Raw genomic sequence first — 57,671 nt, 5'->3', positions numbered from 1 at the left:
CAGTTTATGGGTGATAAAAATGATCGTCTTGCCTTCGTCGACCAGCCGTCGCATAATCTCCGTCAACTCTTCAATCTCCTGCGGCGTCAAGACTGCCGTCGGCTCGTCGAAAATGAGGATATCTGCTCCGCGGTACAACGTTTTCAAAATTTCCACACGCTGTTGCATCCCGACGGATATATCGGCAATTTTCGCCCGCGGATCCACTTTGAGGCCGTACTGATCCGATAAGCGCTGAATCTCTTTCTCCGCTTTTTTGATATTTAACAGGCCGAACTTGCTTCGCTCATCACCCAAAATGATGTTTTCCGTTACGGTAAACGGCTCAACTAACATAAAGTGTTGGTGAACCATCCCGATTCCGAGTTTGTTGGCCACAGTGGGTCCCGTAATTTTGACCGGCTTCTCGTTAATGCGGATTTCTCCTTCGTCCGGTTGGTACAGGCCGAACAAAATGTTCATCAGCGTCGACTTTCCTGCACCATTTTCCCCCAATAACGCATGAATTTCGCCTTTTCTGACCGTCAGATTGATCTGATCATTGGCGATAATTCCGGGAAAACGCTTCGTAATCCCAACCATTTCCACTACATTCACCCTGATTCCCCCTTCTCGGCGGCATATTTTTCCATTTGTCATTAAATTAAAAAGCGAAAAAAGCTTGAGGATTTAAGTATACAAGGTATTAGGGCATATTTCAAAGGGATTTCTATTTAAAAAGGCCAGCATGGACGCTGACCCGATTTCCAATATTATGGTTTAAAGTTGGCAAGTTCTGCTTCGGTACTCGGAACTTTGAGTTGACCGCTAATAATTTTTTGTTTGTACTCTTCCACTTTCTTCTCAACATCGGGACTCACATGTTTATCAGCCATGGAGATTCCGTTTTCTTTCAGACCCATCACCACATGTTGACCCGGTTTCAGTTTTCCGTCTTTCAATTCCTTGGTCACATTGTAAACAGCCACATCGACGCGTTTGACCATCGAAGTCAGGGTATGGTCGGGAGCGAGGTTGGATTGGTCACGGTCTACACCGATCGCCCAGTACTTCCCTTTCTCGCGGGTTTTCACTTCATCAAACAAGCCTTTGCCTGTACCGCCCGCAGCATGGAAAATAATATCTGCTCCGTTGTTATACATGCTTTGGGCCAGGGAACGTCCTTTTACCGCGTCAGCAAAACTCTCGGCATAAGCGACCGAAACGGTAGCTTTCGGATTTACTGCTTTTACCCCGGCTATATAGCCCACTTCAAATTTTTTGATAAGCGGAGATGTCACCCCGCCGATAAATCCAACTTTGTTTGTTTTCGTTGTTAAACCGGCAATCACACCGACCAGGAATGAGCCTTCCTCTTCCTTAAAGGTAACGGCAGTCACATTTTTCGGGATTTTTCCTCCGAGATCACTGTCGACAATGCCAAATTTCGCATCAGGGAACTGATTGGCAATATCAGGAATCGCCTTGTCGAATTTGTAACCGATCGCCCAGGTGATATTGCGTCCCTCACGTGCAAACTTCGTCAAGTTCGGTATATAATCATCATCGCTTTTTGATTCAAGGGCTTTAATGTCGACACCGTAATCTTTTTTCGCTTTCTCCAGCCCTTCCCAGGCGGATTGGTTGAACGACTCGTCATTCAGCCCGCCGGTATCCGTCACCAACCCGGCTGCAAAACCGCCTTTTTTGGTAGTCGCCGACGAACATCCGACTACTGTGAACACCAATGCCGCACAAAGGAAAAGTGCAAGCCAGGATCTTTTTGCCATGCAGTGGCCCTCCTCCAAAAAAATTAGAATATGAGTTCTTTCCGATTGCAGAATAATCGGAAGGCAGCCGGAAATAAACATATTCCGAAACCGAATTTTATGTATTTCGGAGAACTATGTTTATATAAATTGAATCCATTTTTTCCGGCTGTTTTTTATTGCTCATAGTAATTTATATCATGCTTGTTCACTATTTGGCTACATTTTTCTTTTCTTGATATTGCTCCAGTGTTATTAATACTTCCCTGGGCTTGCTGCCTTCATACGGCCCGACGATTCCATTGCTTTCCATCATGTCGATCAAGCGCGCCGCCCTTGTATAACCAACCCGCAATCTCCGTTGCAAAAGCGAAACGGACGCCGTCTTCGCTTCCAAAACGAGCTGAACCGCCTGCGGAAACAGTTCATCATCCACCCCGTCCATCCCCTGATCCGGGGCCGTGGGAATCAACTCTTCCTGATAACGCGGTTCCTGCTGTTTGCTCACAAAGCGGACAACCGCTTCCACTTCATCATCGGAGAGAAATGCCCCTTGTACGCGGATCGGTTTGGAAGCACCGATCGGCAAATAAAGCATATCACCCCGTCCCAGCAATTTTTCCGCTCCCCCCATGTCCAAGATGGTGCGGGAGTCGGCCTGTGAAGAAACGGCAAAGGCAATTCGCGAAGGAATATTCGCCTTGATCACCCCTGTGATTACATCGACAGAGGGCCGCTGCGTGGCGATGATTAAATGAATCCCTGCCGCCCTGGCCATTTGGGCAAGCCGGCAAATCGCGTCTTCCACGTCGGAAGGAGCCACCATCATCAAATCGGCCAGCTCGTCCACAATGACGACGATGAAGGGAAGAGGCTCCAGGTTCTTCTCTTTGTTTTCGGCCGCCATCTGGTTATAGCGCTCAATATCTCTCGCCCCGTGCTTGGCAAACATTTCATACCGTTTTTCCATCTCGGTCACCACTTTTTTCAGGGCGATCGCCGCCTTGCGCGGATCCGTGACAACAGGGACCAGCAGATGGGGAATTCCGTTATATACATTCAATTCCACCATCTTGGGATCGATCATCATCAATTTCACTTCGTCCGGCCGGGCTTTGTACAGCAAACTGGTGATGATTCCGTTGATGCAGACGCTTTTTCCCGAGCCGGTCGCTCCCGCTACCAGCAAATGCGGCATGCGCGCGAGGTTGTCAACAATTGGTTTGCCGTAAATATCCCGCCCCAGCGCAATGCTCAATTTGGAGGGATGATCGCGATATTCAGGGCTTTCCAAAATATCCCTCAGTCCGACCAGAGAAACCTCCTGGTTCGGCACCTCGATGCCAACAGCCGGTTTTCCCGGTATGGGCGCCTCAATGCGGATATCTTTCGCGGCCAGGGCCAAAGCGATATCATCTGCGAGATTGACAATCCTGCTCACTTTCACCCCGATCTCCGGCTGAATTTCATACCGCGTCACAGTCGGGCCCCGATGAATCCCGGTCACCTTGGCCTTGACTCCGAAGCTTTCCAGCGTCTCCTTCAGTGTGCGCGCATTCTCCCTATGGTCGTCTTGGTCCACCAGACTGCGCTTTTTCGTTTCCCGGAGCAAGGTCGTCGGCGGCATAAGATAATGCGCCATTTCATCTTTCGAATGAAAGCGCACTTCCATCGTTTCTTCTTCCTCGGCATCCTGCTTCTCCACCTGCTCAGTCTTCGGTTTCGTTTTCAACTTTAGCGCTTCCGGAATCATTTTTTCCAGTTCCAGCTCCATTTGCGTTGCTTGCTGCGCCTTTTCTTTTTCATTTCCCCCGTAGATGGCGTCTTCAAAGTCATAAATCACCGGTTCGATCGGATCGCGGCTGACAGAGGCTGCCGCCTTCGTTTCCCCGGATCTTTTTCTCCTGATCCGCTTCGGTGGTTGCTTCTGTTTGTAGTATTGGCGCAACCAATCGATGATCAGCTGTCTGCCCCGTTTTTTCCAGGCACGGAATAATTGTTTCACGATCCCGAAGAATTTCACATAAGAAAAATCGGCCACGAGCAAAATTCCGCACAGCACCAATGCGCCCAGTACAATCAATGTCCCCATATCATCAAATAAAAAGTGCAATAAGGCATAAGCGAAAGCACCGGTCATTCCGCCCCCGACATCAAGAGGAAGGCGGGAAGTCCGTTCCTCCAAAAGCAAATTCCATGTCGTGTCCACAATTCCGCTGTTCGTATGGATCGTTTGAAAAGTCCAATAGTGATTTAACGTCAGAAATGAAACGAGAATCATCGTCAACCCGCTCATGCGCGGAGTCCATTTCCGTGGCCATTTGCGGTTGGCCATGACATAAACGGCCAGCCAGACTCCCAGAAGCGGAATCACAAAATTCCATGTACCGAAGACAAACCGGGCCAAGTAAGTCAAGTTCCGCCCGATTGCCCCGTAGCTGGCCATGGTAATAAAAGAGGCAGCGAGAATCACAATCCCGTAAATCTCAAACAAAATCTCATTTTTGAGCGATTTCTCCGCATTTGCTTTTTTCTTTTTTCGTGCCATATGTATCACCTTTCACAAAACCGTCACTCTTCATTATAACATGGAAAAGCTTGCCTGCAGAATGGTCCGTCCTAAATTTTGGGAATAGAGTGAAAGAAGAGATATTTTTATTGCCTGACCGAAGAGGTACGTTTTGCCAATCTCAGCAGGGGATCGGGCCTGTTGAGACCCTTCGGAACACAGGCAGGTTGGATAGCATATTCACGAGCCGATTTGCAACAAGCTTTCAAAAAGGATCATTCCCCTCCAAGCGTAGTTGAGGCGGCCGGGTCTTTTATACGGAAATAATTAGATATGATATAATAATCTAAAAAAAATTAATTGTTACAGAGAGGAGGCAGGCGCCGTCACTGGCCTTTCGCAAGTGGTCCAAGGCGTAAAAAATGAGGGTTTCCTTATTCGTAACCTGTTTGACTGATGTATTTTTCCCGGAAGTGGGTAAAGCCGTTGTCGAGATACTGGAAAGGCTTGGATGCGAGGTGGATTTTCCCGAAACGCAGACATGCTGCGGCCAGCCTGCCTATAACAGCGGGTACCACCTGGAAACCAAAGAGGTGGCCGAGCATATGATCGAAACGTTCGAACCGGCTGAATATATCGTAACACCATCCGGTTCATGCGCAGCGATGTTCCATGAATATGAACAGTTATTCAGCGGTCAGCCGGATTTACAAGCACGTGCCCGGGCCCTGGCGAACAGAACCTATGAATTCACCCAATTTTTGACTGAGATCTTGCAGGTTGACGACCTCGGGGCGGAACTCCACGCAACAGCCACTTATCACCCTTCCTGCCACATGAACCGTCTTTTGGGGGTAACGGAAGCTCCGTACCGCCTGCTGGAAAATGTCAAAGGGCTGAAGTTGATTCCACTTCCTCATGCGCATGATTGCTGCGGGTTCGGCGGCACCTTCTCTGTCAAAATGAATGCGATTTCATCCCGGATGGTCGATGAAAAAGCACAGCATATCGAGGAAACAAGAGCCGGGCTCCTGATCGGAGCCGATTGCAGCTGCCTGATGAATATCGGCGGCCGTTTGAGCCGCTTGGGAAAACCGGTCAAAGTGATGCATATCGCCCAAGTGTTAAACCATCTCCGGCAGAGAGGGGATGAAAAAGATGCCGATTAAAATCGGACAAGATCCCTTTTTTAAACGCGTCGAAAGCGGAATCAACGACCGGCAGATGCAGAAAGCCGTCAGTTCCGCACAGGAACGATTTCAGAAACGCCGGCGGGAGGCAACAGAAGAGCTTGGAAACTGGGAAGAGTGGAGAAAATGGGGTGAAGCGATACGCGCTCATACCATGCGCTATCTGGACTACTATTTGGAGCAACTCTCCGAAAATGTAAGCAAAGCCGGCGGGCACGTTTTTTTCGCCCGGACTGCCGCGGAAGCGAATGAATACATCATCCGGGTCATTAAAAGCAAACAAGCAACCCGTGTTGTGAAATCCAAGTCGATGATGACTGAGGAAATCAGTTTAAACAAAGCCTTGGAAGAAGCAGGCTGCGAGGTATTGGAAACGGATTTGGCCGAATTTATCTTGCAAGCCGATGATCATGACCCTCCTTCCCATATTGTCGTCCCTTCTTTGCACAAGGACAGGGAAAAAATTCGTGAAATATTTGCGCGCCTGGGGTATCAGGGTTCTGCCGTCCCCGAAGAAATGACGCGTTTTGCCCGCAACTATCTGCGCAAGAAGTTCCTGTCCGCCGAAATCGGCATTACCGGTTGCAATTTTGCCGTAGCCGAATCCGGTTCGGTCGTTTTGGTGACAAATGAAGGAAATGCCCGCCTCTGCACAACCCTTCCCAAGACGCAAATCACCGTAATGGGGATGGAGCGGCTGGTTCCCACTTGGGAAGAACTGGATGTATTGGTCACATTATTGTGCCGTAGCGCTGTCGGCCAAAAATTGACCACTTACGTAACCGGGCTGACCGGTCCCCGGCGGGAAGGCGAGGGAGACGGGCCGGAAGAATTCCATTTGGTCATTCTCGATAATGGCCGTTCAAATATATTGGGCACGGAATTTCAAAGCATCCTTCACTGTATCCGCTGTGCTGCCTGCATCAATGTCTGCCCCGTCTACCGCCATATCGGCGGGCACGCATACGGATCGATTTACCCCGGGCCGGTCGGGGCAGTCTTGACTCCGCTGCTGGCTGGTTATGACGAGTATAAGGAGCTTCCTTACGCTTCCAGTTTGTGCGCGGCATGCACCGAAGTTTGCCCTGTCCGGATTCCCCTCCATGAATTATTGATCGAGCACCGCCGGAAAATCGCGGAGGACGAGAAAAAAGCTCCGCCGGGTGAACGGCTGGCCATGAAAGGATTTCGCCTGGCCGCCACTTCGCCAAAACTTTATCGGCTTGCGTCCAAAGCCGCGTCCATAATGGCAAAACCGTTAACGGAAGAAGCAAAGCTGAAAACGGGCTTCGGTCCGCTTAAACCCTGGCTGGAAACACGTGACTTCCCGGCACCGGAACAGGAAACTTTTCGGGAGTGGTTCCAAAAACGGCGGAAAAAGGGGGAAAATTCATGACCATTTTAAACCGGGACGCTTTTTTAAATAAGTTGGCCGAAAGGCTGGGGCGCCCGCGCATGCGGGAGGAGATACAAAAACCGGAGTGGGATCAGGCCAGACTCGTTCCGCCGGAAGATAGAAAGGGGTGTGAAGAGTGGGTTGAGCGCCTGGAAAAACAAGCACAACTCAATCGCACCACCTTTTTCCGCATACCGGCTGACTTCCTGCCCGAAGCAGTTTGGAAGATGATCAAAAAGGCCGGGGCGAAAACGGTTATTACCTGGGATGATGTGCGTTGGAACGAGTACGGACTCGATCCGGCATTGAATGCCAAGTTGGAGGAGCATAGGATCAGGCTTCAGCAATGGTGTGACGAACAAGCAGCGGAAAGCATTTCGCTGGCTGAACAGGCGATGATCGGCATCACCTTCAGTGACTTGGCTCTGGCCGAATCTGCAACCGTGATGTTACTCAACGGACGGGGAAAAGGAAGATCCGTCAGCCTGTTGCCGCACAAGTACATCGCCATCATTCCGAGAAGCACCATCGTGCCACGGCTCACCCATGCAACCCGTGAAATCCGTCGCCGCATAGAGAAAGGGGAATTGCTTCCTTCCTGCATTAACTTTATTTCCGGACCGAGCAACAGCGCAGATATTGAAATGAATCTGGTGGTGGGCGTTCACGGACCGGTGGAGGTCACTTATATCGTCGTGGATGACCGCTAAGCGTTATCCCTGCGGTGAGAAGGGACGAGTGCTTATCTGAGCGCAAAAAAAGCCCACTCTTTTGATCGAGCGGGCTTTCCGGCAAATCCAATCACATGGCAGGAGTGATCGCCAGTGGGGAAAGGAACCTCTTCCACTCAGGCTTTGTCATTCTGTCACATCGAAAAACTGAAGGCATTTTCCTTGGCAGCAATCCCTTTGGCCATTTCTTTTTGCGTGCTGCGCCGGTCGCGCCTGGCCACTCCCGACTGATAGGCGGCTTCGATCACCGCTTCTCTCACCTTTTCCACTACACGGCTGTTAAATACACTGGGAATGATATACTGCTCACTCAGCTCCTCATCGGAAACGACGGAAGCGATGGCCTGAGCGGCAGCCAATTTCATCTCTTCGGTGATTTTGGACGCGCGGCAATCGAGGGCGCCTCGAAAAATCCCGGGAAAACACAGCACATTATTAATTTGGTTCGGATAATCGGACCGGCCTGTCGCCATCACCCGAACATAAGGTTCCGCTTGATCCGGCGCAATTTCCGGAACCGGATTGGCCATGGCAAATACAATCGGATCGGGAGCCATGCTTTGAATATCTTCCACTTTCAAGACACCGGGACCCGAAACCCCGATAAAAATATCCGCTCCTTTTATCACTTCGGACAGAGAGCCTTCAAGCCTGCGGGGATTGGTATGGGCTGCATACCAATTCCAGAAAGAATTCTCATACCTGCGGGTTGCGACAATCGCCCCTTCCCGATCGACACCGATCACATCCCGCACACCGGCGGCCAACAGCATCTTGGTGCAGGCAATTCCGGCTGCACCGATGCCGCAAACGACCACCTTGCAATCGGCCAGATCTTTGCCGACCAATTTGACCGCGTTAATCAGCCCGGCCAGGGCCACGACCGCCGTTCCGTGCTGATCATCATGAAACACGGGAATATCCAGTTCCTGCGAAAGCCGTTGTTCAATCTCAAAGCATTTCGGAGAGGCGATGTCCTCCAGATTAATCCCGCCGAACGTCGGGGCCAGCGCCTTGACAATTCGGATGATCTCCTCCGTATCCTGCGTCGCCAGGCAAATTGGAAAAGCGTCCACTCCGGCCAGCTGTTTAAACAGCATCGCCTTCCCTTCCATCACCGGCATGGCCGCTTCCGGTCCGATGTTTCCCAACCCGAGCACTGCTGAACCGTCTGAGACAACCGCCACTGTATTTCGTTTGATCGTGAGTGAATGGGCCCGCGAGGATTTTTCCTGAATCGCCTTGCAGACCCTCGCCACTTCCGGAGTATAGACGCGGGACAGATCATCGCGGTTTTTGATCGGCATTTTGGGCACCGTTTCGATTTTTCCTCCCAAGTGCATTAAAAAGGTGCGGTCCGAAACGTTGATGACGTGAACACCGGAAATTTCTTTCACGATCGACACCAGCCGGTCGCCCAATCCGTAGTCGGTAATATTGACGGTAATATCGCGAATGGTGAATGTTTTTCCTTCCTGAATCACGTCGATGGCAATGATATCCCCGCCTACTTCACTGATGATTGAGGCGATTTTCCCGAACGAAACCAATTCTTTTTCCAGTTTTAACCGCAAGATGATACTTGTCTTTGCCCCCATTGAAATGCTCATTCAGATCGCCTCTTTTCTGATGATATATAGTCCGGAAAGGAAATAGCCCAATTAACCTCCGGTATAAGCCCCTGATTGGTTTGCCCGCCGGATCGCTCCTGTCCTCTGACCGCATTCTCCCATGCGGATGAATCGGCAGCTTCAAAACAGCCTAAAAACCGATGCCCCGCGTTCAGGGCATGTTTCACCATTTTGCGGTTGCCGGACCCGGTTCTGTACACCTTCAGGGACGGGAACGATTTTCCAGCCCCGCCTCGACGGAAGCGGTTTCATCAGAAATCCGGAAATGTTCCGGCATCAATCGCTTGCTGCCGTTCAATCCGCTTTTATTCCATGGCATCCCGGGACAAAAAATTCGCGTGCCAATCCCGAAAGGGAATGCAAGGGCTTCATTCGTTGTGGTTATTTCGACTCCCTTTATTTTCATTTCTTATCCATCCCCACCGGAACTCCTTTTCTCTTTTTTTAACACTTCGTGAACTTCAATCAAGAGCGGCCTCCACTTCTGTCATCCGTTCCTGCCGGCCGCCTTTTCATCTCGGCACAGCGGGCCGGCGTCGGAAATATTTTGCCGGGATTGCATAAATTTTCAGGATTAAATACCTCGCGAATTGCCAATTGCACAGCCAGCTCCTTCTCGGAGAAGAGATAGCGCATCTCTTCCCGCTTTTCCAGACCGACACCGTGCTCCCCGGTGATGCTGCCACCCACCTCGGTGCAAACCTTCAAAATCGCCGATCCCGCCCGGACGGCTCTCTCTTCTTCACCGGGGATTCGCGCGTCAAACATGATGAGCGGATGCAAGTTACCGTCTCCGGCGTGAAAAACATTGGCAATGCGCACTCCATGTTCGCGGCTGATCTCTTCAATCCGGGACAGCACTTCCGGAAGCCGGCTGCGGGGGATGACTCCGTCCTGGACCAGATTATTCGGGGAAATGGTTCCGACGGCGCCAAAAGCAGTCTTGCGGTTATTCCACCAGCTCTTTCTTTCTTCCTCGGAAGAAGCCGGGCGCACTTCCCGCACCCCGTGTTTCCGGCACACGTCCACAATGCGCTCAATCTGTTCGTCCAAACCCTCGGCAATTCCGTCCACCTCGACCAATAAAACAGCCCCGAGATCGCGTGGATACCCTATCGGAAACGTCCCTTTTTCCACGGCTTCTATCGCCAGGTTGTCCATCATCTCCAAAGCCGCCGGGTAAATCCCCGCAGCGATGATGCCGGTAACCGCTTCGCTCGCCTGTTTCACCTCATCGAACATGGCGAGCACGGTTCGCACCCCTTCCGGCTTTTTTTCAAGCCGTACCGTGATCTCCGTCACAATGCCCATCGTCCCTTCCGATCCGACAACCAATCCGGTTAAATCATACCCGGGTTCGTCGGGAAGACCGCCGAGTTGAACCACTTGACCGTCGGGCAACACCATGGTCAAACCGAGAACGTGGTTGGTGGTGACGCCGTATTTGAGACAGTGGGCCCCTCCGGCATTTTCACCCACATTTCCCCCGATGGTACAAACCTGCTGACTCGAGGGGTCCGGGGCGTAATAGTAGCCGTGACCGGCAACGGACTCTGTCAGGTGCAGATTGATATACCCTGGTTGCACCACTGCCCGCCGGTTCGGGAGATCGATTTGCAACAGGCGGTTCATTCTGGCCAGACTGATGATGACCTCGCCACCCGTCGGAGTGGCCCCTCCGCTCAAACCGGTTCCCGCTCCGCGCGGAATAAAGGGAATTCCCCTCTGAGCCAGAAAGCGGACGACCTCTGCTGTCTCTTCCGTGCTCCCGGGAAAGACAACGGCTCTGGGCAACGCCTTTTTCAGGGTGTAGGCATCACACTCATAGGCGAGTAAATCTTCCTGACGGAAAAGGACGGCATCCTTTCCGACACAGCGCTGCAGGGCGGCAATCAGTTCCTGATGTTCACCGCCATCCTGTCTGCCGGCCGGCTCCTGCTCATCCCCTTCCCCGCAGCGATAAGCCTCGTCCAGCAATTCAACCGTATGCACGACCCGTTCCCGTCCGCGGCGCTGATGAACGCCCATCGATATTTGCAGCATGCAACCGGGATTTCCCATGGCAATCCAGTCCACGTCCGGTGGAACGTCATCCATTTTACGTTCCAGAAGGCGCCCGGCCATATCAGGGTAAACCAGGTTATAAATCCCCGCACTCCCACAGCAACGGTCGGCTTGGGGCATCTCAATCAAAGTCAGCCCCGGAATTTGTTTAAGCAGCTGCCGCGGCTCGTTTCGCACTTTTTGTGCATGGGCCAAATGACAGGCATCGTGATAGGTAACGACCCCTTCCACCCTGCCGGACGGCGGTCTCAGACCGATCTCGCACAAAAAAGCGGAAATGTCCCGCACCTTTTTTACAAACTCCTGCGCCTTTTCATGGTAATCGGGATCGTTTCTGAGGAGTTGGTCGTATTCTTTCATCGCCGCCCCGCAACCAGCCGCATTGACAATGATGGTATCCACATCCGCCCGCAAAAACGAATCAATATTTTGTTTCGCCATTTTTTTTGCGGTCTCCCGATCCCCTGCATGTATTTGCAGGGCCCCGCAGCAAACCTGCCCCGCGGCACCGCCACTTCCAAACCGTTGCGGCTTAAAACCCGGACTGTTGCTTCATTGATTCCCGCGTATAAAACATCCATCACACACCCGGCCAAGAAAGCCACACGCCCGCGCTTTTCGCCAAGCGCCGGGGTCACTTCCGCCAGGGTCTGCCGGGAAAATCGCTTCGGAACCGGCGGCAGAACCGCCTCCATCTTCCGGATGTGCTCGGGTAACAACCGGAGAATCCCCGTTTTTCTGACTAAAGACTGAAGACCTGATTGCTGGTAAAACCGGAGCAGACGGCCCAGCGCATGCAAGCGGCCGGGATTAGGAAAAAAATGCCGCAAAAACAACCGGTTGATCCGTCCCTTTACTCCCCGTGGAGGCATGGCCTGATAAAGCTGACCGCGCGCCTCTTCGATCAAGGCACCGACCTCCACCCCCGAGGGACAGGCCGTTTCGCAAGCCCGGCAATCCAGGCACTGAAAAACCGGATCAAACAAGCCTTGGTTTAAGGAAATCCGCCCTTCGCCCGCTGCTTTGATCAAATGAACGCGCCCTCGCGGAGAATGGGGCTCCAGTTTCTCTTCCTGATAAGTGGGGCACGCGTCCAAACACATGCCGCAATGGATGCATTTTGACCATTTCTCCGGATCGGGCGGATCAGCAAACGGATATCCTGTCAGCGGTTTTGTTTTCTTGATCGGATCAGGCACGATTGATCCCTCCTGCCCATCGACCCGGATTAAAACGCCCTTCCGGGTCCAAACTGGATTTGATCTTTTGCATCAAAAACAGTCCGGACGGCATTTTGCCCCAAACGGGGATCTTCTCTTTCAAAAAGGAAGGGGCATGCAGCATCACCACATAACCAAACCCTTCTTCAATCCGCTGCCGCACCTTTTCAATCAGTTCTTTGGCACAGGCCCATTGATTCTCGTCTGGCCGGAGGACAGCCAGGGTGATCCCGGTGCCCGGTCCCCCGTGAACCAACGCTTCTATGCCCGCTTCTTCCGCCAGACGATGCACCAGTTCAACCACCGAGTCCGCCTGATCAGGCAGCGTGCTGATTTTCAATGCAACTTTTTCCGCACTTTGCGCATCCCTGGCATGTGGCAGAAGTTCTCCCAATGAACGCCATAGTGCAGCCGCCCATTCATTTCGCAAAATCTCCCGAATCGTTATCCCTTCTTCCTTTGCCCAGTTCACCACCTGGTTCTGCTCCTTGGCAACCGCCTTGCTCTCATCTTCAAATCCGATCATCAAGCCAAACGAATCATGCTCACCGGGAAGAAGCGATGTCAGCACCGAATCATTCACCAATTCGGCCGCAGAAGGTTCCAGCGACGAATCCAGCAGGCGCCGGCTGAACCGCTTCAGGGAAGGAAGATCCCCGTTTTCCAGGATGATCACTGTTTCCTCCGGCGGCAAGGGACGCAATTTAAATGTGCATTCACTAATCACGCCCAGAGTTCCGAGCGATCCGACAAACAGCTTATTCATGTCATATCCGGCGACATTCTTGACGACTTTTCCACCAGTCGAAATGATCTCGCCATCAGCCAGAATCACTTTAAGTCCGGTCACCCAGTCACGCGGCGTTCCATACTTCAACCGTTTGGGGCCGGTCAGGGCGGCAGCGACTATTCCGCCCGCCGTACTCAACTCCGGCCATCCCGGATCGAGCGGCAACATTTGCCCTTTTTCCCGCAAGACCGACTGGATCCTGCTCAGCGGAATACCCGCTTGCACTGTCACCATCAAGTCTCCGGCGGAATATTCCGCAATCTGATTGTATCTGGCCAGCGACAAGGTAACCGCCGCCTCTCTCCGGTCAGGATGGCCATAACTTGCGCGCGCCCCCAGACCTTGAGGGTTGATTACTGCTCGCGCCTCGCCGGCCCAGCGGATCACTTCAACTGCATCTTCCTCCGATTCGGCAAAAACGACCAAATCGCCACCGGCATCATCAGCCGGTAACATCACTTTGTTTTCTCCCAGCCGTTCAATCAGACGGTTTCGGTCTGTTTGGGTTATATCGCGTTTATTCACGGTCACAGCCTCTCCCCTGTATGACAAGATGACAGCGCCGGGATTTCAATTTTCCCTTTGATACAATTCAACATACGATTGTCTCTGATGGTGCAAATGATGCTCCATTTCCTTCGCCGCCGTTCCGTTCGAACTCCGTAAAAACAACCGATCGCATCATCCTCCTTTTCCCCTTGTTTCAGTCCAGCCAACGTATATCGTATATAATATATTATATAGAATAATTAAATTATTTTCCCATGTCATTTCATCTCTGTCATCGCAAGGAGAACTCCGGCAACATTACCCAAAAAGAAAAAAAGAACCCTTAACGAATTAAGAGTTCCTGAGGTGTTTTTCACAAATTAAACCCGTGGCTGGTTGGTAATCTTCATGCCCGGTTGGTAGCGCGGATCCAGGTAATGAGCCGGATCGGGACTGATCAGGCGAACCAGCGTCGCCTCTCCTTCATTTTGCTTGTTCACCAGCATGGTTATTCCATCCACAGTCATCTCTTCCAGTTTTATTTGCGACGGATCATAATAAGCGAGGTCCAACGGAAAGGCAGAATAATAAATCATTGCAGCAACGCTCCCTTTTTTCGGGCTTCAATTCTCGTGTTCAATTCGGCCAGTGCATCAGAGATGCCCCCGACCTTGTCGATCAATCCATACTCGACGGCATCCCGGCCGATCACGTTCGTTCCGATGTCCCGCGCCAATTCCCCCGTCCGGAACATCAATTCGCGAAATTTTTCTTCCGAGATATCGGAGTGTTCCGCCACAAACCGGACAACCCGATCCTGCATTTTTTCCAGATATTCAAATGTTTGTGGCACACCGATCACCAAACCGGTCAAGCGTACGGGATGGATGGTCATGGTTGCCGTTTCGGCGATAAAGGAAGTGTCGGCAGCGACAGCGATCGGCACCCCGATGCTGTGCCCTCCCCCGAGAACGACTGAAACCGTCGGCTTGCTCATCGTGGCGATCATCTCCGCAATGGCCAGTCCTGCCTCGACATCTCCGCCGACCGTATTAAGGACGACGATCATCCCTTCGATTTTGGGATTTTGTTCCACCGCGATAATCTGGGGAATCACGTGTTCATATTTTGTTGTTTTGTTCTGCGGCGGCATCACTAAATGCCCCTCGATCTGGCCGATAATATTTAGACAAAAGACATTGGTTTCCAACTGGGGCACATTAATTTGCCCTAACTGTTGCAAGGCATGAACCGTTTCATTCTTCTTCTTTAACTCCTCTTCGGAGGGCCTCGCCTCGGTTTTTTCTTTTTCCTCATTCGGTTGGTTGGTCATGGAAAATCATCCTTTCCTCTCATCTCTCCTTAGTATGTACGAGAGGGAGGCCTTCTAATAAAAAATTAAACAATAACGCCGGGTCTCAATGTTTTCCAATATTTTGACCAACGGCGCATCTTTCTTCATTTATTTTCCATAAATTCCTTTGTTATCTTTATTTCAACTTTCCTTCCTTTTTCTTATAATAGAGGAGAGATAGCATCCTTCCATTTGCACTCCTTGTCCAAGCTATCTCAAACGGAAACGATGTTCCCCGGTTTTGAGGACGCCAGTCGTCCTCTTTTTTTTGCATGCAAAAGCACCTGTTCTCCCCGGAAAGGAGGCAGGTGCTCACTGGTTTGACCAAGAAGTGTCGGTTTGTCCTGTTGCCGGAACACGGCGCTCTTAAGCCTTTGCCAGTTCCTCAATCATCCGGATCACTTTGTCGCGCGGATCTTCACCCTCATTTTTTTCCATTTGCGCAACCACTTCCGCCCTCCGGTCAAACAAGCGAAATACTGCATTTAAAAAAGTTTCCGCCGTCATTTCTTCTTCCTGCAGCACGTCGCAATATCCCATCTTTTTAAATGACTCTGCGTTCAGGATCTGATCCCCGCGGCTCGCTGCTTTTGAAAGCGGAATCAAGAGCATCGGTTTTCTCAGGGCCAAAAATTCAAAGATCGAATTGGAACCGGCGCGGGAAATGACCAGATCGGCCATATTCATGAGATGCGGCAATTCGTCAGAAACGTACTCAAACTGCTTATAACCCTCAAATTGCAGCGAACTGTCAACTTGCCCTTTACCGCAAATATGGACAATTTGAAATTGTTCCAGCAGTGAAACCAGATTTTCCCTTACCGCTTCATTAATCCGCTTGGCACCAAGACTTCCTCCCATGATAAGCAAAACGGGTTTATTCGGCGAAAACCGGCAGATCGCCAATCCCTGTTCGCGATCTCCTTGTTTCAGCTCTTCACGGATCACGGCTCCCACATATTCGGCGCGATCCGACTTGAAATAGCGGGTCGTTTCCGGAAAGGTCGTAATCACCTTCGAGGCAAACGGGGTCGCCAATTTGTTGGCCAGACCCGGAGTTAAATCGGATTCATGGATGATCACCGGAACCCGATTCAACCAACCGCCGATTACAACAGGGACGGAAACAAATCCTCCCTTGGAGAAAATAAGCCCGGGCTTTTGCCGTCTGATCAGCCGGTAAGCCTGAAAAATCCCTTTTAAGACGCGAAACGGATCTTTAAAATTGTTCCAGTCAAAGTAACGGCGCAGCTTACCGGTGGAAATCGCATGGTACCGGACCTGATCCAGCCCGGCGATCAACTGCTTTTCAATCCCGTTTTCAGATCCTATGTATTCCACTTCCCAACCTTCCCGCAAAAAGTGCGGAATCAACGCCAGATTGACGGTGACATGCCCTGCAGTCCCGCCGCCGGTAAACAAAATACTCTTACGCAAAGAAAAGCCTCCTTTCCGCTTTTGCCTTTTGGAATAAATCCATTTTAACAGCTTTTTCACCAACCACATCAAAAAATTATTTGAAAGAATAATAGAAAACAGAAATTTCCATTTTAATGGATGATCCCCCTGATCATCCGGGTAAAAAACCATAACCGTAATCATCCAAAGAGGGCATACCATACATGTGGACATTTACTTTTTCCGTCAGGTTAAAATCCTGTGATCAGCTGCAACCTGATTTATTCATCCCGAGAAAGGCGGAGTGAAAATTAATGGATATTTTAATCGGATCGATTTTGGGCATGGTGGAAGGCTTGACGGAATTCGCCCCTGTCTCCTCCACCGGACACATGATACTCGCCGGTCATCTGCTGGGATTTGAAGGAACCGTCCGGGCTACGACGTTTGAGGTGGTGATCCAACTCGGTTCGATCTCGGCTGTCGTTGTCTTTTTTTGGAAACGCCTGCTGAGCCTGGTTGGGCTCTATCGCACCCCCGGGCAGGAAAAAAGCGCGCACTTGAATCCCGTTCATATCCTCCTCGGAATGTTTCCGGCCTGTCTCCTCGGACTCTTGTTTCACAACTACATAAAAGAGAAGCTGTTTACAGCGCAAACGGTGATCTGGGCTTTAATCCTCGGCGGGATTCTGATGATCCTAGCTGAGGCATTTCGCAAAGCGCCCCCCTCTGCTGCAAACTTGGATCAGGTAACCTACAGCCAGGCGTTTATTGTCGGCTTGTTTCAATGCCTTGCTCTGTGGCCCGGTTTCTCGCGTTCCGGTTCGACCATTTCAGGTGGATTGCTGGCGGGAATGAATCATCAGACGGCATCGGAATTCACCTTTATCCTGGCTGTTCCGATGATGGTGGCCGCTACCGTAAAAGACCTTCTGGATAACTGGGAGCTTCTTCACGCCAGCGACCTTCCTCTCTTTATAGCCGGGTTTGTCACTGCGTTTGTCTTTGCCCTGATTTCGATCCGGTTTTTCCTTCGACTGATCAGCCGGCTGAAATTGACGCCTTTCTCCATTTACCGGTTTATCCTGGCCATCGCCTTTTGGGGTCTCATGAAATGATGCGGAGATACCATGATCAATATCAGAAAAGCCGGGAACAAAGAGATCGCGCGGCCCGGTCCGAACAACCCGCAAAAAAAGAACAGCCGGAGAGGCGAAACTCTCAAAGCTGTTCTTTTGCCTTGTCCTTATGTCAGTTTTGATGGGTCGGTTTTAAGGTCGGCACACGGACTGGAGCATGATTTTTTCATCGAACAGGCCTGACATTTCCCCAGCTTGCTCCTTTTGACAAAACGGAACAAAGTGAAGGCGGCATAACCGAAAATGATGAGACCGAGCAAAATGTCCACCAGCATCCTCTCTCCCCCTTTTCATTGAAATCCCAACCATTTGCCCCCCTGATAAATGATCAGCGAGATCACGTAGGCGACCGCCAGCGCATATCCGACGGAGAACCAGGTCCATTTCGCCGATCCGGTTTCCTTTTTGATGACGGCCACAGTCGCCAGACACGGAATATAGAGGAGGATAAAGGCCATAAAGCTGTATGCCTGCAGCGGGGTGAAAAAGTGCGAAATGATTTGCCCCAGGCCGGCATCACCCGAAGTCGCGTAAATGATGTTCATGGTCGACACAACGACCTCTTTGGCCAGGAAACCGGTAAGCAAGGATGCTCCCGCCTGCCAATTGCCAAATCCGAGCGGGGCCAAAAGCGGAGCGAGGATTCCTCCGATTTTGGCCAAAAAGCTCTGGTTCATCTCGACTCCGAACCCACCGGGTCCCGCATACCCCAACAGCCAGATGGCAACGGAACCCCCAAAGATAAACGTCCCCGCTTTTCTCATAAAACCTTTTCCCTTTTCCCAGGTGCTCCGCATTAACGTGAGCCACTGCGGAACCCGATAGGGCGGCAACTCCACGACAAAAATCGATTCTCCGTCATCCATCAGGCCGGTTGAGAACAGTTTGGCCAAAATCAAAGCCACAACCACCCCCAACACATAGAGGGACAGGACGATCAGCGCCTGATGTTCTTTAAAAAAAGTTCCCACAAACAGACTGTAAACCGTCAACCGTGCTGAACAGGACATCAAAGGGGTCAGGATGATGGTCAGCAACCGCTCTTTTGGCTGCTCGATGGTGCGGGCGGCCATCACTCCCGGCACATTACAGCCGAAGCCGATAATCATCGGAATAAAAGCTTTGCCGTTGAGGCCCACCGCTTCCATCAATTTGTCCATCACCATCGTCACACGCGCCATATATCCTGAATCCTCAATAAAGGAAATGAGCAAAAACAGGATAAAAATTTGCGGAACAAAGACGAGAACGCCGCCGACTCCGGCCACAATTCCCTGAATCACGACCGCCTTCATAAATTCCGACGCCCCGATTTGTGTCAATAACTGCGTCAGGGTGTCAGCGAGCGGACCATTGATCCATTCATCAAGCAAGTCGGACAATGGTGTGCCGAGCCAATCAAAAGTAAGCTTAAACATCAAGTACATAAACAGCAAGAAAACAGGAATGCCCAGAAAGCGGTTCGTCACAATCTGATCAAGGCGATCAGTGAAGGTGACGCCAACTTCCTTGGCCCGGGTCACACAGCTTTCCAAAACGGATTGGATAAAGCGGCTGCGCACCCGGTGTATATGCTGCTGAAGCGATTTTACAGACGCTTCGGCGCACACCTCACGTTCTGCCTGTTCAAACAAACGCTTCAAGTCTTCTTCGGAAATGTATTTGGTTAACAGCCCTTTCACCGTCTGGTTGCCTTCAAAAAATTGCAGGGCAAGCCAGCGCTTTGAAGGCAATGACAGCCCGTCCGGAATCTTTGAACACAACTCGCGCATGGCTCGTTCCAAAGGCAAACCGTAATCCAGATGCAAAGGCTCTTTGTTTTCTTTGGCACTTTCCGACAATCGGCCGGCCAATTCGGCGCAACCTTTGCCGGTGCGGGCGACAATGGGAACCACCTGACAGCCGAGCTGTTCTCCCAAACGCTCCGCCTCAATCAGGCTCCCCCGTTTGGGCCACATCGATCATATTAAGCCCGATCAAAACCGGTTTTCCATACTCCAGCAATTGGATGGTTAAATACAAATTTCGTTTTAACTGTGAAGCATCGACAATATTTAATATCAAGGAAAATTCATCATGTAGCAAAAAGTGCGTCGCCACGCTCTCATCGCGTGATACAGGATTGAGCGAATAAATTCCGGGAAGGTCGATTAAGGTGCCTTGCTTGTTTTTCAGGGTACCCACTTTCTTTTCGACGGTCACTCCGGCCCAGTTGCCGATATATTCGTATGAACCGGTCAGGATATTAAACAGGGACGTTTTCCCCGTATTTGGGTTACCGGCCAACGCAATGTTGATCATATGCGTTCCACTTGAATGCCCAGAGCTTCCTGACGCCGGATGCCAATGCATTGACCATCGATCTCGATTGCGATCGGCCCCCGAAACGGCAAAATCCGTTTAACCGAAACAACGGAGCCTTCCATAATGTCCAAATCGACCAAACGCTGTTGCACAATCGGATTTACATTCGCTGTATCGATAATCCGTACACGATCTCCCTGTTTGATTTCCGTGAGTAAAATGGTTCTCACCCCAGTAAAATAATGATAATCATTATCAATTCATTTACATTATATGAGATAAATTCTCATCTGTAAATGATTTAATGCAAGCATGTGATGGAGGTATTCATGAAAGCGAGCGGCCTTTGTCTCCGCTGAAGTGGTCTATGTCAATAATCAACGCACTTGAATTTGATCATTATATCTGCTGTTTTCACAGCAAGAAAAAAAGGAAAAAATAAAGGGGAGGAGTATCAAATCCGATTGCCAGCATGTTGCTTCTGTAACATTGCCTCAAATCAGTTGACAAACCACCTGACAGAAGGGATTCCTTTGGAACACAAAGCACTTATTCACTTGCTCCTGCATTACAAATATATCGGCATCTTCAGCCTCTTTATGTTCGGGTTGATCGGGCTGCCCGTGCCGGATGAAGTATTGCTCACACTCATCGGCATTTTGGTCACAGAAAAAAAACTGGCGTTGATCCCGAGCGCGCTGACCAGCTATGCAGGCAGCGTAACGGGGATGTCTTTCAGCTACTGGATCGGCCGGGCTTTAACCAAGACCTTAGTCAAAAGATTCGGCCGTTGGTTTGGCATCACCCCGGAGCGATTGGGAAAGGCACATACATGGTTTGAACGGTACGGAAAATGGACGATCAGCGCCAGTTACTTCATTCCCGGTTTGCGTCACGTGATCGCTTACTTTTCCGGTTTCAGCCGTTTATCCTACCCCCGTTTTCTCCTGTTTGCCATCATCGGCGCCGGCTTCTGGATCACCCTGTTTCTTTCTTTGGGCCTGTTGCTCGGACGGGATTGGCTGTTTTTGCTGGCGGCCATTCACCGCTATATGCTGATTGCCGTTTGTCTGGCCGCAATGTTGTTGCTGTTCGGCTGGTCTCTCAAAAAAACCATGACAAAACCCCGGAAGAATCCCGAACATGATTAACATGCCGCCTTCCGGGGCCTTTCTTTTCCGCGCCATCCTCTTTGGCTCCGCTATATATCCCACTTTCCGCTGATTTTCGCCCACAAGCCGGGGTCCAGATTCCCCCCGCTGATGATGACACCGATTTTCTGCCCGCATGCAAAGGGAACTTTCCCTGCCAACAAGGCGGCCACCGTTACGGCTCCTGACGGCTCCACCACCCACTTGAAGCGAGTAAAAATATAGAGCATCGCCTCGATAATCTCCTCTTCCGTCACCGTGACGATTTCGGAAACATGATTTTGGATGACGGGAAACGTCAATGTCCCGAGTGAAGTGGTTCGCAGTCCGTCCGCGATCGTATCGGGTGAGTCGATGGTTACCCGCTCTCCTTTTGCCAAGGATAAGGCTGCATCATTTGCCTTGGCGGGTTCGGCTCCGACGATGCGAATCGACGGATTCACTCCATGCGCGGCAATGGCCGTCCCGGAAATTAATCCGCCCCCGCCAACCGGGGTCATGATTCCATCCAATTCCGGTACTTCTCTCAAAAGCTCCAATGCAGCCGTCCCTGCCCCGGCGATCACGCGCGGATGATCAAAAGGGGGAATCAAGACCATTCTCTTTTGCTCCATCCACCTCTTGGCAACCTGTTCGCGATCTTCTTTCCACCGGTCATAAAAAACGATCTCCGCCCCATAGCCCCGGGTTGCTTCCACTTTTACCCCGGGGGTATCCTGAGGCATGACGATGACCGTCTCAATCCCCAGAATTTTGGCGGCCAGCGCAATCCCCTGGGCGTGATTTCCGGAAGAAAAAGCGATAACGCCCCTTTTTTTGTCATCGTCGTCCAGTCCGCTGACAGCATGGTAAGCCCCGCGAAACTTAAAGGCTCCGCCGCGCTGAAAATGTTCGCATTTGAAATAAACTTCGTACCCCGTCCACTCATTAAATGAACGGGAAGTCATGACCGGAGTCCGGTTTGCAATCCCGTCCAGATTCTGCGCTGCTTGCACAATATCATCAAAGTTTACGCTTTTCCCCACTTCGATCCGCTTCTCCCCTCTTGGAGCCGGCCATCGCAAGATCCGGGATACGCCGGCAAAATTCCGGGCAGTAACCAAAGCCCGGATAGAAAACAAGCCCGCTCCGTTTCTTTCCTTCGCCTTCTTTAGATCACCCTCAAGGAAAAAAGCCCATTCCCTTCTTCAGAAATCCGCCTCTTCACCGGGAATCACTGCCGAAAAACGCAGCACAGCCCGGTGTCCTCCGACTGAACCACCTCAAAACATGCAAATGCGATGCGTGAGCAATATTCCCCCGCTTTTCTCCTTCCTGGGCAATCATCCATCCGGCTGTGCCAAAGACTACATATAACGAATACATATATTGTATCCCAATTGTCAGTGCGAAAGGAATGAAGACTATGCACCACAAACAAAGGGGAGAATTTGACCACCCCTATGCCCATCTCCAGCAACAGCCATTTCCGTTTCCTCCGAGCCGGCCTCAACAACCGATGCAGCCCGGACAACCAACCACCCCGTCTCAGCCGCTGACGCCATACCCGATGATGCCACGGCAACCTTCGCAACCCGGACCGGGAGGACCTTCCCCGACCAGGCCATCGCACCCATCCCCCATGCCAGCCAGACCGCAACAACCTTCACCGCCGGGGCCCGGAACTGGTCCGACCCGTTCGATGCCGAATCCCCTGCAATGGTTTCTTCAATATATTTATCGACCGCCGCATCGGTATTAAGAACACCTTGGCGCGTCATCGACAGGGCTGACGATTTCCAACTGAAAGAAACCGTCAGCCCGTCCGCCACTCTGCATGATTTTCTCACCCCGCCAGGAAAAATAGACGGTTCAATCAACTGAAGACAAAAGGCCTTCAACTGCCCCTTCCTGTACAGCATCGGCCAACGAACGGCCGATGAGCGGCGAACAAGGATCGTTGCAGAGCAAATAAAGCTGATGCAGGGCCCGTGTACACCCGACAAACAGCAACTTTGCGTTTAATTCGTCATCAGGATAATGTTGATCATCAAGGTCCATCATCACCACCGCATCAAATTCCATCCCTTTGCTCAAATAAACGGGCAGGATGGAAAGGCCGCCCCGATACTCAGTTTGACCGGAGAGGATCAGGTTGGGCTGCCATCCGTTCGCCAACAATTGTTCATATATTTTTCTGCTTTCTTCTTCCGTTCGCATGATAATCGCCAGCGATTGAACTTTGGCAAACGTTTGCCGGAGCAATTGCAAAAGCTTCTCCATCCTCTCCTCCCTGCCGGCGTGAATCACACGGACGGGTTCCCCGCTGCGGTAAACAGGTTTGGCCAGAGCGACATCCCCTGCATATTTGCTCACAATCTGATTGGCAAAGCGTATGATCTCCATCGTGGAGCGATAACTTGTATTCAGCTCAAATTTCCGAACCTGATCCTGATCGAACACCTCGGCCAATTCACGCCACTCTGTAATCCCGCGAAAGGAATAAATGTTTTGCAACAAGTCGCCCAAAATCGTAAAAGAATTTCCCCGGCAGTGCTTTTTTAAGATCGCCAGTTGATAAGGCGATACGTCTTGCGCCTCATCCAAAACAATGTGATCATACACTTCCTTGGCATCCAGCCCGAAAAAGCGGTGCTTAATTGCCACGAGCGGGGCCAAGTCTTCCCATTCGATTTCTTTCTTTTTCCCGGCCACCATCCCGTATTCCGCCGGCAAAGATCGCAGCAGCTGCTGATACCATTTCAAGGGAGTGTGATTCGGCCATGTTTTCATAAAGCTGCGCAACTGGGCGGATGCTTTCTTTTTTATCTCTCTGCGCGGATCAAGATGGCGGATTTCTTTATATTCCGTTTCCAACCAGCGTTTGATCCGGGCCATCACCCGCTCTTTGCGCTTCATCAGCGGCTCATGCCGATATTCCTCATAAAACCATTTTTGAATTTCTTCAGCCGGCAGATGCTTGTTCTCCCAGGCCACAAACGGACGGTCTGGCACAAAGGACGCCTCATACTCATCCAGTCGTTTTTCCACCAGTTGCATAAAACGGATGCTTCCTTTGAAACGGGCAACCTCACTGCCCTTTGTCCCCTCCGTTCGCTGCTCAAACCACCATTCCAACCGTTCATCCTGACTTCGCAACTCCACTTGCTCTTCCAATTGTTCCAAAGCCCAGTCGGCAAATGTGGTTTGTTTTACATCCCCCACTCCCAGTTCCGGCAGTACATCGGAAATATAATCAATAAACATTTGGTTTGGAGCAAATATAATCATTTTCTCCGGGCGGATCTTTTCCTGGTAGCGGTAGAGTAGATAAGCGAGCCGATGAAGCGCGACCGTCGTTTTCCCGCTGCCGGGTACACCCTGAATGATGATGGCCCAGTTACGCTCCGCGCGAATAATCTGATCCTGTTCATACTGAATCGTCGACACAATGTCCCGCAGGCGGTGATCTTTATTTTCCTCCAAACGATAAAGCAAAAATTCATCAGTCACGTTCACATTTTCCGAACCGCGCACATAACTGTCGACGACCCGCTCCAACTGCTGATTGCGAATGGCGATATTCCGTTTCAAATGGACTGTTCCTTCAATGCGTCCATCGGGAGAATCATAATAAGCCCGATCACTCTGTCCGGAAAAAGAATAAAACATGCTCGAAACCGGCGCCCGCCAATCAACCACCAGCAAATCGCCGGTATCCTCGTCTTGAAGTCCCACTTTGCCAATATAAATGGGAACCACCCGGCTTGTTTGCTGCTCCTGAAAATCAAGCCGTCCGAAATAAGGTTCCTTTTTGGCAATGTCCAGATTTTGCCTTTGTTTTTGCCGCTGAGCGTCCAGCGCTTGTTCCACCGGATCCTTCCCATAATAACGGGGGATTCCATCCAGTGTTTTTTGTTGCTGTTCCACTTTTTTCAATACATCTGCCAATTTTTTCTTCTCCTCATTAAAAGGGGTGTCCAACCGATTCACATCCTTCCAAGAACAGTAAAAAGCACCGGGATTGGACGGTGCTTGCATTAAATCCATGTAATTTTTTAAAACGGGAAATGGTTATATTCTACACCATTTCTTTCTTTCCTCCAAAAATAATATCAAAACTCATTCGTATTCCGAAAAAAGGTCCAGTACAGAAGACGAAGTGGGCAAACACCAATCTCTGTGCAAAACAAACGCCAAAGTTTTCCAGCTGATCAGACATACTCCCGCCAAGATCATCTGCTGAATGACGGATTCCGTCACAACCGTTTTCTCCTCTTCTTCTCCAATCACCATAAACACCTGGTATCCCTGTGATACTGCCGTGAGCGCGGTAAAGACGGCGGCCGGATCGAGTCCTATCCCGGCCAAAATCAGACTTTGGCACTTCGTCTGCCTGATTGCCCCAACAAAATCACAATGCTCCCAGGCATTGGTCTCTGTTCTCGGAAGAATCGGCACTGCCGGAAAGAGGCTGTGCAATTTTTGCTCCAGCACCCCTCTCCTGCTTCCCTTCTCCGTCCTCAGCAAAGATATCAACGCCGGCATCTGAAAAATCCCCGCCACCGGCCAAGCGCAATCATCCGTTTCATCAATCCGGAATGTGCCACCGGACCGGCAGCAGCCAGCAGCTCCTCTTCCAGATCCAGATAGACCAGAACCATCCTGCCCGGATCGTGCTGCGGAGGAGCGGGCCCCATTTCCGGAAACGGTTTTCCTATTTTAAACCAACCGGGATCAACACCTTCATAATGGCGTTCATTATGAACTTCATGATGCACTTCATGGTGCACTTCCGTAAAAGTGCCACGTCGCTTCCTATTCATAATATTCCCCTTTTTACCCCTCTGATCCTTTCTTCAATGTATGCCCGGTTCTTCACAAAAGAGACTGTCTCATCTGTAACCGGACAGCAGGCCATTGCAATAAATCCCTGAACATGGGAAAAACGGCCATATCCTTTTGTGTTCATGACGAATAGCTTAATTAGGGACATCAGCAGAGGAAATGGAGGAATCATGATGCCACGTCGTACCGAATTGGCCCAGACGGCCGAACAATGTGCACGAACCTGTGAACAGCTGGCCCATACCCTTTGGCACCGGCAGGACGTGCACCGGAGAATGAGACAAATCCGCCTGTTGCAGGATTGTGCCTTTTCCTGCAGACATTTACACCTGTTACTTATCAGAAATCGTCCGGAAGCAAGACAAGAAGCGGAGCGCTGTGCTTCAATCTGCGAAAGATGCGCCAGGGAGTGTCGGAAATTCTCCGATCCGGAATCCCGCCACTGCGCCGAGGTGTGCACGAACTGCGCCAGAGATTGCCGAAACTACGTCCGCGCTCGGTCGTTCAGTTATGAGTAGGATCTGTACAGCTATTTTTAAACCGGGGCCTCCCGGTTTTTTTATGCATCCATCCATATCCTATATATGGATGGATAACTGTCCGCTGAGCGAGAGATATTACCCCTAGCCAAATTCAGGAGCCATCAAAAGGAAAGGAGTGAAAACCAACATGAAACAAGTGCGATTGTTTGGCCTTGTATTCACCATCATCTGTCTGTTAATTGTTCCCCTTGACGCCAAGGCACATGAAGCAAAACCGTATCACTTCGGGTTTAAAAAGAGCAAAAACGGCCAGCTTCCTTCCATCGCCCAGGAAGGATTCATGGAGATCCTGAAAGAGCATGGGGCCATTTTCCTCGGGGATTCTCATAAAAAAGAGCTGTTTCTCACCTTTGATAACGGATATGAAAATGGATATACCGGCAAAATCCTCGATATTCTCAAAGAAAAAAAGGTTCCTGCGGCCTTTTTTGTTACGGGTCATTATGTCAAAGACCAGCCCGAATTGATCAAACGAATGGTTAAAGAAGGACATGTGATTGGCAATCATTCATGGAATCATCCGGACCTGACCCGGGTTTCGGCCGACACGATCAAAAACGAGCTGACCCAAGTGAAAGACGAGGTCACCCGTATAACCGGTACGAAAGATATGCATTTCCTCCGACCGCCCCGGGGGATTTTCAGCGAGCAATCCCTGGCTGTCAGCGGCAAACTTGGCTATACGAACGTTTTCTGGTCCGTCGCTTACAAGGATTGGGATCCCAAAAGGCAAAAAGGCTGGAAATATGCTTATGAGAATGTAATGTCCCAACTCCATCCCGGGGCTGTGATTCTGCTGCATACCGTCTCTAAGGACAATGCCGAGGCATTGAGCAAAATCATCGATGATGCCAGAAAGCAGGGGTACCAATTTAAGAGCTTGGAACAACTGAAAGTGAAAAATTACCGGTAGGAATATGGAAAAAAGAAGGAGCCATGCCCGGCTCCTTCGACTTCATTTTTCACGGGTATGTCCTTATTCTTTTCTTGATAAACCCATGGCCTGAATCAGGGCTTCATGGATTCGCGTGTTTTCATAAACCCCCATAAACAGCCGGCCGCCACATCCTGCTGCCGTCAACGGAACATCAACAGCCGTATGCCCCGTGGTTGTCCAATCAGCAAAAAACTTCTGGTCAGAATGGGCTAAATCGAAAGGCCCGTCTTCTCCGGATATGGATTTTTCGTCACCAGACTCATCTTTGCTGACCGCCTCTTCCACAGCCAAGCCGCCGGTTTCATGATCAGCGAGGACGATGACTAAAGTATCCGGATGTTTTTTGGCATATTCCTTTGCCAGGGCAACTGACTTGTCCAGCTGTTGTCCTGCTTTGATCATTCGTGTCGCGTTATTTTGGTGCCCCATCTCATCAATCGCTTCCTCTTCGACCATCAGGAAAAAACCTTTTTTGTTTTTGGACAAGGTATCGATCGCTTTTTTCGTCATTTCAGGGAGGGAAACAACCGGGGCATACTGATCGCCATCGCCTTCAGGATGCTGTTTGAACATTTCTTCATTCGCAAAAAGCCCAAGCAGTTTGTCACCATCCGCTCTTTTTAATTGCTCTGCATTGGTAACATAGTCATAACCGAGCCGCTTCGCTTCTTCAACAAGATTTCCCTTTGTCCCTTTGCTCGCTTCACTTTGGCCTTCCGCCGGATGATCAGGATAAGCGCCGGGATTTCCCGCCGGGTACCAATAATCTTCCCCACCGCCAAGGAGAACGTCGACTTTGCTGTTTTCAAGGTACTGTTTGCCGATCTCGCTCTGCAAGGAACGATCGGAGACATGTGCTCCAAAGGCTGCCGGCGTGGCATCGGTAATCTGGCTGGTTGTAACCAAACCGGTTGATTTGCCTGCCTTTTTCGCCCGTTCCAAAACAGTTTCCACCGGCTGGTGATTGACATCCACTCCGATGGCCCCATTGTAAGTTTTTACCCCGGATGCCATTGCCGTTGCGGCAGCGGCCGAATCCGTCACCACACTGGCTGAAGAAGTGTGAACCTGACCGATGTAAGGCATATCATTCATGGACAGTTCACCTTTTGTTCCAACGGTGGCAAGTTTAATTGCTTCCCGGGCAGAGGTTCCCATTCCGTCTCCCACGAATAAAATCACGTTCTTCGCCTTGACATGTCCGGGACGAACACCAGATCCTTTGGCCTGAACAAAACCGGTCAATGCGCAAGCGGACAGAAGGGACAAGGACAGCGCAGCCGTTGCGATCAATTTTCTGTTCAACTTTTCCCTCTCCTATCACTGATTTGTTTAATCTCCTCCATTCTAAATCGGTTTTATTAAACAATCTTGAAGAAACTGCAAAAATAGAATTCATTTCGTGTTACTGAATCAAATTTCCAACAACTGACCTAAGAGACAGACCTACAGCCTGCGCGCTGAACAGACCGAGATCCATCATGCTCGAGAAGAGGCATCAGCATTTCCCGAATGATGATAATCCATTTTTTGAACCGGAAGGAGATGAAGGGATTTTGAAATTCAGACAAGAAAAACTTAGCGCGGGAGACGGTTACCGGGGTACAAGGAAGAGCATGTCCAAAATTGCCCGGCGTTTACACAAACAACGTCTTGTTTTCGAATAAAGCGCGTTCCACGCACCCATTTAATATTGACAAATAACTAATTTTATGTTATTATTAAATTTTATTTGACAAACTAAAACACCACCTGTTATGATGGATACGAGACGAAACCCAATCCGGCAATCCACAGAGACAGGGGGTACATATGGAAAACTTACCATGCAAGGGATGCAGAGGATTATGTTGCGGACCTGTTCCTGTTACAGAGCGAGAGCTTAAGATAATAAAAAAGAAAATTAGATCGATGCCACATAAACAACGTTTGGCATTGGAGAAACAACCGCGGTTTTATGGAACGTGTATCTTTTATGACCTGGAAAAGGACCGATGTGGGATTTATTCGGCAAGACCGGAAATTTGCCGTGTGTTTGGCTATCATAAAAACCTGTCTTGTTTCCGCAAACCCGAATTGGCGACAAAAGATAATTGGACAGCCAAAGAAAAACATGTTGGTATATTGTCTCAGGATTTTACTTGGAAGGACTTCAAATGACGTTTTTTGGTTTTTTTCAACGCTTGGCAATTTGATCATCCGCCATCCTTCATTTGCGTGAATGGAATGCGGATGCATCTTTTGTTCGAAAGAAAACAATTTTTTCACTATAAAGAATAAATCCAAGGCCATAAAACAGTTCGATGGCCTTGGATTCATTACCCACTGCGCCGACCTCTCCGTTGATCCCAATCCGGCATTGTTCCGGAAATTACCCCGTTCTGCAGATTGTTCAGCACTCGGACAAACGATTACGGACAATCTGTGTCGCTTTCACCATATTTTTCAGTGAAGCGACGGTTTCCTCAACTCCACGGGTTTTTAAGCCGCAATCAGGATTAACCCAGAACAGTTCAGGTTCCAGAACTTGCAGGCCGCGTTCAATGATGGCAATGATTTCATCAGCGGACGGAATTCGCGGACTGTGGATATCATATACTCCCAGTCCGATTCCTTTGTCATAGTCATAATCTGTAAACGCAGATACCAATTCCCCGTGGCTTCGCGATGTTTCGATTGAAATCACATCCGCATCCAACCGGCTTATGGAGTCGATAAAGTCATGAAACTCACAGTAGCACATATGCGTATGGATTTGCGTCGTGTCTTTCACCGAAGAAGTCGTTAGGCGAAATGCCTTCACTGCCCAATCCAAATACTCCTTCCGTGACGATTTTTTAAGCGGCAATCCCTCCCTGAGGGCTGGTTCATCCACTTGGATCATCTTTATTCCGGAAGCTTCCAACGCTTCCACTTCTTTTCTCAATGCCAGAGCAATCTGCCAGGCCACTTGCTGTCTCGGCAGATCATCACGAACGAATGACCAATTCAAGATGGTTACGGGCCCTGTAATCATTCCCTTGACCGGTTTTTCCGTGAGGGATTGGGCAAAAACACTTTCCTTCACACTCATGGGTTCAAGAAACTCCACATCACCATAAATGATGGGTGGTCTTACACAGCGCGATCCATATGACTGAACCCACCCATTCTGCGTAAAGGCAAACCCTCCCAGCTTCTCACCAAAAAACTCCACCATATCGGTCCGTTCAAATTCCCCGTGAACCAGAACATCGAGTCCGATCTCTTCTTGAATATGGATCCAGTTTTTGATTTGCTTCCGGATAAATTCATCATAACGCTCTCCTGTCCACTCTCCCTTCCTCCACTTTCGCCTGGCTTGCCGCACTTCTGAAGTCTGCGGAAAACTCCCGATCGTCGTGGTCGGCAACAGCGGGAGTTTCAATACGTCCTGTTGCTTCTTTCGCCGCTCCTCAAACGGGAGGTTACGTTGCAGATGATGAGTTTGCAGATTTTCGACAGACCGATGCACTTCCGCACGGTTTCTCACCGGGGATTGAGCCAACTGACGCAGTGCCGCACGGCTGTTGTCCAATCTCTCCGAAACAGTGTGGAAACCATGGTTAAACCCTTTGACCAAAGCGGCGATTTCATCCAGTTTTTCATCGGCAAAAGCGAGTGCATTTTTTATTTCCGGTTCCAAATAAGTCTCATGTTTGACGGAGACAGGAACATGCAACAAACTGCAGGATGGTTGCAGCCATATGCGGTCCGGGGAAACATAACCGGTGATTTCCCTGATCAACTCCGATTTTTTCGGCAAATCCGAACGCCAAACATTTCTCCCGTCAACCAGCCCAACCCCCAGCACTTTGTCAGCAGGAAAACCATACATTTTGATATATTCAAGATTCTTCTCCAAACCGTATGCAAAATCCAGCCCAATCCCTTGGACGGGCAAATCGATCAGCTCCGGATACCATTCGGCATAATCAAAATAAGTTTGCAGCATGATGCGAAGCTGAGGGGCTGCTTCGTGCAATTGCCTGTAAATGTATGCGACCGTTTCCATCTCTTCTTTGCTGATGGATGTAACCAGAACCGGTTCATCAAATTGAATCCACTCAACGCCTTCCTGCTCCAATTCCTGCAAGATTTGCACATACAACGGCATCAACTGCAAGATAAACGCAGGCAGCTGTGCGCGTTCGTACCCCTTGGAAAGTTTTATAAACGTATAAGGCCCGACAATCACCGGCTTCCCTTGAATCCCCAGTTTTTCTTTTGCCTCGCGATAAGCTTTAAGAGGTTTATTTTCCGTCAGGGTTGGTTGCACTCCCTCATATTCCGGAACAATGTAGTGATAATTCGTGTTAAACCATTTTGTCATTTCACAGGCAACTGCTGTCTGATTTCCTCGCGCCATCGAAAAATAAATATGAAGCGGAACTTCTCCTCCTTCATGGCGAAACCGTTTTGGTACCAGCCCAAACATGACAGCCATATCCAACATATGATCATAAAACGTAAAATCGCCCACAGGGATCAAATCGATTCCATGATCTTTTTGCTTTTGCAGATGCGACAGACGAATCTGTTCCATTCGTTTAAGAAAATCGGCTTCTTCCAATTTTCCTGCCCAAAACGCTTCCAGAGCCTTTTTCCACTCGCGATTTTCCCCAATGCGCGGATAGCCTAAGTTACTGCTTTTGATCCTGCTCATTCTGCAAACCTCCCATATGAGTTCATACATAATAAAAAAGCATTCCCAACGTTCACAGAGAGCGTTAGAAATGCGAAAATAAGCAGGATCAGACAGACGAACCCCTTCACTTTTCTAACACCTCCCTATCTCCCGTAGGTCAAGCAGTGTTGTCAGAATAGGCAGGTCTCCTGGCTCCAGGATCTTCACCAGCTAAACCGCCTTCCCAATCCAGTCAAGGATCAGTGACATCATCTTTTTAGCTGATTCCCCTGTCACAGTGGCGGGACCGCACCGGATTCACACCGGTTTCCCTATTAAACTTTAGAGATGGCTTCCTCTAAAGTACCTATTCCCACTATTTTCATTTGTTTTTGCTATTATAAAGGATCATCAAAGAAAGAACAAGAACAAATTGCTGAATTGTTTTTTTACTGTCCCAAAAACAGATTTCCTCCATGCGCCCATAACACAATCCGTTTATAAATGTTGTCAGCAATCGATTTTACCTCAAATTAAAAAGCCACAACCCCTGATGTTTCAAGGGTTGCAGCCTCTTGTGCGGTTTAGATCCGATTATACTTCCATGATGATTGGCAGAATCATGGGACGGCGGCGGGTTTTCTCAAACAAGAATTTGCTTAGCGCATCACGAATACTTGTTTTCAGGGAAGCCCACTCGCTCACTTGTTCCCTCATACATTTTTCCATCGTTTGGCTTACAATGCGATTCGCTTCTTCCAAAAGCTGTTCTGATTCGCGAACGTAGACAAAGCCGCGCGAAATAATATCCGGACCGGAAAGAATCGTACCGTTTGTTTTACTTAGGGTAACCACAACGACTAAAATGCCGTCTTGGGAGAGTAGTTTACGATCTCTTAGTACGATGTTTCCAACATCTCCAACGCCTAGTCCGTCAATCAGCACTTTCCCTGTCTGAATTTTGGGACCATATCTCGCTTTTCCGTCTGAGAATTCGACTGTATCTCCGTTGTCACAGATAAAAATATTTTCTGGGCGCACTCCCACAGATTCGGCAAGTTGGGCGTGAGCACGCAACATGCGGTACTCACCGTGAATCGGAATAAAATATTTGGGTTTCATCAGGCTTAGCATCAGTTTCAAATCTTCTTGAGAACCATGTCCTGACACGTGAACATGAGAAGTCGTACTGTAAACGACATCAGCGCCGATGCGGAACAGCTGGTCAACAGTGCGGCCGATCAATTTTTCATTCCCCGGAATCGGCGTCGCGGCGATGATCACCGTATCGCCGGGCAAAATCTCCACTTTCCGGTGGGAAGCGTTTGCCATGCGCGTAAGTGCAGACATCGATTCCCCCTGGCTGCCGGTGGAAATCACCGCAACCTTGTTGGCCGGAAGGTGATTAATTTCATCCGGATCTATCAATAAATCTGATGGAATCTCCAGATAACCCAATTCCGAGGCGATATTTACCACATTCACCATACTGCGTCCGACCACCGCCAATTTCCGCCCGTACGTGTGGCAAGCGTCCACCACTTGCTGGATGCGGTGTATGTTGGAGGCAAATGTGGCTACAATGACCCGTTGCTTCGCTTTCCGAAATACTTCTTTAATTCCGTCACCAACCGTGCGTTCCGAACCGGTAAACCCGGGACGTTCTGCGTTGGTACTGTCCGACAACAAACATAAAACGCCTTTTTTCCCTATTTCCGCCATTTTGTGCATGTCGGCCACACGACCCCCGACAGGGGTCAAATCAAATTTGAAATCGCCCGTATGCACCACAGCCCCTTCGGGAGTCTCAATGCAGACTCCGACCGAGTCCGGAATGCTGTGGTTCGTATTGAAAAACGTGGCCTTCAAATGGGAACCTAATTTGATTTCCGACTGGTTATTGATCACATGCCGTTTCGTGTCATTCAGCAGATGTGCTTCTCGAAGCTTATGTTCGACCAATCCCATTGTCAGTTTCGTCGCGAAAATGGGAACGTTTAGTTGCCGCAAGATATATGGAAGACCGCCAATATGATCCTCGTGTCCATGTGTTAAGATAATTCCGCGTACTTTCTCCCGATTCTCAACAAGATACGTGATGTCCGGAATGACAATGTCGATTCCCAACATGTCCTCTTCAGGGAACATTAAGCCCGAGTCAATGACGACAATGTCATTCTCGTACTGCACCACATACATGTTTTTTCCGATTTCATCCAACCCACCGAGAGCAAAAACGTAGAGTTTGCCCCGCTGGTTTTTTGTCACAAATGTACCTCCTATATATTCTGTTGTCGTCACCCTAAACCGCACAAATCTCACTTGTTCTCATTATATACGATCAAAAAATATGTATGCAACCAATTCTTGTTGAAACGGAGCTGAAGAAATCATCGCGATTGAGGAAAAATGAGAAAAACCGACCTGCACATACAGATCGGCTCATTCTGATTATAATAATTCCCTGATCCATTCATCCGTTGCCGCCCTTTGCAGTTCATCCATTTCTGTGAGCGGCAACCGGACATAAGGCTCCGACCAGCCCTTTTGCGCCATCGCATACTTTAACGGCACAGGGCTGGATGTGATAAACAAACCGTGGAAGACGGGCAACAGTTTCTGATGAATGGCGATCGCCTTCTGATTGTCACCGGCAAAAAAGGCATCGATCATCTCTTTTATCTCTCTGCCGACCAAATGACTGGCCACACTGACCACACCGGCTCCGCCCACAGCCAGCACCGGCAGGGTGATTCCGTCATCGCCGCTGTAAACGGCCACATCCGAGGAAATGGAAGCGATCAGGTTGGAGATTTGCCCCATGTTTCCGCTCGCCTCTTTGATCGCCACGACCTGATCCAATTCGGCCAGGCGCTGCATCGTATCAACAGTCATATTGACACTGGTGCGCCCGGGGACATTGTAAAGCATGACCGGCAGTGACGTCGCAGACACAATCGCCTTAAAATGTTGCACCAGTCCCTCTTGCGAAGGCTTGTTATAGTACGGTGCAACCAGCATGATTCCGTCGACACCGATCTCTTCCGCCTCTTTGGTCAGTTCGATGCTTTGCTGTGTATTGTTGCTGCCGGTTCCCGCAATCACTTTCACGCGTCCGGCCACTTTCTCTTTGGTAAAACGGAACAAAGCCAATTTCTCTTCGTGAGTCAAAGTAGGCGATTCGGCTGTTGTTCCTGAAACGACGATCCCGTCGCTCCCCGTTTCGATCAAGCGCTCAATGCATTCTTCCAGCCGGGGCCAATCAATTTCGTTTTCCTTGGTGAACGGGGTGTACATCGCAGTAATTAGCCGGCCAAAAAACATATCTCTCACTCCATTTCCAAATGCACGCTCACGCATAATTGAGATTATGCAGGTTAAATTTCCGGTGAAGGGCACGAATGGCTTTTACCATATCTTCTCCGTGCACCAGCACCCAGATCGTCGTATGCGAATCGGCCGACTGCAAAATTTGTACATCTTCTTCAGTCAGCGCTTCAGAGATTTTCGCCATAACCCCCGGCACCCCGGCAATGCCCGCACCAACGACCGAAACTTTGGCACAGCCGCGGGAAAGTTCCGGAGTTAATCCCAAGTCGCTGATGATGGCTGCTGCCTGGTCGGCAAGGTCATCATAAACCGTATAAGCGATCTCACACGGATTGACACTGATGAAGTCGACACTGATCCCATGGTCGGCCATCGCTTTAAACACGCTTACCTGCCAATCATATTGGCCCTGGTTTACACGGATTTTTATTTGCGTCACATTGGGCATCTGTGTAATCCCGATAATCGTGGTTTCCCGCACTTCACTGGCCGGGCGGTCGATTTCCGTCAAATGCGTCACCAGTGTTCCCTTATGATCCGACATCGTCGACCGCACGCGAATCGGGATTTGCGTTTGCATGGCAATTTCAACGGCCCGCGGGTGGATCACTTTGGCCCCCTGAAACGCCAGGTTGCACATCTCAGTATACGTAACCTGTTCCAGTTGGGCGGCATCTTCAACAATGCGCGGATCAGCGGTCATGATCCCTTCGACATCAGTGAAAATATCCACATATTCTGCATGCAAAGCGGCCCCCAAAGCGGTCGCGGTCGTATCGCTGCCACCCCGGCCCAATGTCGTGATCTCCCCATCGGTTGTCTGCCCTTGAAAACCGGTCACGATCACGACATTTCCTTTTTCCAGTTCATGTTTGACCCGCTTGGGATTGACGGTAATAATCTGTGCGTTGGTATGATGATTATTCGTAATGATTCCCGCTTGTCCACCAGTCAGTACACAGTTTTGAATTTCATGTTTTGTTAAGAGGGAAGAAATCGTGGCGGCGGAAATAATTTCACCACAGCTCATCAACAAGTCTTTTTCGCGCGGAGTGATTACGTCCCCATATTGTTTGGAAATACTTAATAGTGTATCTGTTGCATAGGGGTCTCCCTTTCTCCCCATCGCAGAAACCACGACGACCAGACGATATTCTTCGGCCAGCGCCTTGCGAATATGATGCAATACGCGCTGGCGCTGTTCGGGGGTCGCCACTGAGGTTCCGCCAAATTTCTGTACGATGATCCTCATGGTGTATCCCTTCTCTATCTTTCATTTTCAATGAGTACTTCCGCAATTTGAATCGCATTGGTGGCTGCCCCTTTGAGCAGATTGTCGGAAACGACCCACAGGTTGAGTCCGCGCGGATGATTCAGGTCACGCCGCAGCCGTCCGACAAACACCTCGGTGCGATCCGCAGAATGAAGCGGCATCGGGTAAATTTGCCCGGCAATGTCATCCTGAACCACAATTCCCGGCATCTCGCTTAAAAGTGCCCGAACCTCATCCAATTCAAAATCTGATTTTAATTCCACATAAACAGATTCGCTGTGTCCGCGGAAAACCGGTACGCGCACACATGTCGCCGTTACGCCGATCGAGTCATCGGCAAAGATTTTTTTCGTCTCACGGACCATTTTCATCTCTTCCAGGGTAAACCCGTTTTCTTCAGCTACATCCACTTGCGGAATCACATTAAAAGCCATTTGGTAATGCCGATCCAATTTTCCCACCGGAAGCACACTGGCGGTCACTTCATCCCCGTTCAAACTCGCCTTCGTTTGCTGCTCCAGCTCGTGGATCGCCTGCCAGCCGGCTCCCGAAACAGCCTGGTAGGTGGAAACGATCACGCGTTCGATGCCGTAGCGATCATACAGCGGTTTTAGTGCAACGACCATTTGAATGGTTGAACAGTTTGGATTGGCAATAATCCCTTTATGATTTTTCGCCGCTTCCGGATTTACTTCCGGCACCACCAGGGGAACTTCCGGATCCATCCGAAACGCATTGGAATTATCAATCACAACCGCTCCTCTTTTCGCCGCTTCCGGCGCGAGCACCTTACTGACACCGCCGCCCGCACTGAACAGGGCAAAGTCAACACCGGCAAAGCTCTCCGGCGTCGCTTCTTCGACCACCACTTCTTCCCCGCGAAAAGTGATCGTTTGCCCGGCAGATCTTTTGGATGCAAGAGGGCGCAATTCTTTTACCGGAAAATTTCGTTCATCCAAATACTTGAGCATTTGTTGTCCCACAGCCCCGGTTGCTCCGACGACAGCTACTGTGTATTCCCTGTTTGCCACTCAATTTCCCTCCAATAATCCTGATCATATGGGAGTCGTCCTCCAAACAGCAAAAAAGCAGGCAATTGGAGGACGTCTGTCTTATTGCGAAAGCTCTTATCTATTATGAAGTGAAATCGCGATATTTTTCAACTATTAATGGTTGCAACTGCCTTCCTTCAATGGCTGACAAACAGGTTTCGGGGATCAGTTCCATCCGCGCCACCATTGATTTCGGCTTTTTTTCCGGAGCATCCTGACCAAAAGGAACAAAATATACATCTTTTGTTGTCAGCAGACAGGCCAGATTCTTTGCGTTCAACCCCAGCGCGTCGTTGGTGGAAATGGCCAACACGACCGGCCGGTGATTGCGCATCTGCGCCTTGGCGGCCATCAGCACCGGCCCATCTGTCATCGCATTTGCCAGACGCGATAATGTATTCCCCGTACAAGGGGCAATCACCAGGCAATCCAAAGTTTTGGCGGGGCCGAGAGGTTCAACCTCGGGGATGGACATAAGCGGTTCCTGCCCGGTAATTTCTTTGATTTTTCGCTTCCAATACTCCGCCGTCCCAAACCGGCTGTCCACCGTTGCGACGGTATGGGAAATAATCGGAACCACTTTTGCCTCCATTTCAACCAATCGCTGCATTTGCGGCAGAACCTCGTCATGCGTGCAGTGGGACCCTGTCATGGCAAAACCGATTGTCAATCCGGCAAAGCTGATCTCCCTCACTACACGGCTCCCTCCTTTTGCAATTCGGTTGTCATCAGTTGCGTGATGGTTCGGGCGAGGATACGACCCGCCGTCTTCGGCGCCACTATACCTGGCAAACTCGGAGCCAAAATCGCCTTGATTCCCCGTTTCTCGGCAAAGGTGTAATCCACTCCGCCCGGTTTGGAAGCCAGATCAAGGATCACCACATCATGAGGAACTTGTGCCAGCACTGTGGAAGTGATAATGAGGGCGGGAATCGTATTAAAAATCAAATCGGCATTGCGGACATACTGAGCCAAATCCTCGATATCGAACGATTCCATCCCCATTTCAAAGACCCTTGCTTTATAGGCGGAACCACGCACCCCCACCTTGACCCGTGCCCCGATTGCATGAAGCGTTCTCGCCAGCGACATCCCGCATCTTCCCAGCCCGAGAACGATGCATTCAGAACCGTGGATGGTGATGTCCGTATTTTGGATCGCCATCATCAATGCTCCCTCCACGGTCGGAATCGAGTTATAAATGGCAACGTCATCCCGCTCCATCAGTTCAAACAGAGCGATCTGATATTTTTGGCAGAGATTTTTCAAATATTGTGTTGCCATCCCAGCAAACATCAGGCAATGCTTGGGAAGCGCCGCCACATGTTCTTCTGTGAGCACCAGGGTTTTGGAGGTAAATACGCTGTTTACCATCCCGTACTCATCTGTTCCGATAATGGGTAAAACGAGGACATCAGCTTGCCTCAACACATCTGCCGATAATTCCTTCAAGGTCGCGCCGCTGAGGGGGCTTTGCAAATTGTCATAACCGATGAGACTTACCCTAGCATCCATCTGGATACAGCTTTTTATAACTTCCAACTGTCTCGCATCTCCACCGAGGAAGACAACATGCTTACCTTCCAGCATATGCAATTAACTCCTTTCCCCGGAAGAATAAGTACACAAAAAGGCATTGCCAACTAATCAATCCTTGCTTGCATCATATGAGGGTGTTGGGTATTCGGTTCCGCACTTTTTATCCTTTCTGCTCAGCCGTGCTGATGATCACCATCTCCGGCCCCACTTTTTTGACCAGACGCCAGGATAATTCAATCTGCCGCGATTTCTTTTTGAACCACGAGGAACCCACCGGGATCAAAATGGATTCGATTTTTCCGGTCTGCGGGTGAAAAGTCAGATCCGCATGCAAAAAGTTTCCCAGTCGCTCACCGTTAACCAAATCAATGCATTCCTTTTCGGCAAATTCACTCCAACGCATATTTCTCCTCCATTTTTGCTCAGCATGATAAAAAAACTTTCTTTACCTCATATTTATGAACGGAAAAAGCAAAACATAAGAAAAATCCCCCCGCTGTTGCAGGGGAAAATAAACATTCCTCTTATCGCAAGCACGATCCGGGGGAAAGCCTGAACAGACCCGTTCCTCATTGCGCTTTGACACAAAAAAGCCCGGGGGATTATCTGATGCGCCCCCCAGACTTTCTTTATTGACAACACTTTTTTTTGGCTTTTTGCACTTCGAGGATGAGCAGATCCAACTTCATGGAAAGCGGCAAGACTTCCGCAGCTCCCAAGCGAACGGGTTCACCGCTCACAAACTGATACAGCTCATGCCTGAGCCGCTCCAATTCTTCTTCCACTGCCTTGCATGGCAAGATTTCAGCCATGAAGATCCCCTCTTCCTATTTGCCGGTATGACCAAACCCACCTGCACCGCGAGCTGTTTCATCCAACTGCTCCACGATCTCCAACGATACCTGCGGCACCTCTGCGAAGACAAGCTGAGCAATGCGATCTCCGCGTTCAACGCTAAACGGTTCATCCCCCAAATTAAGCAAAATGACACCAATTTCGCCCCGATAGTCAGCGTCGATCGTACCGGGAGAATTGAGAACGGTGATCCCCTGCTTTAAGGCCAAGCCACTTCGGGGCCGTACTTGCGCTTCCAGGCCCGTCGGCATGGAAACGGCGATTCCGGTAGGGATCAACTTCCATTTCCCCGGCTCGATCACGGATGTTTCCTTTACCGCTGCATGAAGGTCAAATCCGCTGGAACCAATGGACATTTTTGTTGGAAGAGGCAAATCTTCGTTTCCTTGTAGTTGAATAACTTTGACACCGATCAAGCGAGTTCCTCCCTGAAACCTTCTGGTATTTTACCGTCAGGTGAGATGAGAGCCAGCGACATGGGAGAGGTGAAAAGCTCACAAGCCAGCTCATTGACATCATTTAAGGTAATCCGCTCCACACTGTCCACGATTTCATCCATGGACAGATGCCTTCCCAGCAGAAGCTCATTTCTTCCCAAACGGCTCATGCGATTGTTTGTGCTCTCCAAGCCCAACATCAAACTGCTTTTCAGCTGTTCTTTTGCTTTGTTCAATTCATCAGCGGTCAATCCATGCCGTTTCACTTGCTCCAGTGTCTGGCAAATGCATTCGCACACTTCTTCTTCCTGGCCATGCTTGGTTCCGGCATAAACGGCAAACACGCCCCCATCGCGATGCGCGGAGTGATATGAGTAAACAGAATAAGCGAGGCCCCGCTCTTCCCGGATTTCCTGGAACAAACGCGAACTCATGTTTCCTCCGAGAACATTATTAAGTAAAACCAGCGTATAAATGCGTGAATCCCGAATCGAAAGTCCCGGAAGGCCAATGCAGAGATGAGTCTGTTCCGTCGGCTTTTGTCTTACTTTCACCCCCGGCACAAATCGGAGGGGATTCGTCCCTTTGACCGCCGACTTTCCTTGAAATCCGCCAAATGATGCGACGATTTGGTCGTAATAATCATCCGGCAGATTCCCGGCCACCGCAACCACCACCTGGTCCGGCGTATAATGATCCTTTTTGTATTCAAGCAGGGCTTCTCTCGTAAAGCGGAGGACCGTCTCCTCATTTCCGAGCACGGGATAGCTGAGAGTGTGATTCCCGAGTGAGGCGACCGACAGCAAATCGTGAACCAAGTCGTCCGGTGTATCTTCCACCATGCGAATTTCCTCAACAATCACCTTTTTCTCTTTTTCAATTTCGCCCTCGGCAAAAACGGAGCCAAAAAACATATCCGTGAGAATTTCCAGAGCGGTGGAAAAATGTTGATCCAGCACTTTTCCGTAATAGCAGGTGATTTCTTTGGAAGTAAATGCGTTGACATGGCCGCCGATCGCATCAAAAGCCTCCGCCAGCTGCCTCGCCGATCTTTTTTCCGTCCCCTTGAACATCATGTGCTCAATAAAATGGGAAATTCCGTTATTTTGTTGATTTTCATCTTTTGAACCCGCACCCACCCAGATGCCCAGCGCGACAGAGCGGACATGCGGGATTTTCTCGGCGACGATCCGAACCCCGTTTGGCAACGTATGTTTTACGATCAAGTAAGATCCTCCTTATCCACGGCAAGAGAGCATTAATCAAGCAGTATCCATACTATAACAAAACTTGCATATCCGCTCAAATCAATCTGCCCGATTGGATGAAAGAACTTCACCGACCGTTGTCCATTTTAATCCTTTTCTCTTCCCCTCACGCAAAATTTGCCGCAAAGCTTTTACCGTCCGGTCTGTCGGATGCGTCAACAAAAGGTGACCTGGTCCGAGTTCCCTTTTCACTTTGGTAACCATCATCCCCGGGGAGACGGATTTGCGCCAATCGACAGTGTCAACAGTCCATAAAACCGTTTGCAGCTGGTGCTTGGCTGCGACTTCACATACCATCCGGTTAAAATCACCTGCGGGAGGAGCAAACCATTTGCTTTTGGTGTTCAACGTTCGCTCAATCAGGGACTCGGTTTTCCCGATTTCCCGTTCCATTTGATTCCTGCTAATTTTGCTCATCAACGGATGCGAATAAGCGTGATTGCCGATCTCATGCCCGTCGGCTGCGATTCGCCGTGCCATGTCCGGATTTTTTTCCAGCCACGAACCATCAAGAAAAAATGTGGCTTTTACCTTTTCCTCTTTCAATATCTTTAGCATGTCAGGAATATATTCCGTGCCCCAGGCCACATTCACCATCAAAGCAACCGTTTTTTTTCGTTCATTCCCACGGTAAACCGGTTGGGGACCGAGATCGCTCAAAGAGACTTTCGGGGGAATCTCCCGATAAACCCAAACGATTTTCGACTGATCTTTTTGTCTGAGAGTCCGTCGCACCGTTTCTTCTATGTTCACTTCCCTGCCATTTAGGCCGGGAATCGCTTTCCATACCCGATCAACCCGTGCATCAATCGGTTTTATGTAATACTTGGCTGCCTCTTTTTTCACCCGTTCATAAAGCGGGTTTTCTTCATCAAAATAATGAAATACCTGTATTGATTTATGATTTTTCACAGATGTCACATAAGATTCGATCACTGGTGTTTGCACCAAGACGACCATAAAAACAACAGACAAGAGTATGGATGCCGCCCGGATCGGAAACAAGGCTTGTCACCTCCTTTTTTCCTACCATATGCGGGCAGGCATCTTCCTATTCTTCCCCTGAAAACGTAAAAAAAGAGACAGATCGCTCTGACTCTTTTGTTGCTTCCCTGTCACGATTCTTTTTTCTTATCCGCCTGCTCCTTCAGAAGCACTTTCCGGGATAAGTTAATCCGGCCTTGGTCGTCGATCTCTGTCACTTTCACCATGATCGAATCACCGACCTTGACTACATCGCTCACCTTGCCCACACGGTTGATATCCAATTGGGAAATATGGACAAGCCCCTCTTTTCCAGGGAAGAGTTCCACAAATGCGCCGTATTTTTCCACGCGCTTCACTTTGCCGAGATAGGTTTCTCCCACGGCGACTTCGCGCACCAGATCTTCAATGATCTGTTTTGCCCGTTCATTTTGTGTGGGATCGGGCGAAGCGATGTAAATGCGTCCGTCTTGCTCAATATCGATCTTGACGCCGGTCTCCTCGATAATTTTATTGATGACGCGACCGCTCGGGCCAATCACATCGCGAATTTTGTCAGGATGAATTTTCATTGTGAGGATCTTGGGCGCATACGGCGAGAGCTCTTTTCTCGGTTCGGAAATCACTTCGGCCATATGATCCAGGATAAACAGGCGCGCTTTCCGCGCTTGATCAAGGGCGCGCTCCAGGATCTCCCGGTCGATCCCTTCAATTTTAATATCCATTTGCAGCGCTGTTACCCCTTTTCGGGTACCCGCCACCTTGAAATCCATATCGCCGAGATGGTCTTCCATGCCTTGGATGTCAGTCAGGACAACCACATTGTCTCCCTCTTTGACCAATCCCATGGCAATCCCGGCCACCGGCGCTTTAATTGGCACCCCGGCACTCATCAAGGCGAGGGTGGATGCACAAATGCTCGCTTGGGAAGTGGAACCGTTTGATTCCAAAACTTCGGAAACAAGGCGAATCGTATACGGGAATACCTCTTCGGAGGGGATCACCGGTTCCAGGGCCCGTTCCCCCAAAGCACCATGTCCGATCTCCCTGCGTCCGGGTGCACGAATCGGTTTCGCTTCGCCCACGCTGAAAGGAGGGAAATTATAATGATGCATAAACCGCTTGGACTCTTCCAGATCAAGCCCGTCCAAAATCTGCACATCACCGAGCGCACCCAAGGTACAAACGCTGAGAACCTGCGTCTGTCCCCGTTTGAACAACCCGGAACCGTGCGTGCGGGGCAGAATATCGATTTCGCTGGACAGAGGGCGGATCTCGTCGTATTTCCGTCCATCCGGCCGCTTTTCTTCTTCCAAGATAAGACGGCGTACTTGTTCTTTTACGATCTGATCGAATACGTGGAAAATCTCGCTTTCTTTTTCCGCATATTCCTCCTCGGCCATCTCTTGCGCCAATTGCTGTGCCACCTGTTCTTTCACTTGGTCAATCGCATCTTGGCGCGCCTGCTTTTCCGTCACCTGAACCGCGTCAATGATCGCCGAAGTTGCCAGTTCGCGTACCCGCTGGTTGATGGTTTCATCCACCTGATACAGCTGTGTCTCCATTTTTGGAAGACCCACTTGGCTCACAATCTGTTCCTGGAAGGCAACCAGCTCTTTGATTACCTCATGGCCGAAAAGAATCCCTTCCAAGATCACCGATTCGGGGATTTCATCAGATCCGGCTTCCACCATGTTGATTCCGTCTTTGGTGCCGGCCACGACCAGGTGCATTTCCGATTTTTCCATCTGCTCCACTGTCGGATTGATGACGAACTTCCCGTCGACCCTGCCGACCACGACACCGCCGATCGGCCCTTTAAAAGGAATGTCGGAAATGGAAAGTGCTGCCGAGGCCCCGATCAGAGCAGCAATCTCAGAGGAACAATCCTGATCGACCGACATCACGGTTGTCACCACTTGGACTTCATGGCGAAACCCTTCATCAAAAAGCGGACGGATCGGACGGTCGATCAGCCTTGAAGCAAGAATCGCTTTTTCACTGGGCCGTCCTTCGCGTTTGATAAAACCGCCCGGGATTTTTCCTACTGCATACAACCGCTCTTCATAATTGACCGTGAGCGGGAAAAAATCCGTGTCCCGCGGCTCCTTGGAAGCTACGGCTGTGGCCAAAACCGCCGTCTCCCCATAGCGAACCATGACGGAACCATTTGCCTGACCAGCAAATTTTCCAACTTCTAAGATCAGTTTACGACCTGCGAGCATCGTTTCAAATATTGCCGGTTCCATGTTACAGTATTTTCCTCCTCTCGAAAACGTACATAAACAATCCATAATTCTTCATATGTACATTATGATCCTTCTCCGGTCATTTTAAAAGACAATAAGTTAAAAAGCGGGGCAAATGCCCCACTTTTTGGCTATCGACGCAATCCGAGTTTTTCAATCAGCTCGCGATAACGGGTAATGTCTTTGTTCTTCAGGTAGTTGAGCAAATTACGGCGTTGCCCTACCATTTTCAAAAGACCACGGCGGGAATGATGATCTTTTTTGTGGTCTTTCAGGTGAGCGTTCAGCTCATTGATGCGATGGGTCAAAATCGCAATTTGCACTTCCGGAGATCCGGTATCTCCTTCATGCTTTTTAAATTGGTCAATGATTTCTTTTTTGCGTTCGTTTGTCAATGCCATTGTGTATCCTCCTTTTGCTAAAACCCCCGTGACCCAGAGTATCGCCGAGGCATCGATCCACCGAGCCAGGGTTAAACCCAGCAGACAGCGCCTGCTGACACCGGATAAGTATATCACAGGAAAGCACGGAGTACAATAACCATTATTCTACAAATTCTTTCAGCCAGTTCTCCGCGTATTCCCGATCGGACTGAATTTGCTTAATTAATTCGTCCACAGAGGGAAACTTCTTCTCTTCCCGGATAAATGAGAGGAATTCCACTGATAAAATCTGTCCATATAACTGCACATTTTTCCCCAGAAGATGAACTTCCAGGCTCTCGCGGGGAACCGGGTCCGCAAAGGTGGGACGAACCCCGATATTCATAATCCCATATGATTTTTCACCGCCGACTGAAGCACTGACGATGTATACGCCCCGTTTGGGCACAAGATAAGGATCAAGCAAATCGAGGTTGGCAGTGGGAAAACCGATCTTCCGTCCTCTCTGGTCCCCGGTCACCACTTTCCCTTTCAGCTCATAGGGACGGCCCAGAATTCGGCAGGCAACTTCTACATCTCCCGCATCCAGCGCCTGACGCAAGCGGGTGCTGGATGCGGCGATTTCTCCTGACAAGATCGGCTCAACAATGCGCGTCACAAACCGGCCCCGGACGAGAAGCGGGAGGTCGGACGCCTTTCCGGCGGCACATCGGCCAAACGTAAAATTAAAGCCGGTGACAATCCCTTTGACCCCCAGCGGATGCAATACTTTCTCCACAAAATCTTCCTTCTTGAGCGAGGCAAAATCAAGGTCGAATTTTATAACATACGTTCGCTGTACTCCCAACTTCGCAAACTGATCCAGCTTGGCCGGAAGCGGAGTCAGGTAGCGATTCACGCCCGCCTGCCCCAACACCTCTCGCGGATGGGGATGAAACGTCATGACCGCCGGCACCGCATCCAGTTCTTTAGCCAGCATGACCGCTTCCTTGATCACAGCCTGATGCCCGAGATGCACACCGTCAAAATAACCGATCGCAAGCACAATTTTTTGCGCTTTTGGATCTTGTTTCTCAATCGGATAAGTTAAAAATATCGTTTCCATCAACATTCCACTTCCCGAAACACTTTTTCCGGTTTCGCCAATCCGCCGGGCATCACTCGATACAAAGCACAAAATCGTCCGGATTCCGAGTAAACCCGCACCAGGCTTCCCGATGCAGGCAAGCCTGAAAACCGAAGTTCCCAACCGTCCAGGACGCGTTTGACATCTTCATCACCAACAACCAGCGATGGCCATAAGCTGAGCGCATCGCCGGGGGAAACGAGATATTCTCCCAGCTTTTGCTGCTCTGCCGCCTGGGCGAGTTCTTCCAACATCCAGCAATCTTCCAAGTGAAACGGACCGCTTTGCGTGCGGACAAGCCCTGTCATGTGGGCAGGGTAACCGAGCGCTCGTCCGAGATCGACGCAAAGCGTACGGACATAAGTCCCTTTGGAACACAGGACATCAAACGAAATCTTGGGATAAGGTGTATCTTCGATCCCCAGCAGATGCAGTTCATAAATGAAGACTTTCCGCGAAGGACGCTCAATCTCTTTTCCCTCACGAGCCAGTTCATACAGTTTCTTTCCTTTGATCTTTACCGCAGAATACATCGGCGGAACCTGCTCAATCTCTCCTGTAAAGCGGCTGAAAATCGCTTCAACACAAGGATGATCCAATTTTTCCACGGAATCTGCCTTTGCCGTGATTTCACCCGTCTGGTCTTCCGTATCGGTAGAGATTCCCACCATAAACGAACCGCGGTACCGCTTCGGCATGGCCTGAATATACTCGGCTATGCGGGTCGCTTGTCCCAAACAAACAGGCAGCACGCCCTCCACTTCCGGATCAAGCGTGCCTGTATGTCCCACTTTTTTTTGTCCTGCCAAACGCCTCACTTTGGCCACAACGTCGTGGGAAGTGAGCCCTTTTGGCTTAAATACCGGCAAAATCCCGTGGCATGTCATCTTTTTTCACACTCCAGTTCCAGGCGAAGGCGGGGAAGCATTTTTTCTTCCGCTTCCTTGAGCGAACCGTGAAAGGTGCATCCGGCTGCCCGGGCATGTCCACCGCCGCCAAACGCTTTGGCCACCTTTCCGACATCGACGAACTCCCGGGACCGCAAACTCACTTTTACCGTCCCGTCCTCCGTTTCCCGGAACAGGATTCCGACATCAACCCCCAAGATGTTTCGGGCGTAATTCACAATGCCATCCAGATCTTCATGTGACTGCAAAAAAGCGTCCGTATCCTTCCTGCTCAAACTCATCCAAGCCACAAGCCCGTCATCGGATCGGCGCAGGCTGGAGAGCGCTTTTTGCAGCAATTGAAGCTGTTCGATGGTCACCGTTTCAAGAACGGCATCGGCGATTTTGTGGGACTCGATGCCCGTATCCACCAGCTGTGCGGCAATTCTCAGGACTTTGGGGGTGGTGTTGGAATAGCGAAATCCGCCGGTATCAGTCAATAAACCGGTATAAAGATAACTGGCCAGCCGTTGATCCAGGGAAACCCCCGCCTGTTCAACCCAATCGAACAGAATCTCAACCGTCGCCGCCGCATCGGGCACGACGATGTTGACATCTCCAAAGCGTTCATTGGTCGCATGATGATCAATATTGATGATGAAGGCATCTTCTGCGAGCAACTGCCGGATGTTGCCCATCCGTTCCCGATCAGCACAATCGAGCGCGATCACATGACGAAAGCGCCCGCTAATCTGATCAGTGGAAACGATCTCTTTTGTTCCCTCCAGGATGAAAAATTTCTTGGGAACGGGGGATTCATTCACCATTGTCACCTGTTTGCCCCATCTTTTCAACAGGTATCCTGCGGCAAGGGTGGAGCTGACTGCATCTCCATCCGGATTGACATGAGATACAATCAGCACTTGATCCGCTTCGCTGATGAAATGTTGAAGAGACTCAAACCACACCATTATTCTTTAGTCCCCTCTGTTTTCACTTCGTAAAGCAAGCGGGAAATGTGTTCGCTGTGCTCCAGCGACTCATCCATCACAAACAGCAGCTCGGGAACGTGGCGCAACCGGATGCGGCGCCCGATTTCCGAACGGATATAACCTTTGGCTTTTTCCAGTGCGGACAGCGTTTCTCCTTTTTCTTGAGCGCTTCCCAATACGCTGATATACACTTTGGCAATTTGCAAGTCGCCCGTCATTTCCACCCTGGTGATGGTGACAAAGCCGATGCGCGGATCTTTGATCTCTTGCTGAATGATTTGGCTCAGCTCTTTCTTTACCTGTTCGCCGACACGGCTTACCCGAATGCGTGCCACCTTCAAAACCTCCTAACACTCTTGAGTTACACATATGTGACGACAGCATCGTAAATCTCTAGCTCATCGAAATTCTCGATGAGGCGAAGCGCCTGCTGCAGTTCCTGTTCAACCACTTTCCTGCTGCTGCCCACACCGACGACAGCGATTTCCGTCAACTGGCGATCATCTTGTTTTCCCGTTTCCGCCACCGATAGATTGAATTTGTTGCGAACCTTGGCTTGCACACTCTTGATGACACGGCGTTTATCTTTGAGGGAAGCGGAAGCAATCACCCGCCCTTTGATCTCCAGTAGGCCGATGACGCTCATTACTTCCGTTCCACTTCTTCAATCACATATACTTCGATAAGGTCGCCTTCTTTGATGTCATTATAGTTTTGCAGGGTTAAACCACATTCATACCCCTGTGCAACCTCTTTTACATCATCTTTAAAGCGTTTGAGCGTATCCAGTTTGCCATCGTGAATAACAACCCCATCGCGGATGATGCGGGCATTTCCATCGCGAACGATCTTGCCTTCGATGACATAACAGCCGGCGATGGTTCCCACTTTGGACACTTTGAAAATTTGCCGAACTTCGGCCGAACCGACCACTTTTTCTTCAAACTCCGGATCGAGCATTCCTTTCATGGCCGCTTCGATTTCTTCAATTACATTATAAATGACCCGGTGCAAGCGAATATCCACTTTTTCCTGTTCGGCCATGGAACGGGCATTGGGTTCGGGACGGACGTTAAACCCGATCACAATCGCATTGGATGCCGACGCCAGGATGATATCCGATTCGCTGATCGCTCCGACACCGGAGTGAATGATTTTTACGTTCACGCCTTCCACATCGATTTTTTCCAGTGAACTTTTCAGCGCTTCTGCCGAACCCTGAACGTCTGCCTTGATGATAATATTGAGATCTTTCACTTCGCCCTCTTTGATCTGTTTGAAGAGGTCATCCAGGCTGACACGGCTGCTGGCGCCACGCTCTTCCTCGATTCGCTTCTGCATCCGTTTCTCGGCGATGGCCCGCCCTTTTTTCTCATCTTCAAACACCATGAACTGGTCTCCCGGGCTTGGAACATCAGGCAAACCCAAAATCTCGACCGGAGTGGACGGCGGTGCGGTTTTAATGCGGCGACCGCGATCGTTGATCATCGCCCGGATTTTGCCGAAATAATTGCCGGCGACAATTCCGTCTCCCACCTTCAGTGTACCGTTTTGTACGAGAACCGTCGCAACCGCTCCGCGCCCCTTATCAAGCTCTGCTTCGATGACGACGCCGCGGGCACGTTTATTCGGATTTGCTTTCAGCTCTTGTACTTCAGCCACGAGCAAGACCATCTCGAGGAGATCTTCAATTCCGTTTCCCGTCAAAGCGGAAACAGGAACGAAGATGGTATCCCCGCCCCATTCTTCGGGAACCAGGCCGTGCTCCATCAGCTGCTGCTTAACCCGGTCAGGATTGACACCCGGTTTATCCATTTTGTTCACCGCGACGATAATCGGCACATTTGCCGCTTTGGCATGGTTGACCGCTTCGATTGTCTGCGACATCACGCCATCATCGGCAGCGACGACCAAGATGGTGATATCTGTCACTTGTGCACCACGTGCCCGCATGGTCGTAAAGGCGGCGTGCCCCGGAGTATCCAGGAAGGTAATTTTCTTGCCGTTTACTTCTACCTGATAAGCGCCGATATGCTGGGTAATTCCGCCTGCTTCCCCCGCGGTGACGTTACTGTTGCGGATCTGATCGAGCAACGTGGTTTTACCGTGATCGACGTGGCCCATGATGGTGACAACCGGCGGACGTTCCACCAAATCCTCAGGTGCATCCACTTCTTCTTGCTCTTCAAAATTGGATTCATCCACTTCTTCTTTGTAAATGACGGTGACATCAAACTCTTCCGCGATCACGCTCATCGTCTCTACATCGATTTCCTGGTTGATGGTTGCCATGACGCCGTGGGAAATCAGCTTCTTGATCACCGCGGATGCTTCCCGGCGCAACAGTTTGGCAAAGTCAGCCACTGTGAGCGGGCCGGAAACGGTGATTTCCTTGGGCAGAACCGGAGCTTGTTTTTCCCGGTTTTCTCCCTTGCGGTCCCCTTTTTTACGGTTGCGCCCTTTCCCGCGCCCGATGGCAAAGTCTTTGGGCGGATCGTCTTTTAATTTGCTGAAACGGCCTTTTTTCGGATCTTCTTTTTTCGCGCGCTTCGGCTGCTCCACTTTATCCTTTGCCATGAAGCCGGCGGACTTTTGGACTTCCTCGGCGGCGGAAATCCGCGGCTGACGCCCTGGCGATTTCGGCTGATTTTGTCTCTGGTTCGGCCGGTTTGGACGCGAATTTCTCTTATTTCCCGACGGCCTTTGGCTTCTTGAACCTGACTGGTTTTGATTTTTCGCTTGTTGTTTCACTTTCTTCTCTCCCTGAGCCTTCTCTTTTGCTTCCGAAGGGGCTCCCCCTTCTTTATTCATGTGTTGTTCCACTTTCTGGATCATTCCTTCATCCAGTACGCTCATATGGTTGTTCACCTTCATGCCAACCTGTTCCAACAGATTGAGCATCTCTTTACTGGAAATTTTCATTTTTTTGGCATACTCGTAAACTCGCATTTTGGCCAATCGATTCACCCCCGTCAAGTACTTACCAGCTTGGCAAACGAACGGGCAAAACCCGCATCCGTCACGGCTACAACCACTCGTTCGTCTTTTCCAATCGCTTTCCCCAATTCTTGCCGCGTTCCGTAACGAATGAGCGGAACATCATAGGATGAACATTTATCTGTAACCTTCTTCTCGGCATTTTTAGCCGCATCCGTAGCCAGAAAAACGAGCTTAGCTCTTCCAGAACGTACTTCCTGCAAAACCAATTCTTCTCCGGACACTACCTTTTTCGCCCTCGTGGCAAGCCCGAGCAACTGCAGGATCTTATCCATCTGATCCGGGGTCAAGCGTTTTTACATAATCGCGAAGCTGGTCATAAAGTTCGGATGGTACTTGCACTTTGAGGGCTCTGTCCAATGCTTTCTTTTTCTGTGCCAAATCGATATACTCCATTTTTGCGCACAAGTAAGCACCGCGTCCTGATTTTTTTCCGGTCGGATCAATTACGATCTCATTTTCCGGTGTGCGCACAATGCGAACAAGGCTTTTTTTAGGAAACATCTCCTGCGATGCAACGCACTTGCGCATGGGAACTTTACGTTGCTTCATTTTTTAGAGCAACCTCCCCACCAGTTTATTCATTGATAAGATCTTCGATTTCACGGATTTCTTCTTTTTCCTCTGCGCCAGCCAAATGCGCCTCTTCTTCTGCGGTCCGATCTTCTTCTGCAATCGGATCTTCTTCCCCGATCAGATCGTTCTCCGCTTCTGATTCACTTTTAATATCGATTTTCCAATTTGTCAATTTGGCGGCCAGGCGGGCGTTTTGCCCTTCTTTGCCGATCGCAAGCGAAAGCTGATGATCCGGCACAACGACCCGCGCCATTTTTTCCTCTTCATAAACGGTGACGGAAACAACCTTGGACGGGCTCAGCGCATTGGCAATCCACTCATCAATCTGATCAGACCAACGCACAATGTCGATTTTTTCACCCCGCAACTCGCTGACAACCGTTTGTACGCGAGCCCCGCGGTGCCCCACACAAGCTCCGACCGGATCCACATCCGGATTGTGCGAAGCGACGGCCACTTTGGAGCGATAACCGGCTTCACGGGCAATCGCCTTGATTTCGACGATACCTTCATAAATTTCCGGAACTTCCAATTCAAACAGGCGTTTCAACAATCCCGGATGAGTGCGGGAAAGAAAGATTTGCGGACCTTTCGTCGATTTCTCTACTTTGGTGATAAAAGCTTTCACACGGTCACCGTGTTTGAACCTTTCACCGGGAATCGTTTCCGCATGGGGAAGAAGCGCTTCCACCCGTCCCAGATCCACGTAGTAATAGCGGCTGTCCGCCCGCTGGACGATCCCCGTGATAATGTCTTCCTCACGGTCCACAAAGTCTTTGTAAATCGCCGTCCGCTCTGCTTCGCGAATTCGCTGGGTCACCACTTGTTTCGCCGTTTGGGCGGCGATGCGGCCAAAATCGGCGGGCGTTACTTCGATTTCGACAATATCCCCCAATTGGTAGTTCGGATCGATCTCCCTTGCCGCATCCTGCGAAATTTCCAGACGGGAATCCAAAACCTCTTCCACCACTGTTTTACGGGCAAACACCCGGACTTCTCCGGACTGCCGGTTAATGTCAACACGCACGTTCTGCGCTGAATGGAAATTCCGTTTGTATCCGGAAATCAATGCAGCTTCAATCGCTTCAATCAAAATATCTTTGCTGATCCCTTTTTCTTTTTCTAACTGCTCCAGGGCCTCGATGAACTCGGCATTCATCGGTCCCATTCCTCCCTTCGCTTTAGAACACGACACTCAAGCGGGCTTTTGCCACTTTTTCAACCGGTATTTGAAAACTTTTTTTCTTTTCTTGAATGGTAAGTTGCACCCCATCGTATTGGCTCAACACACCATCAAATACCTTTTGCCCATCAATCGGTTCATACGTCGTAATATGCACATTTTTTCCCACGGCTTTATGAAAATCTTTTTCTTTTTTCAGGGGTCTTTCCGCACCCGGAGAAGAGACTTCCAGGATGTAGGCACCCGGAATCGGATCAGCCTCGTCCAGAGAATCGCTCAATTTTTCGCTGACGCGACTGCAATCATCCAGGTCTACCGGACGCTCCTCACGATCAATGAAAATGCGCAAAAACCAATTGTTCCCTTCTTTCTTGTACTCTACGTCGACCAGTTCCAATCCTTCTGCTTCCAAAATCGGCTTTGCCAGTTTTTCCACTGCTTCTGTTACCTGCCGACTCAAAGCCAACCCTCCTTAAAAACGGCTAATGACAGAACATCTTCGGCAAAATGCAAAGAGTGGGTCAGCGCCCACTCTTTTGCCAACAGATGTATCTACAATAAGTATAGCCAAAGCGATTATACCACAATCATCAAATCGCTGGCAATTGCAAATCCTTGCTCCCGACGTGCGGAAAACCAAAGGGCCGATCGAAAAATGCAGCGATCCCAGCGATGCTGATCGCTCAGAAACCGGACCGCGCCGCGACTTCCCCGAAAAAACAGGACACATCATTTCTGATTACGATAACAAATAGTATAATAAACATGTGACCTTCACGATCCAGAAGGAGGATGACGATGACAAAGCAAAATAGCAAGCAATTACCCCAACGATCCGAAATCCCGGTGGAATACACCTGGCGGCTTGAAGATATTTTCGACAGCGACCAAAGTTGGAACGATGAATTCGACCAAGTAAAAGAACTGTTGCCCAAAATATCCCAATACAAAGGAAAACTTGGCACTTCATCCGAAACGCTCTTGGCCGCCCTCAAATTTCAGGACCATGTGCTCTACCGCTTGGGAAAGCTTTATACATACGCGCACATGCGTTATGATCAGGACACCACCAACTCCTATTTCCAGGCTCTGAATGACCGGGCAAAACGGCTGTATTCCGATGCGGCAAGCGAAATGTCTTTCATGGTTCCGGAAATTCTGAGCATCAGTGAGCAAAAATTACAATCCTTTATTCAGGAAAACAAGGAATTGCAACTATACAAACACGCATTGGATCAAATCAACCAAAAAAGGCCTCATGTCCTGTCCGAACCGGAAGAAGCGCTTCTTGCGCAGGCCAGCGATGTGATGCGTTCCTCAGCCAATACATTCGGCATGCTGAACAATGCCGATCTTCGCTTTCCGACCATCATTGATGAAGAAGGAGACGAAGTGGAGATTACTCACGGGCGGTTCATCCAGTTTATGGAGAGCAGCGACCGCCGGGTGCGCAAAGATGCTTTTATGGGGCTTTACGCCACTTACAATAAATATAAAAACACCTTTGCCAGCACGCTGAGCGGGGCGGTGAAGAAAAATAATTTCTTCGCCAAGGCGCGCCGTTACCAATCGGCGAGACAGGCTGCCCTGTCATCCAACCACATTCCGGAAAAAGTATATGATCAACTGGTGGAAACGGTGAATGACCATCTTCACCTTCTGCACCGCTATGTTTCGATCCGCAAGCGCGCTCTCGGGCTTCCGGAACTTCACATGTACGATATTTATACACCGCTGGTAAAAGATGTGAAATGGAAAGTGACCTATCCGGAAGCACAGCAGATTCTCCTCGAAGGCTTAAATGTGTTGGGGGATGAATATATTTCCATCCTGAAGGAAGCATACGAAAACCGGTGGGTCGATGTTTATGAAAATAAGGGCAAACGCAGCGGAGCCTATTCTTCCGGCGCATACGGAACCTCGCCTTATATTTTGATGAACTGGCAGGACAACATGGACAATCTGTTTACGCTGGCACATGAATTCGGTCATTCCGTCCACAGTTACTACACCCGGAAGCACCAGCCTTTTGTTTACGGCGATTATACGATTTTTGTAGCGGAAGTTGCTTCCACTTGCAATGAAGCACTTTTGAACGACCATCTGCTCAAGACCACAAATGACAAACAAAAACGGTTATATCTTCTCAATCATTATCTGGATTCTTTCCGCGGGACGGTATTCCGCCAGACGATGTTTGCCGAGTTTGAACACTTGATCCATCAAAAAGCCCAAGACGGTGAAGCGCTGACCCCTGACTTGCTGACAACTCTTTATTATGAGTTAAACCGGAAGTACTACGGAGACGAAATCGTCAGTGACAAGGAAATCGGACTGGAATGGGCGCGCATCCCCCATTTCTATTACAATTATTATGTTTATCAATACGCAACCGGCTTCAGTGCAGCGGCGGCTCTGTCCAGCCAGATCTTGAGCGAAGGCAAACCGGCTGTGGACCGCTATCTCTCTTTCCTGAAGGCGGGCAGCTCCGATTATCCGATCGAAGTGCTGAAAAAAGCCGGCGTTGACATGACGACGGCAGAGCCGATCAAGCAAGCGCTAAAAACATTTGAAACGAAATTGGATGAGCTGGAAGAGCTCCTCTTCTGACAAAAGAACCCTGCCCTTGCCCGTCAAGCAAAAAGCCATTGAGTCTATGAAGCAGTACTTTACAGACTCAATGGCTTTTTTGTGTTTGTAGCAGGAGAACAAATGTTTATCATCAAATGTTATTGTTACATAGAATATTCGATGTTGGATGAAGGTGAGTACAAGTTTGATAACGGAAGGTTCAAGAACTCCGGAAAAGGCTGGAACTGCTGATAAAACGGCTCAGTGCCTTTCAGGGGTAAAAGAGCGAAATCTGATCTGAATAGCGCAAAGACGCTTCCAAAAAACAGTTTTCCCAAAACATTTCGAATCAGGAGTGGATGCTATTTGAAAGCGATTATTTCCCAATTAGAAAACTATATGAGTAAGTTAGAAGAAAATCGTTATTTTAATGGATCTGTATTAGTAGGTTAAAAAGAGAAATTTTACTAAGCCGTGGTTATGGTTGGAGTAATATAGAACATACTGTACCGAATACACCTCAAACTAAATATCGAATTGGCTCCATCACTAAAGGTTTTACAGCCATGGCTGTTCTTCAGCTGCAAGAACAGGGACTACTATCGGTGTTAGAACCCATTCGTAATTATATTCCCGACTTTCCCAAAGGTGATCAAATCACGATCCATCACTTGCTTACACACACTTCCGGCATTCCTGATTTTGTTAAATTCCCGGATTACTGGACCAGGATTATGCGATTGCCTTCTACTTTGGATCAAACCATCGATTTATTCAAGAATCTTCCTCTGGAGTTTATACCCGGAGAACGGTTTTCTTATTGTACATCGTCCTACATTTTACTTACTAAGATGATTGAACGACTTTCTAAGCAATCCTATGCCAGTTTTCTAAATCGTTACATTTTTGGCCCGCTTAAAATGAATGACACGGGTGTAGATGATGGTCGTACGATAGTCCATAATCTTGCTTCAGGATATTCTGTCTGGAAAGAGATAATTCATACAGAACACATGGACATGTCCATTCCTGTCGGGGGATATGGGTTGTATTCTACAGTCGAGGACTTATATCGCTGGGATCAGGCTTTATATACAAATAAACTCGTATCATATGAGTCACTCCAATCTATGTTTACTCCTCATCTGGAAAACTATGGTTACGGATGGGCTGTTCAACAGCTGGAGATCGGTAACAAATATCATACTTGTATTAGTCATTATGGGGATATCAATGGTTTCTGCGGAAATATTCTTCGATTCGTAAACGATAATCTTACAGTTATTATCTTGAGCAACCTAAATATTACTCCGGTAACATGGATCGGAAAAAACCTAGTTCGTTTATTTTTTGGTGTACCGATCTCATTTCCTGAAGTAACGACATCAATTGATCTAAATGAAAGTGTTGTTAAGCGCATAATTGGAATCTATCAGATAGAAAACTCTGAAAGAAAAATAACAATTACCTATGAAGGAGGACAATTATATCTAAGTGTGACTAAAATGCATGGAGCACCTTTTCAATATCCAATACACCCTGTTTCCGTCACTGAAGATTACATCCAGTTCAGAACTGAATATATTGATGAGACATTAGTATTTAATATAAACAAAACTCCCATTCAATTAATGTATAGAGAGATGGATCAGACACATATAGCCTTTCATTTAAGCTAATTAGATAAATAAGCTCATATCCCAGGGGACCGGATTTCATATTTGAGTCGCAGTATCTTATTTGGCGACGGCATCCGTCTGTTCCTTTCAGACCCGGAAGGGTTTATATCAAATTACTGTTACCGCCGGTCTATAATTGACCCAGGATCGCCGAAAAAGAATTGACCCACTCCCCGTCGAATAAATCCCCTTCGAATAATACCGCCAAATTTCTTCGGAGGGGGA

53 protein-coding genes, 2 pseudogenes and 1 riboswitch (1 of these 56 running past the window's edge) are annotated in these 57,671 nt (G+C 49.5%); of the genes and pseudogenes, 10 read left to right on the top strand and 45 right to left on the bottom strand.

The genetic code is table 11. The features are described 5' to 3' along the window. The 3 genes from JG50_RS0103120 to JG50_RS0103110 all read right to left on the bottom strand — a co-directional run. A protein-coding gene (locus tag JG50_RS0103120) for an ABC transporter ATP-binding protein (protein WP_033099725.1) crosses the window boundary here: on the bottom strand, window positions 1-582 show its 5' portion. Its footprint begins 921 nt before the window's first position; the window shows 582 of its 1,503 coding nt (coding positions 1-582); its start codon is at window positions 580-582; the stop codon falls past the left edge of the window. Between the two features lie 170 nt (window positions 583-752). Continuing rightward, on the bottom strand, window positions 753-1,769 hold the full coding sequence (locus JG50_RS0103115; protein WP_033099654.1) for a BMP family lipoprotein: 1,017 nt from the start codon (window positions 1,767-1,769) through the stop codon (window positions 753-755). A 190-nt stretch (window positions 1,770-1,959) separates the two neighbouring features. Next, window positions 1,960-4,296 (bottom strand): FtsK/SpoIIIE family DNA translocase, encoded by a 2,337-nt coding sequence (locus tag JG50_RS0103110; protein WP_033099653.1) that lies wholly within the window; start codon window positions 4,294-4,296, stop codon window positions 1,960-1,962. Window positions 4,297-4,679: 383 nt separating this feature from the next. Between JG50_RS0103110 and JG50_RS0103105 the strand changes: the two genes are divergently transcribed. From JG50_RS0103105 to JG50_RS0103095, 3 genes are read left to right on the top strand one after another with little or no spacing between them, the layout of a single operon-like run. Then, complete coding sequence (locus tag JG50_RS0103105; RefSeq protein ID WP_033099652.1) at window positions 4,680-5,426, top strand: (Fe-S)-binding protein; 747 nt, start codon at window positions 4,680-4,682, stop codon at window positions 5,424-5,426. Next, window positions 5,416-6,843: a LutB/LldF family L-lactate oxidation iron-sulfur protein gene (locus JG50_RS0103100; protein ID WP_033099651.1), complete on the top strand. Its 1,428-nt coding sequence runs from the start codon at window positions 5,416-5,418 to the stop codon at window positions 6,841-6,843. The genes JG50_RS0103105 and JG50_RS0103100 overlap by 11 nt, the downstream gene beginning before the upstream one ends. Next, window positions 6,840-7,553, top strand: coding sequence for a LutC/YkgG family protein (locus tag JG50_RS0103095; protein WP_033099650.1), 714 nt, complete (start codon window positions 6,840-6,842; stop codon window positions 7,551-7,553). The genes JG50_RS0103100 and JG50_RS0103095 overlap by 4 nt, the downstream gene beginning before the upstream one ends. Window positions 7,554-7,708: 155 nt before the next feature. On the opposite strand, the gene JG50_RS0103090 is transcribed toward JG50_RS0103095, so the two are convergent. The 9 genes and pseudogenes from JG50_RS0103090 to JG50_RS0103050 form a co-directional block, all read right to left on the bottom strand. Next, window positions 7,709-9,184 carry an NAD-dependent malic enzyme gene (locus JG50_RS0103090; protein ID WP_081943680.1) on the bottom strand — a complete coding sequence of 492 codons (1,476 nt, stop codon included), beginning with the start codon at window positions 9,182-9,184 and terminating at the stop codon, window positions 7,709-7,711. A 223-nt stretch (window positions 9,185-9,407) separates the two neighbouring features. Further along, window positions 9,408-9,611 carry a hypothetical protein gene (locus JG50_RS0103080; protein ID WP_033099648.1) on the bottom strand — a complete coding sequence of 68 codons (204 nt, stop codon included), beginning with the start codon at window positions 9,609-9,611 and terminating at the stop codon, window positions 9,408-9,410. 59 nt (window positions 9,612-9,670) lie between these two features. Next, complete coding sequence (locus JG50_RS0103075) at window positions 9,671-11,101, bottom strand: FAD-binding oxidoreductase (RefSeq protein WP_033099723.1); 1,431 nt, start codon at window positions 11,099-11,101, stop codon at window positions 9,671-9,673. 195 nt (window positions 11,102-11,296) lie between these two features. After that, a pseudogene (locus tag JG50_RS20605) lies at window positions 11,297-11,710 on the bottom strand ((Fe-S)-binding protein); the annotation flags it as partial. Then, window positions 11,626-12,468 carry a (Fe-S)-binding protein gene (locus JG50_RS20415; RefSeq protein ID WP_181735404.1) on the bottom strand — a complete coding sequence of 281 codons (843 nt, stop codon included), beginning with the start codon at window positions 12,466-12,468 and terminating at the stop codon, window positions 11,626-11,628. The pseudogene JG50_RS20605 and the gene JG50_RS20415, both read right to left, overlap by 85 nt. Next, on the bottom strand, window positions 12,461-13,804 hold the full coding sequence (locus tag JG50_RS0103065; protein ID WP_152568465.1) for an FAD-binding oxidoreductase: 1,344 nt from the start codon (window positions 13,802-13,804) through the stop codon (window positions 12,461-12,463). Before JG50_RS0103065 ends, JG50_RS20415 begins: the two co-directional genes overlap by 8 nt. 344 nt (window positions 13,805-14,148) lie before the next feature. Then, entirely contained in the window at window positions 14,149-14,364 is a 216-nt protein-coding gene (locus JG50_RS0103060) for a YlzJ-like family protein (RefSeq protein WP_033099647.1), read from the bottom strand. Further along, window positions 14,361-15,101, bottom strand: coding sequence for a ClpP family protease (locus tag JG50_RS0103055; protein ID WP_033099646.1), 741 nt, complete (start codon window positions 15,099-15,101; stop codon window positions 14,361-14,363). The genes JG50_RS0103060 and JG50_RS0103055 overlap by 4 nt, the downstream gene beginning before the upstream one ends. Before the next feature lie 387 nt (window positions 15,102-15,488). Further along, window positions 15,489-16,559 carry an undecaprenyldiphospho-muramoylpentapeptide beta-N-acetylglucosaminyltransferase gene (locus tag JG50_RS0103050; protein ID WP_033099721.1) on the bottom strand — a complete coding sequence of 357 codons (1,071 nt, stop codon included), beginning with the start codon at window positions 16,557-16,559 and terminating at the stop codon, window positions 15,489-15,491. Between the two features lie 275 nt (window positions 16,560-16,834). Between JG50_RS0103050 and bacA the strand changes: the two genes are divergently transcribed. Further along, a complete protein-coding gene (bacA, locus tag JG50_RS0103045; protein WP_033099645.1) occupies window positions 16,835-17,638 on the top strand; it encodes an undecaprenyl-diphosphate phosphatase in 804 nt (267 codons plus the stop codon). A gap of 128 nt (window positions 17,639-17,766) precedes the next feature. Here bacA and JG50_RS19210 read toward each other — a convergent pair whose 3' ends face one another. The 3 genes and pseudogenes from JG50_RS19210 to JG50_RS0103030 all read right to left on the bottom strand — a co-directional run bounded on the left by JG50_RS19210 (window position 17,767) and on the right by JG50_RS0103030 (window position 20,193). Continuing rightward, window positions 17,767-17,934 carry a FeoB-associated Cys-rich membrane protein gene (locus JG50_RS19210; RefSeq protein ID WP_081943679.1) on the bottom strand — a complete coding sequence of 56 codons (168 nt, stop codon included), beginning with the start codon at window positions 17,932-17,934 and terminating at the stop codon, window positions 17,767-17,769. A 15-nt stretch (window positions 17,935-17,949) separates the two neighbouring features. Next, window positions 17,950-19,960, bottom strand: a pseudogene (gene feoB / locus JG50_RS18040) (ferrous iron transport protein B). Further along, a complete protein-coding gene (locus JG50_RS0103030) occupies window positions 19,957-20,193 on the bottom strand; it encodes a FeoA family protein (protein WP_235281589.1) in 237 nt (78 codons plus the stop codon). The pseudogene feoB and the gene JG50_RS0103030 overlap by 4 nt, the downstream one beginning before the upstream one ends. Before the next feature lie 303 nt (window positions 20,194-20,496). Between JG50_RS0103030 and JG50_RS0103025 the strand changes: the two genes are divergently transcribed. Next, on the top strand, window positions 20,497-21,114 hold the full coding sequence (locus JG50_RS0103025) for a DedA family protein (protein ID WP_152568464.1): 618 nt from the start codon (window positions 20,497-20,499) through the stop codon (window positions 21,112-21,114). Window positions 21,115-21,164: 50 nt separating this feature from the next. On the opposite strand, the gene JG50_RS0103020 is transcribed toward JG50_RS0103025, so the two are convergent. The 5 genes from JG50_RS0103020 to JG50_RS0103000 form a co-directional block, all read right to left on the bottom strand. After that, the gene (locus JG50_RS0103020) at window positions 21,165-22,139 is read right to left on the bottom strand and encodes a pyridoxal-phosphate dependent enzyme (protein ID WP_033099718.1); all 975 of its coding nucleotides are present in this window, start codon (window positions 22,137-22,139) and stop codon (window positions 21,165-21,167) included. A 378-nt stretch (window positions 22,140-22,517) separates the two neighbouring features. After that, complete coding sequence (locus tag JG50_RS18605; protein WP_052153946.1) at window positions 22,518-22,994, bottom strand: hypothetical protein; 477 nt, start codon at window positions 22,992-22,994, stop codon at window positions 22,518-22,520. Further along, complete coding sequence (locus tag JG50_RS0103010; RefSeq protein ID WP_309485165.1) at window positions 22,966-25,044, bottom strand: HelD family protein; 2,079 nt, start codon at window positions 25,042-25,044, stop codon at window positions 22,966-22,968. The genes JG50_RS18605 and JG50_RS0103010 overlap by 29 nt, the downstream gene beginning before the upstream one ends. 171 nt (window positions 25,045-25,215) lie before the next feature. Beyond that, the gene (locus JG50_RS0103005; protein ID WP_033099641.1) at window positions 25,216-25,641 is read right to left on the bottom strand and encodes a cysteine hydrolase family protein; all 426 of its coding nucleotides are present in this window, start codon (window positions 25,639-25,641) and stop codon (window positions 25,216-25,218) included. Then, entirely contained in the window at window positions 25,629-25,919 is a 291-nt protein-coding gene (locus JG50_RS0103000; protein ID WP_033099640.1) for a hypothetical protein, read from the bottom strand. The genes JG50_RS0103005 and JG50_RS0103000 overlap by 13 nt, the downstream gene beginning before the upstream one ends. 195 nt (window positions 25,920-26,114) lie before the next feature. Between JG50_RS0103000 and JG50_RS19650 the strand changes: the two genes are divergently transcribed. Together JG50_RS19650 and pdaA are read left to right on the top strand one after the other, a co-directional pair. Next, window positions 26,115-26,459 carry a hypothetical protein gene (locus JG50_RS19650; protein WP_152568463.1) on the top strand — a complete coding sequence of 115 codons (345 nt, stop codon included), beginning with the start codon at window positions 26,115-26,117 and terminating at the stop codon, window positions 26,457-26,459. A gap of 151 nt (window positions 26,460-26,610) precedes the next feature. Further along, window positions 26,611-27,396: a delta-lactam-biosynthetic de-N-acetylase gene (gene pdaA / locus JG50_RS0102995; protein WP_033099639.1), complete on the top strand. Its 786-nt coding sequence runs from the start codon at window positions 26,611-26,613 to the stop codon at window positions 27,394-27,396. Window positions 27,397-27,459: 63 nt separating this feature from the next. On the opposite strand, the gene JG50_RS0102990 is transcribed toward pdaA, so the two are convergent. Beyond that, window positions 27,460-28,725 carry an alkaline phosphatase gene (locus tag JG50_RS0102990; RefSeq protein WP_033099638.1) on the bottom strand — a complete coding sequence of 422 codons (1,266 nt, stop codon included), beginning with the start codon at window positions 28,723-28,725 and terminating at the stop codon, window positions 27,460-27,462. Between the two features lie 507 nt (window positions 28,726-29,232). Here JG50_RS0102990 and JG50_RS0102980 point away from each other — a divergent pair. Then, window positions 29,233-29,580, top strand: a complete 348-nt coding sequence (locus tag JG50_RS0102980; protein ID WP_033099636.1) for a YkgJ family cysteine cluster protein — start codon at window positions 29,233-29,235, stop codon at window positions 29,578-29,580. A gap of 232 nt (window positions 29,581-29,812) precedes the next feature. Here JG50_RS0102980 and metE read toward each other — a convergent pair whose 3' ends face one another. The 24 genes from metE to rimP form a co-directional block, all read right to left on the bottom strand. Then, window positions 29,813-32,104: a 5-methyltetrahydropteroyltriglutamate--homocysteine S-methyltransferase gene (gene metE, locus JG50_RS0102975; RefSeq protein WP_181735403.1), complete on the bottom strand. Its 2,292-nt coding sequence runs from the start codon at window positions 32,102-32,104 to the stop codon at window positions 29,813-29,815. A gap of 143 nt (window positions 32,105-32,247) precedes the next feature. Then, a riboswitch (cobalamin riboswitch) is annotated at window positions 32,248-32,451 on the bottom strand. A 208-nt stretch (window positions 32,452-32,659) separates the two neighbouring features. After that, the gene (rnjA, locus tag JG50_RS0102970; protein WP_033099635.1) at window positions 32,660-34,333 is read right to left on the bottom strand and encodes a ribonuclease J1; all 1,674 of its coding nucleotides are present in this window, start codon (window positions 34,331-34,333) and stop codon (window positions 32,660-32,662) included. A 183-nt stretch (window positions 34,334-34,516) separates the two neighbouring features. Further along, window positions 34,517-35,389, bottom strand: coding sequence for a 4-hydroxy-tetrahydrodipicolinate synthase (gene dapA, locus JG50_RS0102965; RefSeq protein WP_033099634.1), 873 nt, complete (start codon window positions 35,387-35,389; stop codon window positions 34,517-34,519). A gap of 28 nt (window positions 35,390-35,417) precedes the next feature. After that, on the bottom strand, window positions 35,418-36,647 hold the full coding sequence (dapG, locus tag JG50_RS0102960; RefSeq protein WP_033099633.1) for an aspartate kinase: 1,230 nt from the start codon (window positions 36,645-36,647) through the stop codon (window positions 35,418-35,420). Between the two features lie 14 nt (window positions 36,648-36,661). Then, window positions 36,662-37,699 (bottom strand): aspartate-semialdehyde dehydrogenase, encoded by a 1,038-nt coding sequence (locus tag JG50_RS0102955; protein WP_033099632.1) that lies wholly within the window; start codon window positions 37,697-37,699, stop codon window positions 36,662-36,664. Between the two features lie 103 nt (window positions 37,700-37,802). Further along, entirely contained in the window at window positions 37,803-38,405 is a 603-nt protein-coding gene (locus JG50_RS0102950) for a dipicolinate synthase subunit B (RefSeq protein ID WP_033099716.1), read from the bottom strand. A gap of 8 nt (window positions 38,406-38,413) precedes the next feature. Further along, window positions 38,414-39,310 (bottom strand): dipicolinate synthase subunit DpsA, encoded by an 897-nt coding sequence (dpsA, locus tag JG50_RS0102945; protein WP_033099631.1) that lies wholly within the window; start codon window positions 39,308-39,310, stop codon window positions 38,414-38,416. A gap of 109 nt (window positions 39,311-39,419) precedes the next feature. Beyond that, complete coding sequence (locus JG50_RS0102940) at window positions 39,420-39,662, bottom strand: YlmC/YmxH family sporulation protein (RefSeq protein WP_033099630.1); 243 nt, start codon at window positions 39,660-39,662, stop codon at window positions 39,420-39,422. A gap of 226 nt (window positions 39,663-39,888) precedes the next feature. Next, window positions 39,889-40,071, bottom strand: coding sequence for a Spo0E family sporulation regulatory protein-aspartic acid phosphatase (locus JG50_RS0102935; protein ID WP_033099629.1), 183 nt, complete (start codon window positions 40,069-40,071; stop codon window positions 39,889-39,891). Window positions 40,072-40,086: 15 nt separating this feature from the next. Beyond that, entirely contained in the window at window positions 40,087-40,530 is a 444-nt protein-coding gene (gene dut, locus JG50_RS0102930) for a dUTP diphosphatase (RefSeq protein ID WP_033099628.1), read from the bottom strand. Next, the gene (locus JG50_RS0102925; RefSeq protein WP_033099627.1) at window positions 40,527-41,777 is read right to left on the bottom strand and encodes a M16 family metallopeptidase; all 1,251 of its coding nucleotides are present in this window, start codon (window positions 41,775-41,777) and stop codon (window positions 40,527-40,529) included. Before JG50_RS0102925 ends, dut begins: the two co-directional genes overlap by 4 nt. An 81-nt stretch (window positions 41,778-41,858) precedes the next feature. Next, window positions 41,859-42,824 (bottom strand): polysaccharide deacetylase family protein, encoded by a 966-nt coding sequence (locus JG50_RS0102920; protein ID WP_033099626.1) that lies wholly within the window; start codon window positions 42,822-42,824, stop codon window positions 41,859-41,861. 110 nt (window positions 42,825-42,934) lie between these two features. After that, the gene (pnp, locus tag JG50_RS0102915; protein WP_033099625.1) at window positions 42,935-45,052 is read right to left on the bottom strand and encodes a polyribonucleotide nucleotidyltransferase; all 2,118 of its coding nucleotides are present in this window, start codon (window positions 45,050-45,052) and stop codon (window positions 42,935-42,937) included. Window positions 45,053-45,183: 131 nt separating this feature from the next. Next, window positions 45,184-45,453: a 30S ribosomal protein S15 gene (gene rpsO, locus JG50_RS0102910; protein WP_033099624.1), complete on the bottom strand. Its 270-nt coding sequence runs from the start codon at window positions 45,451-45,453 to the stop codon at window positions 45,184-45,186. Window positions 45,454-45,595: 142 nt separating this feature from the next. Continuing rightward, window positions 45,596-46,540, bottom strand: a complete 945-nt coding sequence (gene ribF, locus JG50_RS0102905) for a riboflavin biosynthesis protein RibF (RefSeq protein ID WP_033099623.1) — start codon at window positions 46,538-46,540, stop codon at window positions 45,596-45,598. Then, entirely contained in the window at window positions 46,540-47,448 is a 909-nt protein-coding gene (gene truB, locus JG50_RS0102900; protein WP_033099622.1) for a tRNA pseudouridine(55) synthase TruB, read from the bottom strand. Before truB ends, ribF begins: the two co-directional genes overlap by 1 nt. Then, window positions 47,445-48,419 carry a DHH family phosphoesterase gene (locus JG50_RS0102895; RefSeq protein WP_033099621.1) on the bottom strand — a complete coding sequence of 325 codons (975 nt, stop codon included), beginning with the start codon at window positions 48,417-48,419 and terminating at the stop codon, window positions 47,445-47,447. Before JG50_RS0102895 ends, truB begins: the two co-directional genes overlap by 4 nt. Next, the gene (rbfA, locus tag JG50_RS0102890) at window positions 48,419-48,775 is read right to left on the bottom strand and encodes a 30S ribosome-binding factor RbfA (RefSeq protein WP_033099620.1); all 357 of its coding nucleotides are present in this window, start codon (window positions 48,773-48,775) and stop codon (window positions 48,419-48,421) included. The genes JG50_RS0102895 and rbfA overlap by 1 nt, the downstream gene beginning before the upstream one ends. Before the next feature lie 26 nt (window positions 48,776-48,801). Continuing rightward, a complete protein-coding gene (locus tag JG50_RS0102885) occupies window positions 48,802-49,086 on the bottom strand; it encodes a DUF503 domain-containing protein (RefSeq protein WP_033099619.1) in 285 nt (94 codons plus the stop codon). Continuing rightward, window positions 49,086-51,389: a translation initiation factor IF-2 gene (gene infB, locus JG50_RS0102880; RefSeq protein ID WP_152568468.1), complete on the bottom strand. Its 2,304-nt coding sequence runs from the start codon at window positions 51,387-51,389 to the stop codon at window positions 49,086-49,088. The genes JG50_RS0102885 and infB overlap by 1 nt, the downstream gene beginning before the upstream one ends. Before the next feature lie 23 nt (window positions 51,390-51,412). Beyond that, window positions 51,413-51,712 (bottom strand): YlxQ family RNA-binding protein, encoded by a 300-nt coding sequence (locus JG50_RS0102875; RefSeq protein ID WP_033099617.1) that lies wholly within the window; start codon window positions 51,710-51,712, stop codon window positions 51,413-51,415. Beyond that, entirely contained in the window at window positions 51,705-51,989 is a 285-nt protein-coding gene (rnpM, locus tag JG50_RS0102870) for an RNase P modulator RnpM (protein WP_033099616.1), read from the bottom strand. Before rnpM ends, JG50_RS0102875 begins: the two co-directional genes overlap by 8 nt. Window positions 51,990-52,014: 25 nt before the next feature. Next, the gene (nusA, locus tag JG50_RS0102865; protein ID WP_033099615.1) at window positions 52,015-53,172 is read right to left on the bottom strand and encodes a transcription termination factor NusA; all 1,158 of its coding nucleotides are present in this window, start codon (window positions 53,170-53,172) and stop codon (window positions 52,015-52,017) included. Window positions 53,173-53,194: 22 nt separating this feature from the next. Continuing rightward, on the bottom strand, window positions 53,195-53,656 hold the full coding sequence (rimP, locus tag JG50_RS0102860) for a ribosome maturation factor RimP (protein WP_033099614.1): 462 nt from the start codon (window positions 53,654-53,656) through the stop codon (window positions 53,195-53,197). A gap of 338 nt (window positions 53,657-53,994) precedes the next feature. Here rimP and pepF point away from each other — a divergent pair, with 338 nt between their 5' ends. Both pepF and JG50_RS18035 read left to right on the top strand, forming a co-directional pair. Then, the gene (gene pepF, locus JG50_RS0102855; protein WP_033099613.1) at window positions 53,995-55,806 is read left to right on the top strand and encodes an oligoendopeptidase F; all 1,812 of its coding nucleotides are present in this window, start codon (window positions 53,995-53,997) and stop codon (window positions 55,804-55,806) included. A 395-nt stretch (window positions 55,807-56,201) separates the two neighbouring features. Further along, a complete protein-coding gene (locus JG50_RS18035) occupies window positions 56,202-57,446 on the top strand; it encodes a serine hydrolase domain-containing protein (RefSeq protein ID WP_081943678.1) in 1,245 nt (414 codons plus the stop codon). Window positions 57,447-57,671 lie beyond the last annotated feature (225 nt).

The sequence above is a fragment of the Thermoactinomyces daqus genome (genome assembly GCF_000763315.1).
GTDB lineage: Bacteria > Bacillota > Bacilli > Thermoactinomycetales > Thermoactinomycetaceae > Thermoactinomyces_A > Thermoactinomyces_A daqus.
This window is presented reverse-complemented; position numbering and strand designations above follow the sequence as displayed.

What these genes read in the sequence shown, in the direction of transcription:
- JG50_RS0103115 (WP_033099654.1), bottom strand. Translation starts at nt 1,769, where the DNA reads ATGGCAAAAAGATCCTGGCTTGCACTTTTCCTTTGTGCGGCATTGGTG.
- JG50_RS0103110 (WP_033099653.1), bottom strand. Translation starts at nt 4,296, where the DNA reads ATGGCACGAAAAAAGAAAAAAGCAAATGCGGAGAAATCGCTCAAAAAT.
- JG50_RS0103105 (WP_033099652.1), top strand. Translation starts at nt 4,680, where the DNA reads ATGAGGGTTTCCTTATTCGTAACCTGTTTGACTGATGTATTTTTCCCG.
- JG50_RS0103100 (WP_033099651.1), top strand. Translation starts at nt 5,416, where the DNA reads ATGCCGATTAAAATCGGACAAGATCCCTTTTTTAAACGCGTCGAAAGC.
- JG50_RS0103095 (WP_033099650.1), top strand. Translation starts at nt 6,840, where the DNA reads ATGACCATTTTAAACCGGGACGCTTTTTTAAATAAGTTGGCCGAAAGG.
- JG50_RS0103090 (WP_081943680.1), bottom strand. Translation starts at nt 9,184, where the DNA reads ATGAGCATTTCAATGGGGGCAAAGACAAGTATCATCTTGCGGTTAAAA.
- JG50_RS0103080 (WP_033099648.1), bottom strand. Translation starts at nt 9,611, where the DNA reads ATGAAAATAAAGGGAGTCGAAATAACCACAACGAATGAAGCCCTTGCA.
- JG50_RS0103060 (WP_033099647.1), bottom strand. Translation starts at nt 14,364, where the DNA reads ATGATTTATTATTCTGCCTTTCCGTTGGACCTCGCTTATTATGATCCG.
- JG50_RS0103055 (WP_033099646.1), bottom strand. Translation starts at nt 15,101, where the DNA reads ATGACCAACCAACCGAATGAGGAAAAAGAAAAAACCGAGGCGAGGCCC.
- bacA (WP_033099645.1), top strand. Translation starts at nt 16,835, where the DNA reads ATGGATATTTTAATCGGATCGATTTTGGGCATGGTGGAAGGCTTGACG.
- JG50_RS19210 (WP_081943679.1), bottom strand. Translation starts at nt 17,934, where the DNA reads ATGCTGGTGGACATTTTGCTCGGTCTCATCATTTTCGGTTATGCCGCC.
- JG50_RS0103005 (WP_033099641.1), bottom strand. Translation starts at nt 25,641, where the DNA reads ATGCCGGCGTTGATATCTTTGCTGAGGACGGAGAAGGGAAGCAGGAGA.
- JG50_RS0103000 (WP_033099640.1), bottom strand. Translation starts at nt 25,919, where the DNA reads ATGAATAGGAAGCGACGTGGCACTTTTACGGAAGTGCACCATGAAGTG.
- JG50_RS19650 (WP_152568463.1), top strand. Translation starts at nt 26,115, where the DNA reads ATGCCACGTCGTACCGAATTGGCCCAGACGGCCGAACAATGTGCACGA.
- pdaA (WP_033099639.1), top strand. Translation starts at nt 26,611, where the DNA reads ATGAAACAAGTGCGATTGTTTGGCCTTGTATTCACCATCATCTGTCTG.
- JG50_RS0102980 (WP_033099636.1), top strand. Translation starts at nt 29,233, where the DNA reads ATGGAAAACTTACCATGCAAGGGATGCAGAGGATTATGTTGCGGACCT.
- metE (WP_181735403.1), bottom strand. Translation starts at nt 32,104, where the DNA reads ATGAGCAGGATCAAAAGCAGTAACTTAGGCTATCCGCGCATTGGGGAA.
- dapA (WP_033099634.1), bottom strand. Translation starts at nt 35,389, where the DNA reads ATGTTTTTTGGCCGGCTAATTACTGCGATGTACACCCCGTTCACCAAG.
- dapG (WP_033099633.1), bottom strand. Translation starts at nt 36,647, where the DNA reads ATGAGGATCATCGTACAGAAATTTGGCGGAACCTCAGTGGCGACCCCC.
- dpsA (WP_033099631.1), bottom strand. Translation starts at nt 39,310, where the DNA reads ATGCTGGAAGGTAAGCATGTTGTCTTCCTCGGTGGAGATGCGAGACAG.
- JG50_RS0102940 (WP_033099630.1), bottom strand. Translation starts at nt 39,662, where the DNA reads ATGCGTTGGAGTGAATTTGCCGAAAAGGAATGCATTGATTTGGTTAAC.
- JG50_RS0102935 (WP_033099629.1), bottom strand. Translation starts at nt 40,071, where the DNA reads ATGGCTGAAATCTTGCCATGCAAGGCAGTGGAAGAAGAATTGGAGCGG.
- pnp (WP_033099625.1), bottom strand. Translation starts at nt 45,052, where the DNA reads ATGGAACCGGCAATATTTGAAACGATGCTCGCAGGTCGTAAACTGATC.
- rpsO (WP_033099624.1), bottom strand. Translation starts at nt 45,453, where the DNA reads ATGGCATTGACAAACGAACGCAAAAAAGAAATCATTGACCAATTTAAA.
- ribF (WP_033099623.1), bottom strand. Translation starts at nt 46,540, where the DNA reads ATGGAAACGATATTTTTAACTTATCCGATTGAGAAACAAGATCCAAAA.
- truB (WP_033099622.1), bottom strand. Translation starts at nt 47,448, where the DNA reads ATGACATGCCACGGGATTTTGCCGGTATTTAAGCCAAAAGGGCTCACT.
- JG50_RS0102895 (WP_033099621.1), bottom strand. Translation starts at nt 48,419, where the DNA reads ATGGTGTGGTTTGAGTCTCTTCAACATTTCATCAGCGAAGCGGATCAA.
- JG50_RS0102885 (WP_033099619.1), bottom strand. Translation starts at nt 49,086, where the DNA reads ATGAGCGTCATCGGCCTACTGGAGATCAAAGGGCGGGTGATTGCTTCC.
- infB (WP_152568468.1), bottom strand. Translation starts at nt 51,389, where the DNA reads ATGCGAGTTTACGAGTATGCCAAAAAAATGAAAATTTCCAGTAAAGAG.
- JG50_RS0102875 (WP_033099617.1), bottom strand. Translation starts at nt 51,712, where the DNA reads ATGGATAAGATCCTGCAGTTGCTCGGGCTTGCCACGAGGGCGAAAAAG.
- rnpM (WP_033099616.1), bottom strand. Translation starts at nt 51,989, where the DNA reads ATGAAGCAACGTAAAGTTCCCATGCGCAAGTGCGTTGCATCGCAGGAG.
- nusA (WP_033099615.1), bottom strand. Translation starts at nt 53,172, where the DNA reads ATGAATGCCGAGTTCATCGAGGCCCTGGAGCAGTTAGAAAAAGAAAAA.
- pepF (WP_033099613.1), top strand. Translation starts at nt 53,995, where the DNA reads ATGACAAAGCAAAATAGCAAGCAATTACCCCAACGATCCGAAATCCCG.